Below are 56,009 nucleotides of genomic sequence, written 5' to 3' on the forward strand. Positions count from 1 at the left end.
CGTGGCCTTCGTGATTGCGGTAGGTCGCGTTCTTCACGTGGCCGCCGGTGTAGCCGACGCGGGTGGCGATCACGCCCGGCTGCCTGCGGATGAGATCCTGCATGCCCCAGAAACAGCCTCCGGCCAAAACTGCGCGCTCAGTCGTCATCTGATGCTCCATTCGTTTCGTCGAGATACTCAGCGCTTGTCCGGGGCCGGATGCAAGCGCGGATCATCGTGGTCGTCGTGATATTCGAGGCCCAGCGGACCAATGGCGGAAACCTGCGTGACATATTCACCGGATTTCGCCCAGTGATAATGCCATGTTTCGCCGGGCAGTACGATGACGCTGCCCGGCGGATAGGCCTTCACCTTGTCGCCATCAAAGCGCTCGCCGAGCCCCATGTAGAACACGCCCGACATCACCGTGTAGATGCGGTCTTCCGGATGCTTGTGCGGCATCAGCCTGGTGCCGCCTGGCACCTTCACCCGGACCAAATAGGGTCCGGGCTCGGCGGGATGGCCGACCATGACCGCAAGGCGCGCGCCCGGAGGAAATGCCGGGAACGGCTGCCATGCGATGTCCTCGGGCAAGATTGCTCGAAACCTGTCTTCGTCCGGCTGATGCTCTCGGGGCAGATCTTGACGAGACATGGCCGCCTTCCCTGTGTTGCCTCAAGTCAATTTGGCGTCGAGCGTGATCGCGGCGTTGAGCACCTTCGACACCGGGCAATTCTTCTCGGCTTCGCCCGCGATCTTGGCGAAACCTGCTTCGTCCAGGTTCGGCACTTTCGCGCGCAAGGTCAGCGCCGATTTGCTGATCTTGAAACCCTTGCCTTCCGGCTCGAGCGTGACGGCAGCTTCCGTCGAGAGCTCGTCCGGCGTGAAACCGGCGAGCTGAAGGCCGAAGGCGAGCGCCATGGTGAAACAGCCGGCATGGGCCGCGGCGATCAATTCCTCGGGATTGGTGCCCTTCTCGTTCTCAAAACGCGTCTTGAACGAATAAGCCGTCCCGGCCAGCACGCCGGATTCGCTCGACAGCTGGCCTGTGCCATCGCGACCAGTGCCCTTCCAGACTGCTGTTGCCTTGCGGATCATCTCAGTTCTCCTTGTTTGTGTTTGTGTTCAAGCCCCGGCGCTCCGTACCGGTGGAACGCGACTTCGGCGTGACCGCCTGCCCTCCCAACCGGTCGAGCACCGCAGCGGTTCCGCCTGAGCCCGTTCCGATGGTTTCGGAACGGGCTCAGGATTTCTTAGTTGACGCGTTTTCTTGGCGCGAACCGGTATCCACTTCGCTCGAAAACGCTCTAGTTACCAATCTGCCCGACGTGAAAACCGAGCCGGCTCTCCACGTCGCCGGCGCGGTGGAAGCCGCGCGCCATCAGCGCCTTGATGCGACTCTGGCTTGCGGGGCGGCCGAGCGCGGCCAGGAACGCGTCCCATTCCGGCTTGATCTCGCCATCCGGCGGCAGGCTCGCGACATCGACGAGGCGCTTGGTCTCGGCGATGGCCTCCTTGTCGAACGAGGCGATGCGCATGGCGAGCGCCTCGACGAAACCGTCGAGCTCGGCATCTGGCAGCGAACGATTGACATAACCGTAGCGCTCGGCGAGATCGCCGTGGATGTCATCGGCCCCGAGCAGCACTTCAAGCGCGCGGCCGCGGCCCATCAGACGCGGCAACCGCGCCATCGGCCCGCCGCCGGGCACGAGACCTGCGCCGACCTCCCATTGCGACAGGATCGCCTTCTCGCGGCTGGCAAAACGCATGTCGCTCGCAAGCGCGACCTCGCTGCCGACGCCGGTCGCGCGGCCGCGGATCGAGGCGATCGAGACGACCGGCGCGCGGCTGAGGCGCACCAACATGTCCGGCAGCGCCTGCAGTCCGGTCCGACCGGGCGGGATGTTCAAGGAGTCCTCCAGCGGAGCCAGGAAGTCGTAATGCGTAATGAAGAAGCCTTCGACGGCGCTGTCGAATACGACGACCTTCACCTGCGGGTCGGTCTCGATCGCGGTGATGATGTCATTCAGCAGCGGAAGCTGTTTCGGGCCAAAGATGTTCACCGGCGGCATGTCGAAGGTCACTCGCCAGTATGACGGCAGGCGGCGCTCCAGGCGGATGTCTGCGGTGGTGACGATGGGGTCGGGACGGTTCATGATTTGGCTCCTGCTATGCGTTTCGAAGGGACAGAGACGTGCGGAAGGCGCGAGCCGTGCTCAGCTCAGATCGACTTGCGCAGGGGACGGGACGCGGTGCGCACTTCCGCAGAGAACAGAATGCAGCTGCTTCAGGTTGGCAGCTCCTGACCGGCCTGCTCGCGCACGATGTAGTCGGCGTACCAGTCCGCCCAGTTCTCGTCGTGACCGCCGGTGCGCTTCTCGTGCTCGCCATGCGCCACTGAGGCGCGGCGCAGCGCCGCGGCGAGATCAGTTTGCGACGCAAATGTCGTGTCGTCTGCCTCGATGCGTCCGGGCAATCGTGTCGTGACCTCCTGGAACAGCCAACCATTGCCGTCGGGGTCGCTGAACGAGGCGAATGAGCGGTAGCTGCCACGCTTCGGGTCAGCGCCGCTGACGCGAACGCTACCGAACAGATACGGCTCATCGGGACCTGCATGAACATCGCCGGCACCGTGAAAGGGTTCGCTGACGTCAATGCCGCGGTCGAGCAGATCCTTCCGCGCGGCCTCCAGATCGGAAACGATCAGGTACAGACCTCGCGCCGAGCCAGGCGCGGCTGCGGTGACATTCCTGCCGAAGATCACCGAGCAGGCAGAACCCGGCGGCGTGAACTGGATCACGCGCCAGTCGTCGCCCGGGGCGAAATCGGCGTCCAGTCGCCAGCCGAGCCGCGCATAGAACGCCTTGGTACGGTCGACGTCGGAGACCGGGATGACGACGACTTCGAGCTTCAGATCGACGTGATGCGATTTCGAAGACTTTGCCGCGGCGTCGCTGTCGATTTCGAGTGTGGCCATATCGAACTCCCGTGGTGTGAGTTGAGGCTGTCTTTCAAGCGGCGGCCGGCATCACGATGGTCACCCGCATTGCGATCGAACGGCACTGTCGTTCGGCATCGAGCCGATGGCAGACATGATGGCCTCTCCGTTGCAATAGCACGCAGCTCGGAAGCCATAGTGGATACGCCGCCTGCGATTTGCTCGTTAGACGTTGCAAGATTCTGTTATGATCGGCGGCGTCGCAATCAGGCGGCGGAGACTGTCGTCGCGACGGTCAAGCACACTGACGAATTGTCGCGGGCGCGTGATAAGCCGTTCGCGTTTAAGCAAAATTTGCGAGTGTTATTCTCGGGGCGCTCCGGCGGTCGCCACGCCGTTTCGCCACTTTCGACCAGTTTACTCGCAATATCGTTCTGCTAGACCAAAGTTGCAGACAGCATCCCCTTCATTGGAACCATTGGCTCGTGCCGGACACTAACGACCAGGATTCGGCAATCTCCTTCGGGCCATTCCGGCTGTTTGCAAAGTCGCGGCTGCTGGAGAAGGACGGTGTTCCGCTTCATCTCGGCGGCCGCGCGCTCGACATCCTGATCGTTCTCGCCGAACGCGCCGGTGAAGTCGTGGACAAGCGGGAGTTGATCAAGCAGGTGTGGTCCGGCGTGAACGTCGACGAAGGCAGCCTGCGCTTCCACGTCACGACGCTGCGCAAGGCCTTGAATGACAAGGCCCTGGGCGATGCCGGCGAAGGCTCGCGCTACGTCGTCAACGTGCCCGGACGCGGCTATTGCTTCGCTGCCCCGCTGCTCCGCGCTGCTGCTTCGGACGGCCGGGCCAGCCCAGTCGCTTCGCCCCACGCGCTGCCATCACCACTTGCGCGGATGATCGGGCGGGACGATGCCATCGCGAAGATTTCCGCCGAGCTCGCCGTGCATCGCTTCGTCTCCATCGTCGGCCCCGGCGGGATCGGCAAGACCTCGGTCGCACTCGCCGTCGCGCATCGCGAGCTGGACGCCTTCCACGGCCAGGTGTGCTTCGTCGATTTCGGCGCGCTCACCGATGCCCGCCTCATTCCCGGAACGATCGCGGCCGCCCTCGGCTTGACGGTCAATTCCGACGATCCGATACCCAGCCTGCTGACTTTCCTGCGCAGCCGGCGCACGCTGCTGCTGTTCGACAGCTGCGAGCACATCCTCGACGACCTCGCGCCGCTGGCCGAGCGCCTCGTCCAGGAGGCAAGCGAGCTGCACGTTCTCGCCACCAGCCGCGAGTCCTTTCGCACCGAAGGCGAGCGCGTGCATCGGCTATTTCCGCTGGATTGCCCACCCGAACGCGACGGGCTCGGCATTGCCGACATTCTTGCCTATCCTGCAAGCCAGCTCTTTGTGGAACGTATTGCCGAGAGCCTGAGCGAGTTCGAGCTCAGCGAGGAGGACGCGCCGCTCGTCGCTGAAATCTGCCGGCGGCTGGACGGCATCGCGCTCGCGATCGAGCTCGCGGCCGGACGCGTCAATGCCTATGGCATCGCCGGGACTGCGTCGCTGCTCGACAGCCGCTTCTCGCTGCTGTGGCGCGGACGGCGGACCGCGATCCCGCGGCACCAGACCCTGAGCGCCGCGCTGGCCTGGAGCTATGATCTGCTGCCAGAAGCCGAAAGCGCGACGTTGCGCGGATTGTCGGTTTTCGTCGGGCCGTTCACGCTGGAAGCCGCGCTGACCGTTGCGTCCTGCCAGGGTATCGGCGAAGCCGAGGCGGTCGAGGCGATCTCGAACCTGCTCTCCAAATCACTGATCGCAACCTCGCCTGCGGAGCGGCGGCTGCGCTACCGTCTGCTCGATACCACCCGCACCTTCGTCGGCGACAAGCTCGTCGAGAACGGGGAAGCGGAGCGCGTAGCGCGTGCACACGCCGAATATTTCCGCGATGTCCTGCGCGACATCGCGCTCAAATCCTCGGGGCTGCAGACGACGGGTGGTTTCCTGCCCTATGCGGACCATTTGCCCAATGTCCGGGCCGCGCTGACCTGGAGCTTTTCGGACAGTGGCGACCGGACAATGGGAGTCGATCTCGCAGCTTCGGCCGCCCAGTTCTTCCTCGAGCTGACATTGCTGACCGAGTGTCTTCGCTGGACGCAGCAGGCGCTGGCTGCTTCCGATACCGGCACAGTGGACGCTCGCCAGGAGATGACGCTGCAGGCCGCGCTCGGCGTCTCCGTGATGTTCACGCAAGGAAATACGGAGGCGGTCTGCGCCGCTTTCACGCGCAGCCTGCAGCTTGCCCGCGAGCTCGAGGATTTGCACTGGCAGCTCTGGCTGCTGCGCGGCCTGCACATCTACCTGACCAGGGTCGGAGATTTTCACGGCGCGCTCGGCACCAGCGTCGATGGCGAGAGTGTTGCGCGCAAGCTGAACGATCCCGCCGCCACGCTGAACGTGGAATGGATGCTCGGCGTCGCACATCATCTGATCGGCAACCAGGACAAGGCCGTGCAGCTCTGCGAGAGCGCGATGGTGCACAATCCGGGCTCGCAGCGGCAAAATATCGGACATCTCGGCTATGACGACCGCATCGTCGCGCTGGTGGCGCTGGCGCGCGGGCTCTGGCTCACCGGCCGGCCCGATCGCGCCATCGAGGCGGCCAGATACACGGTGCGCGAGGCCGAGCTGCTCGAACAGCCGCTGACACTCGGCATTTCCCTGATCTGGACCATCTACGTGTTCCTCTGGGTCGGCGACTGGGCCAATGCCGAAACCTTGATAGAGCGGCTGATCGATCATTCGGCGCGGCACTCCCTTGGTCCGTATCGTGCGGTCGGGATCGGCCAGAAGGGCGAGCTGCTGCTGCGCCGCGGCGATCTTGCCGGCGGCATCGAGCATCTTCGCCGCAGCCAGGCCACCCTCCATGCAACGCGGCACCGGATCATGACGACGGTGTTTGCGACCGCACTCGCGGAGGGCCTCGCGGCGCAGAACCAGACCGGCGAGGCCTTGCGCACAATCAATGAGGCCATCGCCCAGATTCCCGATCACGGCGAATCCTTCGACATGCCGGAGATGCTCAGGGTCAAGGGGGACATCCTGGCCCGATCGGGCAACGCGGCGGAGGCCGAAAGCTGCTTGCGCAAATCGCTCGATCTGTCGCGCCGACAATGCGCTCTCAGCTGGGAGCTTCGCGGAGCGATCAGCCTCGGCCGCATCTGGCACCAGGCCGGAAAAGCCCGCGACGCACGCGACCTGCTCGCCCCGCTCGTGGCGCGCTACCAGGAAGGCCTCGCGACTCGTGATCTGGTCGCCGCAACGGGACTGCTCGGCGCGCTGAATTAACAGCGTCTTCAACGGGATACCACCCAAATCCCGGCTCGCAACTCCTAACAACTTCTAACACGCCAAGCCGCAAGCGCCCCGCCATGGTGGTGGCGCTTCACGGTGAATATGGCGCGACATGGCTCTTCTCGACGACGTAATCGATGCCAGCGGCGGTCTGGCCCGCTGGAACAGTTTAAACCGGTTCACGCTCCATTTGTCCGTCGGCGGAACGCTGTTCGCAAGCGCCGGACATGCCAGGGAGTTCAAGGATGTGACCGCGGAAGGCTCGACCCGGACACAGTCCATCCGCTTCACCGGCATCACCGGCGGGGAATACTCGGGCTCCTTTCAGCCGGATGCGATCACGATCGAAAGCCTCGATGGCGAAGTGCTGCGGACCTGGCGCAATCCAAGCCTGGCGTTTCCCGAGGCCGGCTCTGCTGCGCTTGCGGACGAGCTGCACCTCGTCTTCTTCTGCGGCGTCGCGATCTGGAATTACCTGACCAATCCATTCCTGCTCGCCCATCCCGGTGTCGTGCTGGAGGAACTGCCGCCGTGGCGCGAGAACACCGAAACCTGGCGACGGCTGCGCGCGCAATTCCCCCCGAGCCTGATCACGCTCGCGTCCGATCAGATCTTCTATTTCGATGAGAACGCGCTGCAACGGCGAACGGATCACGATCTCTTCGGGACGAAGGTCGCTCACTACTCCTGGGCCCATGACAGTTTCGGCGGCATCGTGGTGCCGACGCTTCGGCGAGCGCAGACGCTGCAGCCCGACGGAACCGTGATCGCCAAGCCCGTGCTGATGGATGTCGAGATCTTCGACGCCACGTTCGAATAGCAGCGGCGCAAAGGACTACGGCGATCCGATCGGCTTCCGCATGGCCCCGCCCATCGCGAGCGCGTCCGCGCCATCATCAAAGAATTGAAAACTCTGATGAAGTCACTCCACCTGCGACGAGCTGTCACACCATATGCGCCGCACAAAATCTAACACATCCTAATCACCACTAACGGGCTTCTTGTCGGACCCACGCCTATCCTCCGAGCATGGAAAGCCTTCTCGAAAGCCTGGTGAAGACTTTGGGCTTGAGAGTTTGCCGGTCGCCGCCAGCGACCGCGATGCGGAGAGAATGAGCGATGTTTACCGACTTGCAGGCGGCACATGCCTGGAATGACCTTCAGGCCAGCCCGCGGGATCACCAGGCGCGTCAGGCAGCACAGCCGTTTCCCAGAGAAAGCGGATGGCGCCAGCTCGAGCGCGGCGCGAATGCGGCGGTCGAGGACATCTCGATCTCGCGGTGGGAGGATTTGAGAGACAGCTCGTCGCATGTCGCGACGACGCCGGAGGATCGCTATTTCGTCGGCATCGCCCTGAAGGCCACGCGCGCGAAATTGACGCGAGACCGCCTGATCATTTTCGACGGCACCATGCCCGCAGGGACGTTGTATGCGAGCGCGCCGTCGAAGCACCTCAGCGCGCAATTCCAGGCGCCCTGCGCCTTCCTGCACTTCCACATCCCGGCTGACCAATTCCCGGCGCAATCGCCGGCGACCGACGGGCTTGGCGATCTCGTCCTGCTGCGTGATCCGCTTGCCGCCGAGCTCGCCAGGGCGTTGATCGAGCATGGCGATGCCGCGGACCGTCAATTCGCGCGCTGTATCGGCCAGACCCTTGCGATGCATCTCACGCGGTTGGAGCCACCACGCGCGCGGGTCAATGCGTTACCGAAATGGCGGCTGCGACGCGTCGAGCAGCATATCGCCGATCATTTCGACCGCAGCATCAGCCTGTCCGAACTCGCCAGCGTCGCCGGGCTTTCCAGGATGCACTTTGCGGCGCAATTCCGGACCGCGACCGGCTATCGCCCGCGCGAATATCTGCTCAATCACCGGATCGAACATGCGAAGACGCTGCTGGCGACGACCGGGCGGCCGCTGGCCGAGATCGCGCTCGCCGTCGGCTTCTCGACCCAGGCGCATTTTTCGACCGTGTTCAAGCGCATCAGCGGCCAGTCTCCGGCGCGCTGGCGCCTCGCCAGCAGGAGCGAGCGCTGTGAGATCGAAACGCCGCCGCGGCATCGGCCCGCTCCGGACTGGATCGCCAGCGCGGCTGCGTAGCGCGTCATTCCCTGCCTTTGGCGCAAGCGTCCTGCCCCTTGCGCCGGCTCGCACCCTCTTCCTCCCGGGACTGTGAGCCAGTTGGGGCCGTCCCTGCTCCCACACAGGACGGCCCCTTTTTCTTGGCGCCGGGAATCACCCGGGCGCGCCGGTGCGGCCCGACTCGTACAGGAACCAGACCCGTCGCTCGGCCTCGTCGATCCAGTTCTCGATCAGGCTTGCGGTTGCGACATCGCCATATTCGTCGCAGAGCTCGTGCACGCGCCGCATCTCGCGCGTGAGCTGCTGGTTGTCGCTGCGCAACTCCGCCAGCATGTCCAGGGGATCGACATAGTCCGCGTCGTTGTCGAGGATGCGCTGCTCGCGCGCGATCTGGCCGATCGAGCGCAGCGTCGTGCCGCCGATCTTGCGGGCGCGTTCCGCGATGTCGTCGGTCATCGCAAAGATCTGGTCGGCCTGCTCGTCCAGCAGCAGGTGATAGTCGCGAAAATGGCTGCCCGACATGTGCCAGTGAAAGTTCTTGGTCTTCAGATAGAGCGCGAAGACGTCAGCAAGCAAAGCGCGCAGCGCGGCGGGAATGTCGCGGTTCGCGTTGGCGCCGAGATCGGTCGGGCTTTGAAGGTCTGCTTTGGTCATGTTCGTTGATCCTTCGGTGAGGAGACGAACCCTTAGCAGCGCCGCGCGGGCGGTTCTTTCCTCATGCGCGCGACGATTTCGAATTCACACGGGGGATCTCGTGTCCCGGACGCGCTGCGGCACGCAGTGACGCTGCGCAGAACCGGGACCAAGGAGGCGACATGGTACAATGCGGAGAGATGGGCCCCGGCTCTGCAGCGCACCGCTGAAGGAGCGCTGCGCAGCGTCCGGGGCACGAGAATAGCGTGTGTCGCGACCCTCTCTACACCGTCATTGCGAGCGCAGCGAAGCAATCCCTACACCGGATCGAACGCCCGGATCGGCGGCAAATTGCCGGTGAACTTCTCGACCTCGACCGTCGTCAGCTGCCCGGTGCAGCCCTGCGCGAAGGAGGAGGTACCGATGTCGCGGGTGAGCACGTTGGGATTGCCGTGGACGCAGAGCGGGGCTTCGTCCTCGGGGTCCATCGGATCATACCAGGCGCCGGTCGGAAGCTGGACGACGCCGGCCGCGATGCCGTCGGTGACGTGGACGGCGGCAAGGCACGCGCCGCGGTCGTTGAACAGGCGGATGATGTCGCCGTCCTTGATGCCGCGCGCGGCGGCATCGCGCGGGTTCATGCGTGCGACCTCGCGGCCGCGATGCTTTGCTCCAAGCGAATGGCCGCCGAAATCGAGCTGGCTGTGCAGGCGCGTCACCGGCTGGTTGGCGACGAGGAAGCACGGTGCGCCGGGCTTGGGCATGTCGGTCTTCTCCAGCCAGACCGGATGGCCGGGACAATCGGCATCGCCGTGGGCGGCGATCTTGGCTGAGAAGATTTCGATGCGGCCGCTCGGCGTCGGCAGCGCATGATTGACAGGATCCTCGCGGAAGCGGCGCAGCCGGCCGCCGTCGTCGGGCTGCTGCGGCACGACCAGGCTGCCGCGTTGCCAGAACTCGTTGAAGCTTGGCGCTTCGAGGCCGCGCTTGGCGAGCGAGGCGCGGGTCGGCTCGTAGAGATATTCCAGCCACTGACGAGACGTGCGCCCCTCGGTGAAGGGTTCACGCGCACCGAGACGCTCGGCGAGATCGGCGAAGATCTCATAGTCGTCGCGCGCAAGGCCGAACGGCTCGGCGATCTGATGCATCGCGACCATGAGGGGATCGTTGGTGGAATAGCCGATGTCCTCGCGCTCGAGCGTCATTGTCGAGGGCAGCACGATGTCGGCATGCCGCGCCGTCGCGGTCCAGGCGAGCTCGTGCACGACGAAGGTGTCTGCTTTCGCAAACGCCTTGCGCAGACGGTTGATGTCCTGGTGGTGGTGGAAGGGATTGCCGCCGGCCCAATAGACGAGGCGGATATCCGGATAGGTGCGCGTCTCGCCATTGTAGCGATAGGTGGTGCCGGGATTGAGCAGCATGTCGGCGATGCGCGCCACCGGAATGAAATCGGCGACACCGTTGCGGCCCTGCCCCAGCGTCGGCCCCGGCACGTCGTTGACGCGGCGGCCGTAATAACCGATCGCCCCGAGCGAATAAGCGTAGCCGCCGCCGGGAAGACCGATCTGGCCGAGCGCTGCCGCCAGCACCATGCCCATCCACACCGGCTGCTCGCCATGCTCGGCGCGCTGGAGCGAGTGCGAGACGGTGATCAGTGCGCGCTTTCCGGCAAGGCGGCGCGCCAGCTTGCGGACCGTGCTCGCATCGACGCCCGAGATCGCGGCGGCCCATTCGGCGTGCTTCGCCTGCCCGTCGCTCTCGCCGGTGAGATAGCGCAGAAAGACCGGCCAGCCCTCGGTGTAGCGATCGAGGAAGGCCTGGTCGTGGAGCTTCTCGCTCACCAACGTATGGACGATGCCGAGCATCAAGGCGGTGTCGGTACCGGGCACGCAACTCATCCATTCGGCGCCGGCCTCGACCGGCAGATCGTCACGCAGCGGGCTGACCAGGATGAACTCGCAGCCGCGCTGGCGCGCCGCCGCCATGGCGCCGCGCTCGACATGCTTGCTGATCGAACCGCCGGCCACCATGGAGTTCTTCAGCGCCATGCCGCCGAAGGCCAGCACGACATCGGTCTCGGTCGCAATCTGCTCCCAGGTGACGTTGCGCTTGGTGATGTCCTCGTAGCCCGCCAGGATCTGCGGCAGCAGCACCGAGGACGCGCCGGAGGAATAAGTGTTCACCGAGCGCACATAGCCGCCCATCGCGATGTTGAGAAAGCGATGCACCTGGCTCTGGGCGTGATGGAAGCGGCCCGCGCTCGACCAGCCATAGGAGCCGCCGAACACGGCGCCGGGCCCGCGTGTGTCGCGGATGCGGCCGAGCTCGTCGCCGAGGAGGTCGAGCGCCTTTTCCCAGCTCACCGACACGAATTCGTCGCGGCCGCGGCGATCGTCGGGGCCGGGCCCGCGCTCGAGCCAGCCGCGGCGGATCGCCGGCTGCGCAATGCGCGCCTGGTGGCGGAGCGCGCCGGGGAAATTGTCGATGATGCCGTTCGGATCGGGATCGCGCGCATAGGCCCTGACCTCGAGCCCGGCCGCGCCGTTGCGCGCCGAGAACACGCCCCAATGGGAGGTGTGCGGCTTGAAGCCGTCCGAGAGGTCGAGGCCGGGGTCGGGGAAGCCAATCGTATCGTCCATCGTCTGATCCTTGTTCCCCGGCATGGCACGGTTCAACCGCCCCGAGTCAATTCCGGTGGCAGTATACCGATCCACCCCGCGATGTCGTCGGGCTCAGGGTCGGCGGAAATGCTGGGCTCTCGTGCGCAACTGCATCTTGGTGAACATTCGACGGGCGATCGACGGCGATTCTACTGTCGATTTACTCTTTTATTTTCAAAGCCTTATCGGATTGCCTTCGGAGCACCCCGGTCGAACCATTTGCAAGCACGCGAAATCTCGCGCAGCGACACCGACATGGAAATGTGCGATATGCCGCCCATCCCGCTCAAGCAACATCGGCCTCATCATGATCCAGCGCGTCTTGCCCTATGAAGGACTCCTCCACGAGGTGGTCGAGCACAACGGTGTGCTCTACATCGGCGGAATCGTCCCCGAGGACACAAGCCTCGATATGTCGGGCCAGGCCAGCGACGTCCTCGGGCAGTTGGCGCGCCTGTTGAAGACGCTCGGATCCGACCTCGCCAATGTCCTTCAGGTGACCATCTACATGACCGACCTGAAGGAGAAGGCGCAGTTCAATGCGGCCTGGAAGGCGCATTTCGCGGAAGCGCATCTGCCGGCGCGCGCCGCAATCGGCGTGGCCGATCTCGGTCCGGGCGTGAAGCTCGAGATGACCGCGATCGCTGCCCGGCAATAGCCGCGCACGCGGCGCATCAGATGACCTTCGCCTGCGCGAGGCGATCGATCTCGTCCTCCGACAGACCGAGCCAGCGCTGGTAGATCTCGCGATTGTCCTCGCCAATGTCGCCGGCCGAATTGCGGAGCTGCGCACGGTCGGCCGTGAAGCGCGGCACGACATTGGACATCGCCACCGAGCCGAAATGGCGGTCAGGAACGCGGGTGATCATCTCGCGCGCCAGGGATTGCGGATCGGTCGCGATCTGGTCGATCGCATAGATGGGGGCCAATGTGCCCTCCTCGGCGGCAAACGCGGCAAGCACTTCTTCCAGCGTATGGTCGCCGCACCATTGCGCGAAGATCGCGTTCAACTCCGCTGAATGGTCGACACGCCGCGCATTGTTGGAAAAACGCGGGTCGTCGATCAGGTCCGGCCGGCCAATCGCCCGGCAATTCGCCGCAAACAGCGCATTGGTCGACCCCGCAAGCGTGACCCAGCGATCATCGCGGGTCCGGTAGACCGCCGCCGGCGCGGAATAGGCGTTGCCGTTTCCGATGCGGCCGCGCACGTCCCCTAACTGGTCGAACTCGATGGCGAGAACGTCGAGCAGCCGGAACACCGCCTCGGTCAGCGCAAGATCGATCTCTTCACCAGGCGCGTCCGGATTTTTCGCCCGCTTCCACAAGGCTGCGAGCGCGCCGACCGCGCCGAACAGGCCACCGATCGCATCGCCGAGGGGATAGCCGGGATGCATCGGCTGACCGTCGGCTTCACCGGTGATGTAGGTGAGCCCGCCCATGGCCTCGAATATGCACGCGAACCCTGGCCTGTCGCGATACGGCCCGTCCTGGCCGAAGGCGGTGGCGCGCAAGATCACGAGGCGCGGCTGGATCTGCCACAGCACCTCCTTCGACAATCCCCAGCGGTCGAGCGTTCCGGGCCGGAAATTCTCGATCAGCACGTCGAAATGCGGCAACATCCGCTTGAACAGTTCGACGCCTTCCGGCTTGCGCAGGTCGAGCGTCGCGAACTTCTTGTTGCGGTTCACCGTCTTCCACCACAACGGCTTGCCGTCCTTGAACGGCGGAAAGGCGCGCACGCCGTCGCCCTGCCCCGGCATCTCGATCTTGAGCACGTCGGCACCGTAATCGGCCAGCAACGTTGCGGCGAACGGCGCCGCGACGATGGTCGCGATATCAAGGACCTTCAACCCTTCGAGCGGCCCGCTCATTTCACTTCCCCGAACCCATTGAATTTGGCTTGCCGGCTCACGCCACATCCCGCAGCAGCAGGCGCGCGATGTTGAGCTGATGGATCTGGCTGGTGCCCTCGTAAAGCCGGAACAGACGGACGTCCCTGTACCAGCGCTCGATCGACGAATGATCGGCGATGTAGCCGGCGCCGCCGAACATCTGCACGCAGCGATCCGCCACGCGGCCGCACATCTCGGTCGCAAAATATTTGCACATCGAGGCTTCGAGCGCGACGTCCTCGCCGCGGTCGCGCTTGCGCGCAGTCTCGAGGATCATCGACTGCGCCGCGAATATCTCCGTCCGGCAGTCGGCGATCATGGCCTGCACCAGCTGGTAGTTCGCGACCGGCTCGCCGAACTGAACGCGGCTGCTGGTATGGCGGATCGCCATGTCGAGCATCCGGATCGCCGGCCCGGTCGAAAGCGCAGCCAGGTGAATGCGCTGCTTGTTCAGCACCTTCATGATGGTCTTGAAGCCGACGCCTTCGCGGCCGCCGATCAGATTGGCTGCGGGTACACGGCACTGGTTGAAATAAACCGCGCTCACGGGCGAGCCGGCCTGCCCCATCTTGCGATAGGGCGCGCCGGTCGCAAGGCCGGCACTGCCGCGCTCGACGATGAAGGCCGAGACACCGGTCGCGCCCTTCGAATTCGGATCGGTTCGCGCAGTGACCGTGAAAACATCAGCGACCGGCGCGTTGGTGATGAAGCACTTCTCGCCGTCGAGAACATAATGATCGCCTTCGCGGCGAGCGGTGGTCCGCACGTTCGAGGCTTCGGAGCCGGCGTCGGGCTCGGTCATGGCGAGACAGCCGGTCCATTCTCCGCTGGCAAGGCGCGGGAGATAGGCTTGTTTCTGCTGCTCGGTCCCGTCGGCGACGATGCCCTCCGAACCGATGCCGGTGTTGGTACCGACGCGGGCGCGAAAGGCGACCGAGCATTGCGACAGCTCGAACGCCGCCAGCACGAGTTCTTCCGTGGTAAGCCCGGCCCCGCCATAAGCCTCGGGGATGCTCCAACCGAAAAAACCTTCTTTGCGCATGGTAGCGACGATGTCGGCCGGGACCTCATCGCCGTCTTCGACGCGCGCCTCGGCCGGAACGGCGATGTCGCGGACAAAGCGCCGGACACGTTCCAGCAGGGCCTCGAAGGCAGCACGTTCACGGATCATGGCACGAGCCTTCCGATGTCACTCATTCCTGGAGTGCTTCCTCGCGCCGCGCGCGGATCGTCGGCAGCATGATCAGGATGATCGCGATCGCGGCGGCGGCCAGGAGGCTCGCCGACATCGGTGACGTCAGCAGCACGGTGGCGTCACCGCGCGACAGCACCATGGCGCGGCGGAAGTTCTCCTCGATGGCCGGGCCAAGGACCAGTCCCAGCAGCAGCGGCGCCGCCGGCAATTGCAGCTTGATCAGGATGTAGCCGAACACGCAGAACAGTGCGGCCTCGTAGACCTCGAACGTTCCGCTGTTGATGGAATAGACACCGATCGAGCAGAACACCATGATCGCGGGGAAGAGATAACGATAGGGGATGGTGAGCAGCTTCACCCACAGCCCGACCAGCGGAAGGTTGAGGATCAGCAGCATGAGGTTGCCGACCCACATCGAGGCGATCAGACCCCAGAACAGGGTCGGGTTCTTCGTCATCACCTCCGGGCCCGGATGGATGTTGTGGATGTTCATGGCGCCGACCATCAGCGCCATCACGACGTTGGAGGGAACGCCGAGGGTCAGCAACGGGATGAACGAGGTCTGGGCGCCGGCATTGTTCGCGGACTCCGGACCCGCAACGCCTTCGATCGCGCCCTTGCCGAACTGCTCGGGATGCCGGGACAGCTTCTTCTCCAGCGTGTAGGACGCAAAGGACGACAGCACCGCACCGCCGCCGGGCAGGACTCCCAGCAGCGTGCCGAGCGTCGTGCCGCGCAGCATTGCCGGCACCATGCGACGGAAGTCCTCGCGGGTCGGAAACAAATTGGTGATCTTCTGGGTGACCAGCGACAGCTTGTCATCCTGCTCGAGATTCTTGACGATCTCGGCGAAGCCGAAGATGCCCATCGCCAGCGGCACGAAATCGAGGCCGTCGAACAGCTGGGGGATGCCGAAGGCAAAACGCTGGCTGCCGCTGTTCAAATCGGTGCCGACGAGGCTCAGGAGCATGCCGAGCACGACCATGCCGATGCCCTCGATGAACGGACCACTGGACAGCACCGAAGCGAGGATCAGGCCCAGGATCATCAGCGCGAAGAATTCCTTCGGACCAAACAGCAGCGCGGTCGCGGTCAGCGGGCCTGCGAGAGCTGCAAGGGCGAGCGTCGCCACGCATCCGGCGAAGAACGAGCCGATCGCAGCGGTCGAGAGCGCCACGCCGGCGCGGCCCTGCTTGGCCATCTGGTAGCCGTCGATCGTGGTCACGACGGACGAGGACTCGCCGGGCAGATTGACGACGATGGCCGTGGTCGATCCGCCATACTGTGCGCCGTAATAGATGCCGGCGAGCATGATCAGCGCGGCATCCGGCTGCAGCGCATAGGTGATCGGCAGCAGCATCGCGATGGTTGCGAGCGGACCGAGCCCGGGAAGCACGCCGATCAGGGTGCCGAGCAGGCAACCGAAGAAGGCATAGAGCAGATTGGCGGGCTGGGCGGCCGTGGCAAAGCCGATCGCCAGATTGTGGAAGAGATCCATCGCCCGGCTCGCTCAGTTGAGAAGGGACGGCCAGACGGGCAATGGCAGCCCGAGACCGTAGACGAAGACGGCAAGGCACAGCACGATGAGCACCGCCGCGTTGGTCAGCGCGCCCTTCCAGGTGAATTCGTGACTGGCCCTGCTCGACACCATGATCAGAACGAACAGCGCGCCGACCAGGCCGAGCGGAAACAGCAAGGCACCGAACAGGATCACGGAGCCAGCGATCCATGCGAGACCTTTGAAGTCCCATGTGCGCAGCGCCTCACGGCCCGCGCTCGGCTTCATCGCGCCGAACATGACGACGAGACCGATGGCGGCGAGCACGATCGCGAGCAGGCGCGGGCAATAGCCCGGCCCCATCTTCGCGGCCGTGCCTGCGGGGTACTGCAGCGCCGTCACGAAGAAGAAGGTTGCAAAGGCGAGGAACAAGGCGCCGGACGCAAAGGCCCTGTGATTGCGGATCGCCAATCCCTTCATTCCGGTCCTCCATTCTCATCCTTCGAGGAACGCTCCTCGAGGGCCTCCATCAGGACCGGCACGCCGATGGCGCAGGCGTGTACGCCGAGATGCGCAGTCATCTGGAGAACCTGGCGAATCTCCCGCTGGCCGATGCCGAGCCGCAGCGCCCGCTTGATCTGCACACGCAGCCCTTGCGGATTGAGCGCCGTGAAGCAGGCGTTCAACGCAAGCGAAATCAGACATTGCGAACGCTGGTCGAGACCGTCGCCTGCAGACCGGTCTGCGAGGAGATCCAGCAGGACGGCGAAATAGCCGGGATCGGACCGCAGCCATTGCTCGCAGAAATCCGGCCAGTCCCCGAATTGCGCGATATAGGCATCGCGCAACGCCAGCTGCTCTGTCGTGAGCTCGAAATGATCGGCCTGAATTCCGGCGCCCGCCAATTCCTCGGCGAGGATGCCGATGCCGACGTGGCAGCCGTCCAGCCCCTGCATCGTCGCGAGACGAAACACGTCGATGATCTCCCGCGCCGTGGCGCCCTCCTGAAGCGCAAGGCGAAGGTGCAGCGCGAGGCCGGAGCGGAACAGATGCGTCGACGAGCCGTCGAGGGCGACGTAGATCAGCTCGCACATCTTGCGAGACAGCGGTCCCTTCTCTGAGGCATAGCCCGCATACTTGCCGTAGGCCTGAAGAAACTCGGGATCAAAACGCAACAGGCCTTCCGTCCAGGGCCGCCAATAGCCGCGCGCCCTGACATAGGCTTCCTTCAGCGCCTGCTGTTCCGGCGTCAGGTCGGACATCGGTGCCCCCGTCAGGCAATGTTGGTCAAGGTGATGCCGCCATCGACGGTGAGCACCTGCGCCGAGATGAAGCCGGCCTCGTCGCCGGCGAGGAAGCAGATCGCCTTGGCGATGTCGTCGACCGTGCCGAGCCGCCCCAGCGGCGTTCGCGCGACCCGGCGTGCGTCGAGCTCGGCGTTGCGGTTGCGCATGGTTCCTTCGGTCGGAATCGCCGAGGGGGCCACGGCATTGACGCGAATGTTGCGCGCGCCGAGCTCGGCGGCGGCCGCCCGCGTGATTCCCATGACGCCGGCCTTGATACCGCTATAGACGATGCTGTTCTTGGCCGAGATGAGGCCGGCGACCGAGGCGACGTTGACGATGGCGCCGCCGCGCTCGGCACTCATGACCTCCGCGGCAGCCTGAATTCCCCAGATGATCGCCTTGAAGCCAATGTTGAGCATGCGATCGACGGTTTCCGGAGCGATGTCCGGGACCGACTGATATCGCACCCACGCCGCGTTGTTGACGAGAATGTCGAAACGCTTCTGACTCTCCGCCAATGCAAGAACCGCCTGCCGCATGCCGTCGCGGCTGGAAACGTCCTGCGTGACGGCAACCGCGTTACCGCCGGCTGCCTTGATCGCACTCACCGTGCCTTCCACGAACTCCGGCTTTATATCGTTGACGCCGACGACCGCGCCGCGCGCGGCGAGCTTGAGCGCGGTTGCGCGGCCGATGCCGTTTCCGGCTCCGGTGACGAGTGCGACGCGGCCTGCGAGCGTCTGATCCCTGGTTTCGGTCATGGCTGTCTCCCTCACGCTCCTGCCTCGGCAAACGGAGCAACTTCCGATACGTAACGGCGGCCGAACCTGCTGATCAGGCCGCTGGCATCACCCTGGGCCTGGAGCGTGCGGATGCGGCGCAGATGGCGATGCACCGGCACGTCCCACGTGAAACCCATGCCGCCATGGATCTGCAGCGCGCCTTCGCTGATCGAACTGCCATAGGTCACTGCTGCCAGGAACGCGGCATCGCGCTGCACCGGACCGCCATCCCTAGACAGGCTGCGCGTGATCGCGTGACGAATGCTCTCGAGGCCGAGCTTCTGGCGCGCCAGCGCATGGCGGATGGCCTGGTTGTAGGACAAGGCATGGCCGAACTGGCGGCGCGTCGAGGCATGCTCCTGCGCGAGCGCCAGGCACGCTTCGGCCGATCCCAGGATGGCCGCGGCACGGAGCACATTGGCATCCGAGCTGAGCAGATCCCAGGTGCCGGCCGGCAGGATGGAGCCGATGGGAACCTCGACCTTCTCCAGCCGCACCACGTGCTCCGGCACCGTCAGATCGAGGCCGGCCGCGTCCTCCACCACAACGCCCTTGGCATCGACCGGGATCAGCGCCGCGCCACCGCCGCTCATCCGCACCAGGATGTAGTCGACCGACGCCGCGCCAGGCACGCGCGCGAGCGAACCATTCAGCAGCAACAATCCGCCATCCCGTTCGGGAACAGCCTCGCCCTGCCAGGCGATCGTTGCCAACTTGTCGCCGGACACGATCGCAGCGGCAAGACGCGTCAGCGAGGACTGGAGCAGCCGGCCGACGAGAATGGTCTCCAGCAGCGGAAAGCCGAGCAGACCGGAGTGAGCGGCGGCGATCACCGGCACCGCGAAACCGAGCGGCAGGGCCAGTCCCCCCACCTCTTCATCCGCGATGATTCCGAGCAGACCATCGCCGGCGAGATTTTGCGCCTGCGCGCGCACATCCAGACCCGCGCATGCGGCCACTGCGCGTGCCGCGGTTGCCGCGAACTCGTCGGGCTGAAGTCCTTCGGCCATGCTCATCATTGTCCTCTCTAGAAACCTTGCGACTATTATCGTTCACTAGGCGAGATAACCGCCGTCGACCGGCAGGATGACGCCATTGACATAGGACGCCATCGCCGATGCCAGAAAGATCACCGGTCCGGCGATCTCGTCGGGCTGTCCAATACGTTTCATCGGCGTGCGCACCATCAGCCCCGACAGCCTCGCCGGATTGTCGCGCGTGCTCTCGCTCATCTCGGTCGCGATGATGCCGGGGGCGACGGCATTGACGCGGATGCCATCAGACGCGAGATCGCGGGCGAGCGCCTGCGTGAACAGCCTCACCGCGCCCTTGGACGGCGAATAGCCGAGCGCACCATTCATGCCGCCAAAGGCTGCGACCGAGGCGACGTTGATAATGGACCCGCGCGTCTTGCGTAGCGCGGGGATGAAGGCATGAACCACGTTGAAGGTGCCGTTGACATTGACGTCAAAGACCTGGCGCCAGTTCTCGTGGGCGCGCGGGCTGTCGATCGGTTCCCGAATGATGATGCCGGCATTGTTGACGACGACGTCGGTGGGGCCGACCTCCTCGTCGACGCGCCTCGCCACGTCACTGCACGCGGCGGCATCGGTTACATCGAGCACATAGGCGATTGCCTCCTTGCTCCCATCCCGTATCTCGCGAGCGGCAGACTCTGCCCGATCCTGCCGCAGATCGGTCAGGACCACCCTCGCCCCGGCAGCGGCGACGCCGACCGCTATGGCGCGACCGATTCCCTGGCCGGCCCCCGTCACCACGACCAGGCGATCGTGCAGCAGGCCCGCGGTCTTACCCTGCGCGGCCATCATTTGCCTCGCGACAGCTGGAGAATGCGGTCTGCGATGATGCCGAGCTGAATCTCGGTCGTGCCGGCATAGATCGTCTCGGCGCGGGCCGCGAGATAGATCGCCTCGAACCGCCGCCGCGCCACCTTGATCGCGGGGTTCTGCGGCAGCGAAGCCTGCGACAGCAATTCGATCGCGAGCGCGGCAAAGCGCTGGTGCGATTCGCTCCAGTAGAGCTTCGCAAGACTGCCGCGCGCTCCGATCTTGTCGCCGCTCGCGAGCGCCTCGACGGCGGTCTCGACATGCGCCTTCAGCACCTCGATCTCGACGGCGACCTCGCCGAGCCTGACCGCATAGTGCCGGTCCGCAACCATCGCCGACAGCGCCGTGTCAGCCTTGCAGGCCGAAATCAGATGGCGCAGCTCGTTCTCGAAGCGCCAGGCGCGATACATGCGGTTGGTCGCCCGCTCGATCTCCAGCACACGGATGGCCGCGGCCCAGCCCTCGTCGGGCGCGCCGATCGCGTCAGCCTGGGCAACCTCGACCTCGTCGAAGAAGACCTCGCAAAAGCTTTCGCGGCCGTCGATCGACTTGATGGTGCGCACGCGCACGCCCTTGGCATCGAGCGGCACCGCAAACATGGCAAGCCCGCGATGACGATCCTCCAGCGGTCCGGTGCGCGCCAGCACAAGGCAGCGCTGCGCGCGATATGCGCCGCTGGTCCAGATCTTCTGGCCGTTGATGCGCCAGCCGTCACCGTGCGTCGCGCGCGTGCGCAGGCCCGCAAGGTCGGAGCCGGCCTCGGGCTCGGAAAAGCCCTGGCACCAGATGTTGCGCATCTCGAGGATTGCCGGCAGGAAGCGCCGCTTCTGCTCCTCGGTGCCGACGGCGAGGATGATCGGGCCGGCAAGCTCCTTGCCGATCGAGTTGACGCTCTCAGGCATCGCGAGCCGACCGATCTCCTGATTGGCGATGAGATGTTCGCGCAAGGAGCGACCGTGCCCGCCATAGACCTGCGGCCAGGTGATACCGGTGAGGCCCGCGCGGTACATCGCGGCTTCCCAGGCCACCGACTGCTGCAGCGTTGGCGGCGCGAATGCGGCGCTGTCGCTGCGGAAGCTGGCAGGCAGATTGGCATGCAGCCAGCGATGCATCGCATCGCGATAGGCTTCGCCCGTCAGGTTCTCACCCGCGACGGATTGCGTCGATACCGCTTCAAGTACACTCATCGCCTGCTTCCCGCTTTCGCCTTACCTGCCGTCATGTCCTGGCGGCTATTCGTTCTTCACTGCGACTTTGAGAAGATCGCAGGCGCTCTCCGACGCCGGCCGCCACGCATCCTCGGGCGCGATCGTGCCGGTGATCTCGTAGTAGTCGTAGGTGTACTTGGATTCCGCCGGCGTTTTGATCCGCGCGACATAGAGCGGACGCATCACCTGGCCGTCGGCCCGGATGCTGACGTTCTTCATCTCGAAATCGTTGACCGGCGTGTTCTTCATCTGCCGCATCACGGCATCGCCATCATCGGAACCGGTGGCGGCGACCGCCTTCAGGTAATGCGTGATGGCGCTGTAGGTGGCCGACTTGCCCTCGTTGAGCAGCTGACCGCCCGTCGCCTCGGCATAGCGTTTGGCAAAGGCCCGGCTCTCCGGCGTCATGTCCCAGTAGAAGGGCGTCGTCAGCCGGACGTTCTGGAGGTCCTTCAGACCAATCCCGTGCGTCTGGCTGATCATGAGGCCGAGCGGGACGAGCAGCTGCGACTTCGTCAGCCCGAACTCCTGCGCCTGCTTGATCGTGTTGGCGAAATCGGAGCCGGAGTTGGCGAGCGCGATCGCCTTGGCGCCGCTGGCCTGCGCCGTCAGCAGGAACGAGGACAGATCCGACGCATTCAGCGGATGCAGCACCGAGCCGACCACCTTGCCGCCGCCGGCCTTGATGAAGTTGGTCGCGTCGGCCTGCCAGGCCTTGCCGAAGGCATAGTCGACGGTCAGGAAGAACCAGCTGTCGACGCCCTGTGCGAGCAGCGCTTTCACCGTGGCCTTTGGCTGCGCGTAGGTGTCGACCACCCATTGCGTGGTCATCGGCGAGCATTTGTCGTTGGTGAAGAACGAGCCCGCCGTGCCGGCCAGCATGTAGGGCTTCTTGCGGTTCTTCATGATCTCCTGCACCGCAAGCGCAATCGAGGAGGCCGAGCAGCCGACGATGGCATCGACACCTTCATTGTCGACCCAGCGCATGGCAATGGCGACGCCGACGTCGGGCTTGTTCTGGTCGTCCGCAATGACGAGCTCGATCTTCTTGCCGCCAACCGTTCCGCCGAAATCACTGATCGCCAGCTTGGCGGCCGCGACCGAACCAAGACCGCAATTGTCGGCATAGGGACCATTCTGGTCGTTCATGATGCCGATCTTGACGACATCTCCGGAGATACCCTGCGCTTGCGAGGGCGCATTCGTCAGCAACAAAGCCATCATGCCGAGCGCCGCTATCGTCAATCTCATCACGTTATCCTCCTTGCTCGCGTTTCCTCTGGGTCCGCTTGTGCGGCCTCTTGTGATTGAGTTCAGTGACCCTGGACCGGCCGCTCTCCGTGCGGGATCAACAGGGCGTCGAGCGCCACGGCGCCCTCGCCCCTGGCGCGGAGCAGCAGCGGGTTGACATCGATTTCCGCGACCGTGTCCGCATGCGCGGCGGCAAAGCGGGACAACGCGGCGACGGCCCGGGCCGCGGCGTCGAGGTCGGCCCGCGGCCGCCCCCGCGCGCCATCAAGTACCGCGAATGCCTTGAGCGATTTCAGCATCGCCATGGCCTGCGTCTCGCTTACCGGCGCCATCTGCACGGCAGTGTCCTGAAGGATCTCCGCGAAGATGCCGCCGAGGCCGACCATCACCACCGGCCCGAACACCGGATCGATGCGGCTGCCGAGGATCAGCTCAGCAATACCCTTGGCCATCGGCGCCACGATCACGCCATCGATCACTGCATGGGGTGCTTTGGTGGCGACCCGGTCGCGCATCTGGGCATAGGCGCGCCGGACGTCGGCTTCCGAGCCGAGCCCCACGACCACACCACCCGCCTCCGTCTTGTGCGGCAGATCGGGCGAGGCGATTTTCAGCACCACGGGATAACCGATCTCGGTGGCGGCTCGCGCCGCCGCATCCGCATCCTGAACGAGACGCTCGGCCAGCACCGGCACCCCGGCGTCGGCAAGCGCCCGCTTGGCGCCAAGCTCATGGCGGAAGGCATCGGCAGCAAGCGGCGTTGCCTGCGCGACCGCAGCGGGCTTGTCCTGCGAACGCTGCGCCGCGGCCTGCAACCGGACCAGTGCGGCGACGGTTGCGCAACAGCCGTCGAAGCTGGCGATTGTCGGAAAGCCCAGCGCGTGCAGCTCGGCCAGCGCATCTTCCGGGCCGTCGACGCACAGGACGATCGGACGGTGAGGAAATTGCGCACGCATGTTGCGTAGCGTGTCCATGTAGATGGAGCGCAAGCGCGGCAGGTGCAGCGAGAACGGCAGCGGCAGGATCACCGTATCGGTGCGCTCGTCCGCGACGACGGCAGTCATGATCTTCTCCAGAAGATCAGGACGGCTCGACATCTGCGCGGTGGCGTCCACCGGATTGCGGGCTGACGCAAAAGGCACCAGCTCCAGAATTTGGCGCTGCGTCTCCTCGCCGAGCTCCGGCAATGTCAGCCCGACCGACTGCGCGGCGTCCGCGAGCAGCACGCCAAAGCCGCCCGACGCCGTTAGGATTGCGATGCCCGGCCCCTTCGGCAACCGGTCCGGCAGCAGAATCGACGCCGCGTGACCGAGATCGATGAGCTCGTCGACGCTGCGCACGCGCACCGCGCCGCAACGGGCAAACAGCGCATCGAACACGGCATCCGCCCCGGCCATGGCTCCGGTGTGCGAGGCCGCGGCGGCTTGGCCTGCCGCCGATGTTCCGATCTTCATGGCAATGACGGGCTTGCCGGCGTCGCGCGCCTCCTCCAACGCGGAAATCAGGCGGCCGGCGTCGCGGCACGCTTCGAGGCAGCACAGGATCACCTTGGTGGCGGGATCGCGGGCCATCCAGGCGATGCCGTCGGCGATGTCGATGTCGCACTCGTTGCCGGTGGTGATGAAACGGCTGACGCCAACGCCGCGCTCGCTGGCAAGGCGCATGGTGTAGCTGCCGAGATTGCCGCTCTGCGACACGATGCCGAGCGAACCGGCGGCCGGCATGCCGTGCTCGAGGACGATCGAGAAGGTCGCGATGCTCTTCTCGGCGATGCTGACCGCGCCGAGGCAGTTCGGCCCGAGCAGGCGCATGCCGCCGCTGCGCGCGGCAATGCGCAGCCGCTCCTGCATGGCCCGGCCCTGCTCGCCGAGCTCGGCGAAGCCCGAGGAGAACACGACGACACTGCGGACGCCGCGGGCAGCGCACTGCTCGACCGCTTCGCCCGCGCGCTCCGCATCGACCGCGATGATCGCGAGATCCGGCGCCTCCGGCAGGTCGGCCACGGAGGCGTAGGCCTTCAGCTCCTGCACCGTCGCGGCCTTGGGATTGACCGGATAGATGCGGCCCGCATAGCCGTGGCGGCGCAACAGATCGACGGGCCGGCCGCCGATCTTGGTCGCTTCCTGCGAGGCGCCGATGACCGCGATCGAACGCGGCGACATCAGCGCATCGAGACCCTCTCCCGGCCGCATCTCAGCGCCCCTTGAACACCGGTGCGCGCTTTTCCAGGAACGCCATGCGCGCTTCCTTGGCGTCCTCCGTCTTGGACAGGGCCATCGTGATGTTCTGCTCGAAGCGGTAGGCATCGCGCGGCGGCATCAGTTCGACCATGTTCGCCGCGTTCTTTGCGTACTCCATCGCGATCGGGCTCTTCGAGGCGATCTCGCGCGCGAGCTTCATCGCTTCGGGAAGCAGATTCTCCTTGGTCGTGCAGGCCTCGATGATGCCGAGACGATAGAGCTCCGCGGCGGGCACGCGATAGCCGGTGAAGAACATCCGGCGCATCAGGGAGCGGCCGAACAACGTGTTCAACATCGCAGCACCGCCGGCGAGCCCAACATTGATCTCGGGCATGCCGAAGACGGCTTCTTCGCAGGCGTAGAAGATGTCGCAGGAGGCCATCAGGCCAACACCGGCGCCGAGCGCAACGCCGTTGATCGCCGCGATGACCGGCTTGGCGCATTCGCGGATGCAGTTGCCGGTCTCGCGCGTGATGCGGTTGTGGCTGTGAAACGCGCCGACCTTGGTCGGGTCCGGCCGATCCTTCAGATCTGCGCCGCTGCAGAACACCTTTCCGGCGCCGGTCAGGATCGCAACCCTGACGTCCTGGCGCTCAGAGATCTCGTCGAACACGGCCACGATGCGGTCGCGCATGGCGCGGTCGAGCGCATTCACCGGAGGCCGGTTCAGCGTCACCAGCGCAATGTTATCGGACACTTCGAGGGTGACGATATCTCCTGACATGGGCTTCCTCCTTTGGCTTCTGTTTGTATTGCTTGCGGTCGTCTGCCTGCCCTGACCGATCGGTCAGCTTTTTGCGCTGATAACACCAACCGCTGTGACTTGCAATATCCTGCCGCTCACCTATTGACCGACCGATCGGTCAGTCGATAGATTTCGCGGCAAGCAAGAACGACCTTCAGGAGGATTTCCATGCCCAGGATCAGCCGACGCCAGGCGACAGCTCTGATCGCCGGCGCTCTCGCCGCGCCGCTTGGCGCGCCTGCAATCGTCCGGGCGCGCGCGTCGCAGATCTTCATCATCGTGCCTTATGCGCCGGGCGGCTCCATCGACAGCCTGATGCGCTCGATCGCGAAGGCCATGGCGGAAAGCCTCGATCAGCCGGTCCTGGTCGACAACAAGCCCGGCGCCAACGGCATCGTGGGATCGCAATATGTGGCGCGCGCACCGAAGGACGGGTCGGTCCTCCTCGCGGGCGGCACCGGGCCGATTTCGCTGAACGTCCTGCTGCGCAAGAACCTGCCGTACAAGCTCGAGGACTTCGCCTCCGTCGCCATGCTCTGCAACGGGCCGCTGTCGCTCACCGTGAACGCGCGCACGCCCGCCACCGACGTCAAGAGCTTCGTGAGCTATGCCAAAGGCCGCGACAAACCGCTGTTCTACGCCACGCTCGGGCCCGGGAGCGTCACGCATCTGTTCGGGATCATGATGGGCAAGTCGATGGGATTTGCCGTCACCGAGGTTGCCTATCGCAACAATCCGGCCTCCATCATGGAGACGCTGTCGGGAGAATGCGATCTCAATTTCGCAACGCCCGCCGCCGTGATCGAGCATGCGCGCGGCGGTCAGCTCCGCATCCTCGCGCTCTCCTCGGACAAACGCATGGCGAGTTTCCCGGAGATTCCGACGCTGGCCGAATCCGGCTATCCCGACCTCACGGCCTCGTTCTGGACCGCCCTGCACGCGCCGGCGGGCACCCCACGTGATGTCATCGCACGGCTGAACGCGGCGGCCAACGCCGCGATGCAGAAGCCGGAGATCGCAAAGCAGCTCGAGACCGACGGCCTGATGGTGGATACCGGCGCACCGGAACGCCTCGACGCCCAATTGACCAAGGACGCCGCGCTCTGGGGGCCGGTGATCAAGGTGCAGAACATCGTTCTGGAATGAGGCGCGGCCGCCGCCCGCCGGTCAGCGCGACTTGCGCCGGCCGACCTTGGACGGCTCCGCCCCGGGGAACTCGACCAGCTCGCCGCTTCGCAGGCCGTTGAAGATCATGTCGAAGAAGACGTCGGCGATCTGCTCGGGGGTCGCGGATTTGTTGGGATTGTACCAGCGATGCATCCAGTTGAGCGAGGACAGGATCAGGCGGCCGGTCATGGGAACATCGACCTTGCGGATTTCGCCGGCGTCGATGGCCTCCTGGATCAGGCCACGCAGAAAATTCTCGAAGCGGTCGCGGCGCGTCAGCCGTTCCTTGTGCCTGCTTCGATCAGGATCGTTCCAGAACGCGGTGGTGGAGGCGATCCAGGCCCAGCGGTAGCGGCGGAAATATTCTGCGGTGGCGACCATGAATGCGCGGATCTTCTGCGACGGCGGCCCGTCGGGAATGCGGTCGCGCACGAACAGATAGAGCTCGAGCGTCGAGCCGACCGCGACGCGCGCGTAGATCTCGTCCTTGTTGGAGAAGTGATGATAGAGCAGCGACTTGGAGATGCCGCAGGCGAGCGCGATGTCGCGCATCGATGTGCCCTCGAAGCCCTTGCTGGCGAACAGCCTGCCGGCCTCGGCAAGGATCTGCAGCACGCGGTCCGAGGCCTCGGCCTGGTTCGCAACGCCGTCCTTCATCGTTGACAGTTCAGTCATGAACTCCGCAATCCATTCGTCAGCCAGAAGAGTCTTTAGAATGAAACTAGGTTTTCACCGACCGATCGGTCAAGCCCGGCGATTCCCGCGGAAGGAACCATGAGCGCAGCCCGCATCAGGCGCATCGGCGCCACCAGGGACCGGCTCGGCGAGAGCCCGGTGTGGGACGAGCGCGGGCAACGCCTCTATTGGATCGATTCCCTGGCCGGATTGATCCATAGGCTCGATCCCGTCACAGGCGTGGCCGAGCAATTCGATGTGCCCGCGCCGATCGGGTCGCTGGCGTTGCGAGGCGACGGCGGCGCGGTCCTGGCCCTCCGCAACGGATTCGCGGCTTACGATTTCGCCAGGCGCGCGCTGACGGAAGGTCCGTCGATCGGGCTCGACCACCCGAAGGTGCGGCTCAACGACGGCAAGGCCGATGCCCATGGCAACTTCCTCGCGGGCACGATGCATGGTGACCGCGCCCCGGATGAAGCGCCGCTCGGCGGCCTCTATCGGCTGGGCGCATCAGGCGCGCTGGAGCTGCTGGAGACGGATCTCGCCGTGAGCAACGGACCGTGCTTCAGCCCGGACGGCCGGACCTTCTACATCGCCGACAGCGCTAGGCGGATCATCTGGGCCTATGACTACCGGGCGGACGGCCCCCTCGCGAACAAGCGGGTCTTCGTCGACACGGAAGCGCAGGGATCTGGCTGCGACGGCGCAACGGTCGATGCGGATGGTCATCTCTGGTCCGTGCTCGTGCGCATCGGCAAGATCGCGCGGTTTGCGCCGAACGGAAGGATCGTGCGAACGATCGACATGCCGGTCCGTCATCCGACCAGCGTGACGTTCGGCGGCCCCGATCTCGACATTCTCTACGTGACGTCGATTTCACGCAGCCACGCTCTCAGGGACGACCACCCCGATGCCGGCGGCCTGTTCGCCATCGAGGGCCTCGGCGTTCGCGGACTGCCGGCGCACAGATTTGGCCCGGACTGACGGGGCTCTCCACTACCGCGCCGATCTCTTGACCTGTTTCGGCACGTTTTCCGCCATGTAGTCCACGAACACCCTGATCTTCTCCGGCAAGTAGCTGCTCTGGAGAAACGTCGCATACATGCCCTCGTCGAAGGTGGAATTCGTCACCCGGAAGCCCGGCAGCAGACGTATCAAGCGTCCACGCTTCAGCTCCTCTGCCACAGTGTAATCATCCAGCAGGGCGATGCCGTGCCCACCGGCGGCGAGATCGCAAAGCACCACCCCGTTGTTGCTGCTGAAGGACGACGGCACGACGATCTCACGCAGCCTGTTCCTGTGCATGAACTTCCAGACCACGTCGTCCGGACCCATCCAGTAGGTCAGGCAATTGTGGCGGGTGATGTCCTCCGGCTCGCGCAATTTCGGCATCCGGGCGACATAGTCCGGTGCAGCCACGAGAATCCGCTCGCTTCTCAGCAGCCTTCGCTGCATGAGGGCCGGATCTTTCGCCGCCTGGATCTGGAAGTCGACGTCGAATTCATCTTCGCGAAGCTGGGGACGCCGCTCGGACAGGCGCAGCTCCACCTTCAATTCCGGATAGAGCTTCTGAAAGCCCGGGATCAGCGGCGACAGCACCTTGATGCCGAATAGTGTCCGCGAGTGCACCCGTAGCGTTCCGCGCGGCGCGGTCTGCAGCGCGAGCGCTGCGGCCTCGGCATCCTCGATCCCGTGCAGCACCTGCTCGGTGCGCTGGAAGAAGATCTTGCCGGCATCGGTCAATCCGAGATGGCGCGTGCTGCGGTTCAGAAGCTGCACGCCGAGCTGCGCCTCGAGCTCGCCGATATAGCGCGACACCGACGCCGGCGAGAGCCCGACGCGGCGCCCCGCCGCCGAAAAGCTGCCCTCGCGGACGGCGCTGACGAACAATTCCATGGCCTGGAGGCGGTTCATCGATCTTTTCATATTCTGCAAAGGACATGCTCAGATTACGTCAATTGTTCGAAAAAGCTCAAGGCCCTAACGTCATGAGAACGCGTCGCAAGAGCGACCGGCGGATCGCAAATGCGACCGCGTGGATCGCGAGCGCGACCACGATCAGCGGAGGAAGCAATCGATGGAATTCGGCGTATTCATTCTGGCGCAGCAGCGCGGCTATCATCAGAGCTCGCAGCAGGTGATCAACAACGCCGTCGAGCAGACGGTCGCCGCCGAGCACGCCGGCTTCGATACGGCGTGGTACGCCGAGCACCATTTCAACAATTACAGCCTCTGCCCTTCGCCGCTGATGATGGTCGCCCATTGCGCGGGCCTCACCAAGCGCATCCGCCTCGGCTCCGCCGTCTGCGTGCTGCCGCTGTATCACCCGGCGCGGCTGCTCGGCGAAATCGGCTTTGCCGATACGGTCTCGAACGGGCGCCTCGATCTCGGCATCGGCTCGGGCTACCAGAAGTTCGAGTTCGACCGCTTCGGCGTGGACCTCGACCATTCGCATGCGCTATTTGCCGAATTCTACGACGTGCTTCAGGCCGGCATGCAGCAGCGGATCTTCTCCTATTCCGGTGAGCATCTGAAGATGCCGCCGACCGCCATCGCCGTGCGCACGGTGCAGAAACCGATGCCACCGATCTGGGTCACGTCCGGCCATGGCGAGACGCTCGGCCGCGCCATTCGCGACAATCACAACCTGTTCGTCACCGCGCTCCTGAACGGCCTCGACGCAATCAAGGCCTTGCGCGAACGTCTCGAGGGGATCGCAGCGAAGGAAGGCCGCTCCATCGACGATACGCATTTCGGCTTCCTGCGCTGTGCCTATGCCAGCGACAATGACAGCGAAATCCAGTCGTATCTCGACAATGCGCGCTTCCAGCGCCGGCTCTCCGAAAGCCTGAAGTTCCGGCGCGCCCAGAGCGACGACGGCTATCTGATCAAGGAGGAAGCCGGACCGAACGACATGAGCCTGGAGACGATGCGGAGCAACCTGCCTGTCGGCAGCGTCAACCAAGTGATCGATCGCATGCTGGAAGAGATCAGCATCCTCAAGCCGACCCACATCGCGCTTCAGACCCAGCTCGGTGATTTCGATCAGCGCACGATGCTGCGCCAGATCGAACTGTGGGGCAGCAGGATCATCCCCGCGATCCGGAAAGAACTGAAATCCGGCCGCGGCAAGGTCGCAAGCGAAGCGGTCTCGGCATAGGCGCACCGGGGCGAAGAGCGAGGTTCGGAGGCACGTCATGGGATGCCAGATGTCTCAAATGACCGATGTCCGCTCGGTCGAAGCCGCCGAATTCCGGCTGGCCATGCGCAACCTCGCGAGCGGCGTCGCAATCGTGGCGACGGGAACGGAAACCACACGGCGCGGGCTGACGGTCAGCTCCGTCACCTCGCTGTGCATGGACCCGCCCTGCCTTCTCGTCGGCGTCAATTCAAGCTCCGAGACGCATGCCGCCATCCTCGCCAACGGCCGCTTCGGGATCAGTCTCCTCGGCAGCGGGCAGGAGGATCTGGCACTGCGTTTCGCCGGCGGCGCCAAGGGCATCGATCGCTTCGCCACGGCGCCGTGGGAGCAAGGCATTCTCGACGTGCCGCTGCTCGAACCGGCGATCGGCGCCCTGGAATGCGTGCTGCATCATCACCAGGTGGTCGGCACGCACGGCCTCTTCATCGGCAGGATCGTGGCCACCCGCGGCGGCAACGGCGATCCCCTCGTCAATTTCCAGGGCGCACTGCGCGCGCTGCCGCAAGCCTAGCCGCACCCCTGGTGGCGATCCTGCTATCATCAGCCATCAGGCCGTAAGCGCGAGAGGGAGCCGCGTCGTGATCATCGAATGCCTGGACGGCGGTGCCGTTCGTCTGAACGAGCCATTCGACTTCCGAAAATTCAAGCTGGTGCTGCGCGCCAATGTCCGCACGGACACGCAGAGCTGGAACGGCATCACGCTTCTCGACGATCGCGATGCGCTCGTCTCGATCGATCTGGTCCCGACCCTGCCGGGCCGCCCCGACGATGCAAGCTGGGACCAGGGCTACGCCGTGATGGTGGCCAAGGCCCGCGAGCATGGCTGGATCGATGCCGAGCGACAGGCGATCCGCGCGCATATCGAACGAATCCCCTAGCCGCAGTCGTCCCAAAATCAGTCCAGCTTGATCCACACACCTTTCGTTTGCAGGTATTCGTCGAGGTGCTCGGTGCCGCCCTCGCGGCCATACCCGCTCATCTTGTAGCCGCCGAACGGCATTGCGGGATCGATTGCGTGATAGGTATTCACCCACACCGATCCTGCGCGCAAGCTGCGCGAGATCACGTGCGCCTTACTCACGTCGCGCGTGAAGACACCTGCCGCGAGCCCGTACGGCGTCGCATTGGCTCTATCCACGGCCTCGTCGAGGGTGTCGAACGGCAAAGCGGAAATGACCGGGCCGAAGATCTCGTCGCGGGCGATCTGCATGTCGTCGGAGACGCCGGCGAACACGGTCGGCTCGACGAAGTTGCCCTTGGCAAGACTGCCCTCCTTCGCGCGCCGGCCGCCGGCCACCACCTTCGCGCCTTCGTCGCGCCCGCTTTGCAGGAAGCCCTCGACCTTGTCGAGCTGTCGCTCGGAAACGAGAGGCCCGATCTCCGTCGCCGGATCCGCGCCATCGCCGATCTTCAGGGCGGAAGCGAACTTCCCGAGCCGCTCGACCAATTCATCATGGATCTTTCGCTCCACGAACAGGCGCGAGCCGGCGATGCAGATCTGGCCCGAATTGGCGAAAGCGGCCATCGCGGCGATCGGCACGGCCTTGTCGAGGTCGGCATCGGCACAGACGATGACCGGTGACTTTCCGCCAAGCTCGAGGGACACCCGCTTGAGGTTGCCGGCCGACGCGCGAATAATCGCCTGGCCGGTCGCGGTGGACCCGGTGAAGACGATCTTGTCGACGCCGGGATGTTCGGCCAGCGGCGCGCCGGCCTCCGGCCCCGTTCCGGTCACCACGTTGACGACGCCGGGCGGCACGCCAGCCTCGTTCATCAGATCCGCGATCAGCAGCGGCGTCAGCGGCGCCTCTTCCGACGGCTTGAGCACGATCGTGCAGCCGGTCGCGAGCGCGGGTCCAATCTTCCAGACCGATGCGGCCGTCGGCGCATTCCACGGAATGATGGCGCCAACCACGCCGATGGGCTCCTTCCGTGTGAACGAGACGATGTCGCCCGGAAGCGAATTGTCCACCGTCTGCCCGTGCAGAGCGGTCGCCATGCCGGCGTAGTATCGCAGCATGCCGATCACGCGGAGCTTGTTCGCCCGCGTCCGGACGATCGGCATTCCCATGTCCGCCGTATCGGACTGGCTGATCTCCTCCCAGTGCTTCTCGAACAGGTCGGCGATACGCAGCAGCAGCGCCTGCCGCTCGAACGGCTTGAAACGGCTCCACGGTCCGACGAAAGCGCGGCGGGCCGCGGCGACCGCATCGTTGATGTCGGCCGCCTCGCCCTGCGGGACACGACCGATGACTTCGCCGGTCGCGGGATTGCGCGTCTCGAAGACCTTGCCCGAGCGGGCTTCCACCCAGGCGCCGTCGACGAACATCTTTCGGATTCGGCCGTCGACCGGAAATCGGATCTCAGCTTTCGTCATCGGAATACTCCTGTCTCGACGGAGGTGATGGACGGATATCCCGGCCATTGTTTGATTTCGCGCTTTCATAGCGGTGATTCTTCGCCTCGGGCAGGCGTCAAACCGAATGTCAGGGCTGACCGGCCTTGGCAGGATCGATCGAGATCTGGCGCTTCAGGGTGCGCAGGCCGAACGTCGTTCGGGACTGCCGGATGCCCGGGATCCTGTACAAGGCCTGTCGCAGGAAGCGCTCGTAGTGATCGGTGTCCCGCACCACGACCTTGATGAGATAATCGTATTCGCCGGTCACCAGATAGGCTTCCATCACCTCCGGAATGCGCGACAGGGCAGCGCCGAAGCGCTCGAGCACCTTCTCGTCATGCTTGTCCAGCGTGATCTCGACGAAGGCGATGTTGTTGTAGCCGAGATGGGCATGATTGAGCACCGCGACATATTTCTCGATCGCGCCGTTTTCCTCCAGACGCTTCACCCTGGTCCAGCACGGCGAGCTCGAGAGCCCGACCTGCTCCGCCAGCGCACTCGTCGTAAGCCGGCCGTCCTCGCAAAGCGCCGAGAGAATCCGGCGATCCAGTTGATCAAGCTCCTCGACAGAGCTGCGCTTGGGGGGCATCGGTAAATCTTTCTGTCATTTCGTGCTTTAGCGGGAAAACATTCCGCAATTTTGGCACGTCTGTCTGAATTTTGGGAAATTTTCTTGAAACAGGAGATTATCATGTGTCGCGAGAGAACTGACATGCAACCTCAGCAGCCCCGGCGCGTCAGCGTGATGGCTACCTCGCCCGACCCCTTTGACGGGATCGTCCGGCTTGTGCTCGACGCGGCGCGTTTCGGCTTTGGCCTCGACCAGGTCGCGATGACGACGCGATCCGATGGGAACCGAACGATACGGATGGTTCTTGAAGTCCAGCCGTCGGCCGATTGCACAGACCTCACGGAACGGTTGTCGCGCCATCCCGCGATCACGGACCTTCAAGTCGTGGAGCTCGCGTACGAGGACCCCGATCGGCCTGTCTCTCCAGGACCTGCAAACGAGCGGATGCTGCCATGACCAGCCCCACACCCCTTCATTTTCACGTTCCTGAGCCCGCAAGCCGACCGGGAGGCAAGCCGGATTTCTCCGGCGTCTCGATTCCGAAGGCAGGCTCGGTCCGGCGTCCGCCGGTCGACGTGCTCCCTGAGGAGATTCGTGATCTCGCCTACTCGATCATCCGCGTGCTCAATCACGAGGGCCGGGCAATCGGGCCGTGGGTGCCGGACCTCTCCCAGGACGAGCTGGTCGCCGGCCTGCGCCACATGATGACCCTGCGCACGTTCGACGCCCGCATGCAGATGGCGCAACGTCAGGGCAAGACGTCCTTCTACATGCAGCACACCGGCGAGGAAGCCGTGAGCTGCGCGTTCCGCATCGCGCTTGGTCCTGACGACATGAACTTCCCGACTTACCGCCAGGCCGGGCTGCTGATCGCACACGACTATCCGCTCGTCGACATGATGTGTCAGATTTATTCCAATGAGCATGATCCGCTAAAGGGCCGGCAATTGCCCGTGATGTACTCTTCGAAAAAACACGGATTCTTTTCGATTTCGGGCAACCTCGCCACGCAGTTCGTGCAGGCGGTCGGCTGGGCCATGGCGTCGGCGATCAAGCGCGACAACCGCATTGCCGCCGCCTGGATCGGCGACGGCTCGACGGCGGAGTCGGATTTCCATGCGGCGCTTGTCTTCGCCTCGACCTACAAGGCGCCGGTCGTCCTCAACGTGGTCAACAACCAGTGGGCCATCTCGACCTTCCAGGGCATCGCGCGTGGCGGCTCAGGCACCTTCGCGGCGCGCGGCCTCGGCTTCGGCATCCCCGCGCTCAGGGTTGACGGCAACGACTATCTCGCGACCTATGCCGTCGCAAAATGGGCGATCGAGCGGGCGCGGCTCAACCTCGGGCCAACACTGATCGAATACGTCACTTACCGCGCCGGCGCACATTCGACGTCGGATGATCCTTCCGCCTACCGGCCGAAGCACGAATCCGAGGAGTGGCCGCTGGGCGATCCCGTGATCCGGCTCAAGCAGCATCTCATCGCAGCCGGCGCCTGGTCGGAAGAGCGCCACAAGCAGACCGAGGCCGAGATTCTTGCCACCGTCATCGCCGCGCAGAAGGAAGCCGAGGCCTTCGGCACCCTGCATTCCGGCGGCAAGCCCTCGGCGCGCGATATCTTCGAGGATGTCTATGCCGAGCTACCGCCGCATCTGCGTCGGCAGCGCCAGCAGATCGGAGTTTGATGCGATGCCGCGCATGACGATGATCGAGGCAATCCGTTCGGCGCTCGACGTCTCGATGGCTCGCAACGACGACGTCGTGGTCTATGGCGAGGACGTCGGCTTCTTCGGCGGCGTGTTCCGCTGCACGCAGGGCCTGCAGCAGAAGTACGGCGTCTCGCGCTGTTTCGATGCGCCGATCAGCGAATGCGGCATCGTCGGCACCGCGATCGGCATGGCCGCTTATGGCTTGCGCCCCTGCGTCGAGCTTCAGTTCGCCGACTACATGTATCCGGCTTACGACCAGATCGTCTCGGAAGCAGCGCGCCTGCGTTATCGATCGGCCGGCGACTTCACCTGTCCGCTGGTCATCCGCATGCCGACCGGCGGTGGCATTTTCGGCGGGCAGACCCACAGCCAGAGCCCGGAGGCGCTGTTCACGCATGTCGCTGGACTGAAGACGGTCGTGCCGTCCAATCCCTATGATGCGAAGGGTCTCCTGATCGCGGCCATCGAGGATCCGGATCCCGTCATCTTCCTGGAGCCGAAGCGGCTCTACAACGGCCCGTTCGATGGTCATCACGATCGCCCGGTCACCGCATGGGCCAAGCATGAGCTCTCCGAAGTGCCGGAAGGACACTACACCACACCGCTCGGCAAGGCGGTGACGCGACGCGCCGGCGAGGCTGTCACCATCCTCGCCTACGGCACCATGGTTCACGTTGCCCTGGCGGCAGTCGAGGAGACGGGCGTCGATGCCGAGGTGATCGACCTGCGCACCCTGCTTCCGCTCGATCTCGAGACGATCGTGGCTTCCGTCGCCAAGACCGGACGCTGCATCGTGCTGCACGAAGCCACCCTGACCTCCGGCTTCGGCGCGGAACTGACGGCGCTGGTGCAGGAGCACTGCTTCTATCATCTCGAAGCGCCGGTGATGCGCGTCACCGGCTGGGACACGCCCTACCCGCATGCGCAGGAATGGGACTATTTCCCCGGCCCCGCCCGGCTTGGGCAGGCGCTGCGCGATATCGTGGAGGCACGCTGATGGGCGAGCGCAGCGTCAAGCTTCCGGATATCGGCGAAGGCATCGCCGAAGCCGAACTGGTCGAATGGCACGTCAAGGTGGGCGATCTCGTTCGCGAGGACGATTTGCTTGCCACCGTGATGACCGACAAGGCTTCGGTCGAAATTCCCACGCCGCTCGCGGGCGAGGTCAGCTGGATCGGCGCACAGATCGGTGAAGCAGTCGCGATCGGCTCGACGCTGGTGAAGCTCAAGGTGGCCGGCGATGACGCCTCGGAGCCGGCAAACAAAGCGCCGACGAAAGACGTCGCGGCGCCACCGGCCTTGGTGAAAGCCGAAGCCCCGGATGCTCGACCGGCGCCCCCTGCCCGCGTTCACCCAGCGGCGATCGAGGTTCCGCCCGCGACCACATCTGCGGTCCGCCGCGCGCCGGGCGAGAAGCCGCTGGCCTCGCCCGCCATACGCCTCAAGGCGCGCGAAGCCGGCATCGACCTGCGCCAGGTCCACGGCACCGGCCCCGCCGGGCGCATCACCCATGAGGACATCGACGCCTTCCTCTCCCGCGGACCGGCACCGCTCCATGGTCGCGGCATGAGCCCAAAGACTGCCGTCACCGACGTCAAGGTGGTGGGCTTGCGCCGCCGCATTGCCGAGAAGATGGCGCTGTCGAAGTCGCGCATTCCACACATCACCATCATCGAAGAGGTGAACGTCTCCCCGCTGGAGGAGCTGCGCGCGACGCTGAACAAAAAGCCGGTGCCGGAACAGCCCAAGCTGACGCTGCTGCCGTTCCTGATGCGCGCCATGGCCAAGGCGCTTGCCGAGCAGCCCGCGCTCAACGCGCTCTATGACGACGAGGCCGGCATCGTGCATCAGCATGCCGGCATCCATATCGGCATCGCGACCCAGACCCCGTCGGGCCTCGTCGTGCCCGTGGTGAAGCATGTGGAGGCGCGTGACCTTCGGGACTGCAGCATCGAGCTGAACCGTCTCGCGCAGCGCGCCCGCGAAGGCACCGCGACGCGCGAGGAACTGACCGGATCGACGATCACCATTACCTCGCTCGGCGCGCTTGGCGGTCTTGCGACCACGCCGGTGATCAACCACCCCGAGGTCGCCATCGTCGGCGTCAACAAGATCGCGGTGCGTCCGGTTTGGGACGGCACGCAGTTCGTGCCCTGCAAGATGATGAACCTCTCCTCCAGCTTCGATCACCGCGTCATCGACGGCTGGGACGCCGCCGTCTTCGTGCAAAGGCTCAAGGAGCTGCTGGAGAACCCGGCGACGATCTTCGTCGACCCCTGAGACGGAAGAAGCAATGACCGAGATCACCTGTCAGCTTGTCGTTATCGGGGGCGGCCCCGGCGGTTATGTGTGCGCGGTCCGCGCCGGCCAGCTCGGCCTCGACACCGTTCTCGTCGAACGCGGCAAGCTGGGCGGAAGCTGCCTGAACGTCGGCTGCATTCCCTCAAAAGCGATGATCCACGTTGCCGAGGAATTCGAAAAGCTGACCGAGGCGGCACACGGCAAGACGCCGTTCGGCCTGACGGCGGCAGAGCCCGCGCTGGACTTCAAGCAGGCGATCGCCTGGAAGGACGGTATCGTCCAGCGGCTGAACAACGGCGTCGCCGCGCTGCTCCGCAAGGCCAAGGTCAAGATCGTGCAGGGCCATGCACGCTTCCGCGACGGCAAGATGATCGTTGTCGAGACCGAGACCGGCCCCAAGACGATCAAGGCCGAGACGGTCGTGATCGCGACCGGCTCGGCGCCCGTGGAGTTGCCGTCCCTGCCGTTCGGCGGCAGGGTCATCTCCTCGACCGGCGCTCTCTCGCTCTCAGAAGTGCCAAAATCCCTTGTCGTCGTCGGCGGCGGCTATATCGGGCTCGAACTCGGGACCACTTTCGCCAAGCTTGGGAGCAAGGTCTCGGTGGTCGAGGCGCAGGACAACATCCTGCCGCTCTACGATGCCGAATTGACCGCGCCGATCACGAGACGCCTCGCCGCGCTCGGCGTCAAGGTGCTGACCGGCGCGCGGGCGCTCGGCCCGACCGCCCAAGGCGACGGATTGCGCGTCGAGACGGCCGACGGCCGGGAGCGCAGCCTGCAGGCTGACAAGATACTCGTCACGGTCGGGCGCGCGCCTGTCACCGCCACGTTGGGGCTGGAGCAACTCGTGCTCGACATGGACGGTCGCTTCATCCGCATCGGTCAGCATTGCGAGACCTCGATGCGCGGCATCTATGCGATCGGCGATGTCACGGGCGAGCCGATGCTGGCCCATCGCGCCATGGCGCAGGGCGAGATGGTGGCGGAAATCGCCGCCGGCATGCCGCGCGCATGGGACAAGCAGTGCATCCCGGCGATTTGCTTCACCGACCCCGAGATCGTCTCCGCGGGCTTGTCACCGGAAGAGGCTCGCCAGGCCGGCATCGACATCAAGCTTGGGCAATTTCCCTTTGCAGCCAATGGCCGCGCGATGACGCGCCATGGCGAGCCCGGCTTCGTGCGCGTCGTCGCAAGGGCCGACAGTCAGCGCGTCCTCGGTATCCAGGCCGTTGGACAGGGCGTCTCGGAGCTGTCCGCCGCGTTTGGCCTCGCGATCGAGATGGGCGCGGTCTTGCAGGACATCGCCGGCACGATCCACGCACATCCCACGCTCGGCGAAGCCATCCAGGAAGCCGCATTCAAGGCCCTCGGCCACGCCATCCACGTCTAGCTTCGTCACTGCTCCGATCAGGAGAAGCGCCGGTCGATGCCGTCGCGCAGGTGATACCAGGCGCTGACGATCGGCAGGAACCACGGGCGGCCGCCATAGTAGAACTCGGTCGGAAACTCAGGCGCGTCGAACGCAACACGCCTGTTGGCCTTGCCGAGAATCTTGAGCGCGGTCTGATGGCCGAGATAGGTCATGAGCGCGACGCCGTTGCCGTTGCAGCCCATCGCGAAATGAACGCCTTCGTCGGTCCCCATATGCGCGACCTTGTCGAAGGTCATCGCGACCTTGCCGCGCCAGGAATGCGTGATCCGGAACTTGGAGAGCTGCGGCCAGACTTCCTCGAGCCGGGCGGCGAGTGTGGCCGCCGCCGTGCGCTCGTCGACATCGACGAAGCTCGGACGGCTGCCGAACAGGATACGCGTGCCGTCAGGCGAAGGCCGCGTGTAGTAGAGCTCGCGCTGGCTATCGGAGATCATGCGCCGGCCGGGATTGATCGCGTTCATGAGCTCCGGCAGCAGCGGCTCGGTCGCGATCTGATAGCTGTAGACCGGAATGACCCGCTTGCGCAGCCGCGGCGTCGCCTGGCCGGTATAGCCGTTGGTCGCCACTACCACCTCGCGCGCGCGCACTTCGCCCCGCCCGGTGACGACGCGGAAACCGCCCTCCTCGCGCTCGATCGCCTTGACCGGCGCGTGCGAGAACAGGCGGGCGCCGCAGCGGCGAGCGAGGTCGCGCAACGAGCGCGCATAGAGTCCGGGATGCAGCCCGCCATAGTCGTCGACCACGATGCCGCCGTGATAGAACTCGGTCGCGGTGATGCGCTGCTGCTCGCTACGGGGGATGGTGTGCACGGTCACGCCGGTCATCTCGTGCAGCAGCTCGCCCTGCCGGCGCAGGCGATCGAAATGCTTCGGCACGTAGGCGGCGAAGTAGCGGCCGCTCTTGTGATAGCCCGCGTCGAGCTTTTCCTGCGCAATCAGGTTCTCGATGTGCTCGAAGGAGGCGACGGAATCGGCCAGCAGATCGGACACGCGCTCACGCGCCTTGCCGCGCACGGCCCCCGTCATCACCATCTTCTGGCCGCTGGACACCATGCCCCCGCTGCGCGTGCTTGCGCCGGCGCCGAGCGCTTCGGCGTCGAGCACCACCGTATCGGCGCCGTTTCTCGCAAGCTCGGCCGCGGCCGACAGCCCGCTATAGCCGCTACCGACGACAACCACGTCAGCTTTGGCCGGAAGCGGATCCCGGGCATCCTCGGGAGGCGCGGCGTCCCACCAATAGGGATCCGTGATGAGCTGCGAAACGTCCATGTTCGTCTCCTGAATTAAGCGGCCCGCTGCGGCGCGCAGAGCGCATCGAAGCATCGCGCGGCCTCAGCAACCGCGTCGGCGCCGAGCAGAGTGTCGAAGGTCGGGATGGTTGCGGCCCCGAGCACGCCGCCTGCGTTGGCGACGAATTTTTCGCGAAGCCGCTCCCGGCTGAGCCGATGCCGGCGACTGCCGCTCGGCTGCTCGGTATACCGTTCGACGACTGAACTATCTTCGAAGGTGATCCGCAAACGGCTCGCCAGCGAGATGCCGCCGCCGGCTTTCGGCAGGCTGGGGTCGGGCTTCATCGCGATACGCGCCATCAGCGCGCGCACGCGATCGTCGGCGGCGAGCGCGTCGTCGAATTCAGCAAGGCCGAGCCGGCCGCGCAGCAGCCCGACGGCGAGGCAATAGGGCATGCTGAACTTGCCCTCCAGCGCGGTCCTCGCGCCGTCATGGATCAGGATGCTTGGCGCCGCCTCGTCGACATCGACTTCGATGGAGCGGATCGTGGCCGGATCAAGCTTCCGCTCCGACATCAGGGCGAAGAGCGAATCGAGCGCGGTGTGAGCACAGGTGCAGCAGGGATAGGCCTTGATCGTCACGCCGGGAGCATCAAGCAGCCAGGGACGGCCGAAATCTGCGGCTCCCATCTGCAGGCCCTGGCTGCCGAACACGTTCACAAAACCCATCGGGCCGAACAGACTCCCGGGCGTCGACGAGAAACCGCCGCGGGCCAGTTCTGCCGCCATGACACCGCTCCGCGCGGCATTGCCAGCCTGGAGCGATTTCGTGTCGCTGCCGAAATTGCTGCGCAAGCCGCCGGCGAGCGAGGCAGCAATTCCGAGCGCGTGCCGCATGCGGTCGGTATCGAGGCCGAAGACGAGGCCGGCGGCCGCGGCGGCGCCGAGCGCACCCAGCGTCGCGGTCGCATGAAAGCCGCGCGTGTAGTGCGAAGGGTTGAGCAATGGTCCGAGTCGCATGATCAACTCGACGCCCGCGACATAGGCCTCGACGAGCCGGGCACCGGAAACGGGAGTGAGCTCGGCCGCGGCCGCCGCCGCAGTCAGCACCGTGACGGTCGGATGCGACAGCGACAGCTCGGCCTCGTCATCGTCGAAATCATCGATATGGCCTGCGACCGCGTTGAGCAGCGCAGCATCCCGCGCCAGCAGAAAGCCCGCTCCGCCCCAGATTCTGGCGTGCCCGGGCGCAGCCGACGGCCGCGGCGCAAGCACATGCGAAAGGCGCAGAAAGGTCTCGGAGCGCAGGCCGGCCGCAGCCACGCCGACGAAATCGGCCATATGCTCGCAGGCGAGGTTTCGGATCGCGGGCGGCAACTCCGGCGCTCGCGCGACGATCGCGGCGGCGAGACTGGCTTCGAGAGTTGCGGCGTCAACGGTCATGGCACATTCGCTGGATACGAGTGGAAGGAGATGCTCAGCCGCGCGGGACCTGCGAGAGGCGGGCGAGAGACGGCTTGTCGGCCTGCGCGCGCTCATGCCGGCCGAGCCCGATCTCGAGACGTCCGCTCGCAAACGATAGAGCCGAGCAAATCAGGAAATAGATGACGAGAACGACGCCATACAATGTGAAGGGTGAGAGACCGCCATCCATGATGGTGGTACGCTCGATGACGATCTGGGCTGTCTTCAGCAGTTCGCGCACGCCGATCAACGCGCCAATCGAGGTCCCCTGCACGAGCTGCGTGACGAGGCCGAGATAGGGCGGCAGGATCGGCCGCAAGGCCTGCGGCAGGATGACGAACCGCATCGCCTTGAGCGGATGCAGCCCCAAGGCCGCGCTGGCATCAAACTGCCCTCTCGGAATCGCATTGATGCCGGCACGGATGATGATCGCGCCGTTGGCGCCGCCCCATGCGCCGAGACCCACCACCGTTGCGCCGAACGGATTGAGTCCGATGCCGACGGCGGGCGCCACGAAATAGACCATCATGATGGTGACGAAGAGCGGAATGTCGCGCATCACTTCGACGAGAATCCGGGACGGCCATTGCAGCCAGACCGACCTCGACAGCATCCCCGCGGCGAGCAGGACGGCAACCGCCGTCGCGGCAACGATGACGGCGAGCGTCAGCGCCAGCGTCATCAAAAACCCCTGCGCCAAGATCTCCTGGTTGATGAGGATGGTCTGCATCGCTATCGCGCCAGGAAAGGTCGTTGCAGGTAGGATTCGAGCTTGGTCGCGCCGGCCGACATCGCCAGCACGAGAACGAGATAGAAGATGCAGATCGCGGCGAAGAGCTCGATGGTGCGGAATTCGAGCGAGTTGCGGTCAATCGCCACGAACGTCAGCTCGGCAAGCCCTATGGCCTGCAAGTAAGACGAGTTCTTCAGCATCGCGATGCTGGTATTGGCCATCGACGGAACAGCGGTGCGCAAGGCGATGGGAAGCGCGACCAGCAGCGCGTATTGCCAGGCCTTGAGCCCGAGCGCACGCGCGGCATCGCGGGTGCCCTGGGATACCCCGACATAGCCGGCGCGAAAACTCTCGAGGTGATAGCAGCCACCCCAGATGGAGAGGCAGACGACGCCCGACCAGAACGCCGACAGCCTGACACCGATCACAGGCAGCCCGTAGAAGATGAAGAAGAGCTGAACCAGCAGCGGCGTGTTCCGGATGAACGCCACATAGCCGCGGGCCGGCCAAACGAGGAAGGGGCGACCCGAGAGGCGCATGACGGCCCCGATCGCGCCGATCGCGAGCGAAAGCAGGATCGCGATCACGCTGACGATCAATGTCGTGCGCAACCCGCGCAGCAGCGCAGGGAGCGTATCGTAGAGGTAGGCCCAGTCGAAGCCGTCGATCATGCTGCGTCACCTCGAGGACGGCCGCGCGAGGCGGCCGCCACCCAGCAAGGCTGGCTTACTTCTTCGGTGCGTCGCTCTCGTAGAACTTGATCGTCTCGTCGCGAACCATGACATCAGAGACGACCGTCGGCACGACCTTGGAATAGAATTTTTCGTCGCGCAGCTTGCCGAGCTGCGCATCCAGCCAGGCCTTCCATTCCGGCTCGTTCTTGCGCAGGCCGGCGCCGATGAAAGCGACGTCAAAGACTTCCTGTTCCGGCAGGATCGCCAGATCCTTGTTCGCCGAGAGGATCGGGAACAGCACCGAGGTGTCGCCCGCGTAACCGTCGGCTCGCCCCTGCCGCATCGCCTGAAGCGCTTCGGCGACCGTGTTCAGCCGCAGCGTCTGCACCTCCGGCATGTTCTTCTCGAGCCAGACGGCCTGCGATGCGCCCTTGAGCACGGAGATGGTCTTGCCCTTGAAGTCCGCGAGCGACTTCGCAGCGCCGCTCTTGAGCTGGATGACGCCGCTTGCGCCCCAGCAATAGGGAGTGGTGAAGTCGATCACCTTCTGCCGCTCGGGGTAGATGCCGAGCGTGGCGATGATCAGATCGACCTTCTTGGCGTTGAGCGTCGGAATGCGCGCTTCGGAGGTGACGCACTGCAATTCGGCCTTGTCGGGCGAACCGAACGCGATCTCGGCGATACGCCTCGCCATCTCGACCTCGATGCCGGCGAACTTGCCCTTCTCGTCCAGGAAGCCGGAGGGCGGGTAGTCGCATTTGACGCCGACCTTCAGGACACCCTGGCTCTTGATGAAATCCGGAAGCGACGGTTCAGCCGCGTGCGCGGCACCGAGGCCGGCCACGAGAACCCATACGCAGGTAGCGATCAGGCGGCCCGCGCCGCCGATAGTGGAAAGACGCATGACGATCCTTTCGATCGGTGTAGGCGCCGCCCCGGCATCGCAGCGTTACCGGAAAGATTGATCATCTCCCGAAACTGGTCAACGAAAATTCGTATAGTGATTGAAATTCTACAATAACTTCCATAATATGGATTTATTGGAGGCTAAATGAAGAAGCAAAGCGGAGCACAGGCGCTGGAGCGAGGACTCGCCGTGCTCGAAGCCGTTGCCGCTGCGCCTCCGGAAGGAATGCGGCTCACGGAAATCGCCGAGATGTGCGGACTGGAGCAGCCGACGGCGCATCGCCTCGTCGCGGCCCTCGAGCGCGGCGGCTATCTCACCCGGGTCGGCGATACCAAGCGCCTCCGCCTCGGTCTCAAGCTGTTTCAACTCGGCGCGACAGGAGCCGATGCCGGAGGTCTTGCCGCCGCGGCGCGCCCCGCACTGGTTCGGCTCGCGGCAGCCTCGGGCGACTGCATGTTTCTCATGGCGCGTTCCGGCTTCGACGCCGTCTGCCTCGACCGCCAGGATGCCAACTACACGATACGCAGCCTCACCGGTCATGTCGGCGGGGCGACCCCGCTGGGATTAGGTCCGGGCAGCACGACGATCCTTGCGCATCTGCCGGAGGCCGAGCGAGCGGAGGTGCTCGCCGCAAACCGCGAACGCATCCTCGCATTGGGACACGATGTGCCGTCCAAGGCGGATCTGGCGGCAATCCGCAAGTGCGGCTTCTGCCACGAGGTCAATCGCTCGGTGGCCGGCATCGTGGGCGCAGCCGTGCCGATCATGACACCCAAGGGCCACCCGATTGCGGCGATCGCGATCGGCGCGACGGAAGCCCGGCTGCCGGAGACGCGATTGCTCGACGTCATCGCCACGATGAAGGATGAAGCGCGCAAGATCGAAGCGATCATCGCTTCATCGCGAGACGGGCTTCTCTCGTGAAGGAATGGCTGCCGGACGATCAGGCACCGATAACCTTGGCCATCGGTGCCAGCGTGACGCCCGCTGCGGCAAGGCGCGCCTTCAGGCGCTGCGCCATCGCGACCGCGCCCGGCGTATCGCCGTGGACACAGACGCTGTCGATGCGGGTCGGCAACTGCGCGCCCGACAGGCACGTGATCGCGCGGTCCTCGATCATCCGAATGACCCTTTCAGAGGCGACCTCAGCATCATGAATGACGGATCCAGCGAGGCGGCGCGACACCAGATTGCCGTTGTCGGCATAGGCGCGATCGGCATAGATCTCGCGCACCAGCGGCAGGCCGAATTTCTCGCCGGCCCGCTCCGTCTCCTGGCCGGGCATCACCACGAAGATCAGGTTGCGGTCGATGGTGCGGATCGCACGCGCCACGGCTTCGGCGAGATCGCGATCCTCCGCAGCGATGTTGCCGAGCGCACCGTGGGTCTTGACGTGGCGGACGGTGTGACCGGCGTCGGAGGCCAGCGCCATCAGCGCGCCCACCTGGTAGAGCACGATCTTCTCGATGTCGGCGGGACGCTCGCCTTGGATGGGCCTGCGGCCAAAACCCCAGAGATCGAGAAAGCCGGGATGCGCACCGGCCTGCACGCCGTTGGCCTTCGCCTCGGTCAGGGTGCGATGCATGACGAGCGGATCGCCGGCATGAAAGCCGCAGGCGATGTTGGCGGAGGTGACGGTCCGCAGCATCTCGGCGTCATCGCCGAGCGTGTAGACGCCGAAACCTTCGCCCATGTCGCAGTTCATATCGATCAGAGTCATCGTCGTCCTCATTTGCCGTGCAGGTTCGATATACCCATGATAGGCCATGTGCGTCACGAAAAATTCGGCGCGCCGCTTGCATGGGGCGTTGCCGCTTTTCGAGGAGCATTCCCACGTCCAACGATCTCGCCAGGGCCTCAATAAGCATGGCCAATGATGCGCTCTACGCGGTGCCGCGCTTCCGCCGATCGGGTGATACCGCGCTGACGGTCGAAGTCGGAGACGGCATCGACGCCGATGTCAACGCGCGCGTCGTCGATCTCGACCGTGCGCTGACCGAGCGCGCCCTGCCCGGCATCGTCGAGATCGTCCCGACCTACCGCACGCTGCTGGTCTGCTTCGACCCGGTCATGCTGTCACGGCGCGACATCGAGGCCGAGATCATGGCGCTGTGGCCGCCGGTCGCCCCGAAAGGACAGGTCCGCCGCCGGTGGACCGTTCCCGTCGCCTATGGCGGCGACAACGGCATGGACCTCGACTGGCTCGCACAGCGACTCGACACGACCACGGACGAGATCGTGGCGCGGCACAGCGCAGCCGAATACCGCGTCTACATGATCGGCTTCATGCCGGGATTTGCCTATCTCGGCGGGCTCGATGCCGCGCTTCATGTCGACCGGCGCCCGGAACCCAGGCTCGTGACGCCGCCATGCAGCGTCTCCATCGGAGGTCAGCAGGCCGCGGTTGCGCCGCCGCTCGCCTCGCCGAGCGGCTGGCATATGCTCGGGCGCACGCCGGTACGCTCCTATGATCCGCGACGCACGCACGAGCCTTTCCTGTTCCGCGCCGGCGATCTGCTGCGGTTTCGGCCCATCTCTGTTGCCGAATTTGCCGCGCTGGAACGCGCGGCTGAAACAGGCGCGATCATCGCCGAGAGAGAAGAGTTTAAGGTCTGAGCGGCGCAATGTCTGTTGATCTCGAAATCGTCGAGCCCGGTCTTGCGACGACCCTCCAGGATCTTGGCCGCCGCGGCTTCCAGCGCTTTGGCATCTCGGCGTCGGGCGTGATGGATCCGATTGCGCTCGCGACCGCCAATGCACTGGTCGGCAACAAGCTTGAGACGGCCGCCCTCGAAATCACCCTCGCAGGGCCTACGCTCACCTGTGCCGGCGCCGATATCCGCTTCGCGCTTGCAGGCGCGGACTTCGCTGTCGCCATCGACGGCCGGCCGGTTTCATCGCACGAAACACACGATCTGAAGGCAGGCCAGCGCCTCTCGATCGGAACCGCGCGGGATGGCGCACGCGCCGTCCTCGCCGTCTCCGGCGGTTTTCAGGTCGCCCCGATGCTCGGCAGCGTCTCGACGCATTCGCGCAGCCAGCTCGGCGGGCTCGACGGTGGCGCGCTGCGCGCGGGCGATCGATTGCCGCTGGCAGTTCCCGGACTGCCGGCACGTCCACATCTCATGGTGTCCCCGGCGCACCGCCGCCGCGCGCAAGGCGCCGTTCGCGTCCTCCTCGGCCCGCAGGACGATGCCTTCAGCGCAGAGGGCATCGCAACGTTCTTCGCCTCCGACTACACCGTCACCGCCCTGTCCGATCGCATGGGATGCCGGCTCGAAGGGCCGCGCGTTCAACACGCCGGCGCGGTGGGTATCGTCTCAGACGGCACGGTGTTCGGCAGCATCCAGATTCCGGGCAATGGCCAGCCGATCATCCTGCTCGCCGATCGCCAGACCACCGGAGGATATCCAAAGATCGCAACCGTGATCTCGGCGGACCTGCCGCGGCTTGCTCAGCTCCGCCCCGGTGAACGCGTCCGCTTTCAGGCCATCGAGGAAGACGCAGCCATCCAGCTCGCCCGCGACATGCGCGAACGGATCAGGCGCATCGACGCATCCCTGGTCGAGATCCAGCGTACCGCCGTGCCCACGAGTGACCATTTGCTGGCATGCAATCTTATTGACGGCGTGATCTCCGCGTTCGATTGAACAAAGGTGAGCACCGAACAGCTTCGCGCCCCGATTTAGCCAAGCGCCTGGCTGGCAAGCGCGTAGGTCACAGGTGCGTGTCGGGAGCGATCGTTAGGATCGAGAAACTCTCCCCCCAATGACATTGTCGTGACGGTGTCGAAAAAGACAAGGCCACACCGGGCCAGGAAGGAGCAAAACTCGCCGTCGGCCAGGTGCGTGTCGATCCTCAGAAACTGTCCATCATGAGCCGCGACATGCGGCGCAACCACCTGGATCGCATCCTCGTCGCTTGACGCAACGACGGGCCCGACGACGTGCCCTCGCCCGAACGGGCGGCACAAGGCGAAGGCTTCGAGACGACCATGCCGGTAGAGTCCGAACCCGGCGGATTGTCTAAGGAGCGCCGCAAGCAAATCGTAGCGCGAGGCGCCAAATGCCTGCGCATCCAGTTGGGCGATGGCCGGCAGGTCTTTCCGACCCAGCTCCCGCAGTTCGCCCCCCTCGGAAGGACCCGGCACCTCGCCGGATCGCTGCACCTCGGCTTGCCGCTGGAACACCGTTCGTTCGCGATGAAAGCCGAGCGAAAGATAGAGCTTGCGCGCCGCATGCGTGGCATTGAGGCGGAGATTGCGTCCCTTGGAAGCGGACAGAATGCGCTTCATGAGCCACTGGGCCGTGCCAAGCGCCTGAAGACGGGGCGAGGTGATGACCATGCCGACAGTGGCAAAATCCGCCCCATGGGGAAACCACATGGCCGATCCCAGCACCCGTCCGATTTCATCATGAACGGCGATGCCGTGGCCGGTGTCACGCAGAAACTGCCAGTCCTCCGGGCGGTGCGGCCAGCCGACACCGATCGAGAGGGTGTAGAGTTGATCGAGCTCGACCGTGTCGATGTCGACCGCACGCGTATCGAATGCGTCGATCGTCAGCGAACGGGTCGTGCGGGACTTCATGTCTCCCCCTGATCGGCCTGACATTGGTCGCAGTAGTGTCCCTGAGTTCGCTCCCGAGCCGCGGTGGCGCTCAGCATAAACCGGGCCCCGCCGCAGATAACGTTTCAGAACAGCCATCTGGCGAAACAATCCACCAAATCGCAATTGCATTCGGCACCGGATGGAATGCCGCTCCGATAGCATAATGCAATCGGGTGAACTCGCCATCCCCTGCGCGTCCAAAGCCCCGACCGACAGCGCCGCTGACGCGGTCGCCGACAACATCACGCGATCAAGCGGACCTCGACCTTCGGGCTCCTGGATCGGACTTGTGGTTACTGAAAGGAGCCCAACTTGCTGCTGAAGCGGATTGATCCCAACCCGACGTTCACCCCGGAGGAATCCGGCCCAATCCCGGAGCGGCTCATTGCCGGCGCGCCGCACTTCAAGACCTGGGCGCAGGACGAGGCCAAGGGTGAGCTGGTGCATACCGGCGTGTGGGAAGCGACCCCGGGCGAGACGCGCTCCATCAAGGGCGAGACCTTCGAATTCTGTCACATCCTCGCCGGCAGGATCGAGATCACACCGGATGGCGGTGAGCCAATCACGTTCAAGGCCGGCGACAGCTTCGTCATGAAGCCCGGCTTTACCGGCGTTTGGAAGACCATCGAGACCGTCCGCAAGATCTACGTCACGGTGTCATGAGCCTGAGCTTCGATCCCGACCGGATTCAGCTGCCGATGGGCCACTTCATCGGCGATCGGTTGCTGGAGTCTGCCGGTGTGCTTCCGCTGCACCGGCCTTCGGACGGCGCGCTCTACGCCGAGTGTCCTGTCGCCTCGGCGGAGACCGTGGACGAGGCGGTCCAAACCGCCAGGAAGGCCCTGAAGACCAGCAATTGGGGCGGCGTACGCCCGCGCGAACGAGCCAACGTCCTCAAGCGCTGGGCCGATCTCATCGAGAGCGAAGCCCAGATGCTCGCCAAGGTCGAGGCGATTTCGTCCACCCGCCCGGTCGGTCAACTGGTTGCTGGCGATATCGGGATCACCGCGGAGCAAATCCGCTTCTTCGCCGAATTCGCCGACAAGGAGGGCAGCGACTTGGTGCCCACCGACGACGAACACCTCGGCATGATCATGACCGAGCCTTACGGGGTTGTTGGTGCGATCACGCCCTGGAATTTTCCGGTGAACATGGCGGGATGGAAACTCGGGCCGGCCCTCGCCGCCGGCAACGCAGTCGTGCTGAAGCCGTCCGAGATGACGCCGTTCTCGTCCATCCTGCTCGCCCAACTCGCGGTGAAGGCGGGCATGCCCGCGGGGCTCATCAACATCGTGCTCGGCGACGGGCCGACGACGGGCGCCGCCATCACCGGACATCCCGACATCGGCAAGGTGAGCTTCACCGGATCGACCCGCGCGGGCGCTGCCATTATGGCCAATATCGCGCAGACGGGCATCAAGCCCATGACGCTCGAGCTCGGCGGCAAGAGCCCGCAGCTCGTCTTCGCCGATGCCGATCTGGATCAGGCCGCCGCCGCGATTGCCGGCAGCATCCTCGCAAACGCCGGCCAGGCCTGCGTCGCCGGATCTAGGCTCATCGCCCACAGCTTCGTGGCCGAACCGCTTGTCGAAGCCATCATCGCCCGCATGCAGGCCGTCCGGGCCGGCCCCACCTGGGAGGCCGCAACGACCTACTCCCCGATCATCTCCGAGAAGCAGCGATCGCGGATCGACGCGATCGTGCAGGCAGCGCGCGCAAAGGGCGCCGAATGCCGCACGGGCGGCGGACCGATGGAGGGCAAGGGGTACTTCTATACGCCGACGCTGCTTGCGAAGGTGGGCCAGTCCTCTCCCGCCGTTGCCGAAGAGATCTTCGGGCCGGTGCTGACGCTTCAGACATTTGTCACCGAGGAAGAAGCCCTCGCACTCGCCGACCATCCGACCTACGGTCTTGCCGCCGGGCTGTTCACCCGCGACGTCTCGCGCGTCATGCGGATCACGCGCGCGCTTCCCGCAGGCACCGTCTGGGTCAACCGCTACGGCCGCTCACGCGATCACATCCTGCCGACGGGCGGCTACAAGCACTCCGGCATCGGCAAGGATCTCGGCCGCGAAGCCTATCACGCCAACCGTCGCTCCAAGAGCGTGCTCATCCACGTCGAGAGGCATTCATGAAGACATATACGATCGCACTCATCCCCGGCGACGGCATCGGCCGCGACGTCACGGACGCCGCGTGGACGGTGCTCGAAGCCGCCGCCAGGCATTCGGGCTTCGCACTCAGCGGAACCACGTTTCCGTGGTCCTGTGCGTTCTACAAGGACACCGGCACGATGATGCCTGCCGACGGCATCAAGACGCTGGCGGCGTTCGACGCGATTCTGCTCGGCGCGGTCGGCTGGCCGGCGGAGGTGCCCGATGCGGTGTCGCTGCACGGCCTGCTGCTGCCGATCCGCAAGGGGTTCACGCAATATGCCAACGTCCGGCCACACCGCCTGCTTCCGGGCGTCAACGGCCCGCTGAAGACGACCGCGTTCGACATTCTCTGCATCCGCGAGAACACCGAAGGCGAATATTCGGGCGCCGGCGGGCGTGTGCATCAGGGCACCTCCGCGGAGATCGCGGTCGAGACCTCGGTGTTCACGCGCGCCGGCGTCGAACGGATCCTGCGGTTCGGCTTCGACCAGGCGCGCAAGCGGCGCAAGAAGCTCGCCTCGGTCACCAAGTCGAATGCGCAAAAATACTCGATGGTGTTCTGGGACGAGGTGACGCGGCTGGTTGCCGCCGACTATCCGGACGTCGCGTGCACGAGCTACCATGTGGACGCGCTCGCCGCGCGCATGGTCATGGCGCCGGAGAGCCTCGATGTCGTCGTTGCTTCCAACCTGTTCGGCGACATCCTGACCGATCTCGGCGCAGCCATCCAGGGCGGTCTCGGCTTCGCCGCCTCCGCCAACATCAATCCGGAGCGTAGCGCTCCCTCGATGTTCGAACCCGTTCACGGCTCGGCGCCCGACATCGCCCATCTCGGCACGGCCAATCCGATCGCGGCCATCTGGTCCGGGGCGATGATGCTCGGGCATCTTGGCGAGGCCAAAGCCGCAGCACGCGTCATGGCAGCGCTGGCGGCCACCACGTCCATCGGCATCGGTACGGTCCCAGGCAAGGAGCGCACCGAGGCGATCACCGCAGCCGTACTCTCCCGTCTCTCCTGAAACGACAAGGCGCAAAAGATGCAGAACCTGAGTGACAAGCAGCTCTTCCGCCAGCAGGGCCTGATCGGCGGCCAATGGCAAGCGGCGCTTTCGGGCGCGACGATCGACGTGATCGACCCGGCGACGCAAACCGTTCTGGGGACCGTGCCGGACATGGGACGGGACGACACACGCGCCGCCATTACTGCTGCCGCGAAGGCCTACACCGCCTGGCGCGCGAAAACCAATGCCGAGCGCGCCGCGCTTCTGGAAGCCTGGCATGGCCTCATGATCGCGCATCTCGACGATCTGGCGCGGATTCTTACGCTTGAGCAGGGCAAGCCTTTGGAGGAGTCGAAAGGCGAGATCCGTTATGGCGCCTCCTTCGTCAAATGGTTCGCGGAGGAAGCACGGCGGATCGGTGGCACCACAATCCCCTCGCCCACACCGGACCGGCGCATCGTCGTGCTCAAGGAGCCGGTCGGCGTGTGCGCTATCATCACGCCCTGGAATTTCCCGAATGCGATGATCACCCGCAAGGTGGCTCCGGCGCTCGCGGCGGGATGCACTGTCGTGATCAAGCCATCGGACTTCACGCCCTATTCGGCGCTGGCTCTCGGCGTGCTGGCCGAGCGCGCCGGCATTCCCGCGGGCGTCATCAACATCGTCACCGGCCTGCCGACCGAGATCGGCGCCGAGATCATGGCCAACGAGACGATGCGCAAGATTTCGTTCACCGGCTCGACCCGCGTCGGCTCGCTGCTCATGCGCGGTGCCGCGGATAGCGTCAAGCGCGTGAGCCTCGAGCTCGGCGGCAATGCGCCCTTCATCGTCTTCGACGACGCCGATCTCGACCTCGCGGTCGAGGGTGCAATCATGTCGAAGTTCCGCAATGGCGGCCAGACCTGCGTCTGCGCCAACAGGATCCTCGTGCAGTCGGGCGTCTATGACACCTTCGCGGCCAAACTCATCGCCCGCGTCAAGTCCATGAAGGTGGGATCGGGCCTCGAACCGGGCGTAGCGATCGGGCCGATGATCAACGAAGCGGCGATCAGCAAGATCAACCGCCATATCGCCGACGCACTGTCAAAGGGCGCCCGTATCGCCGCGCAACCGGCGAGCCTGCCCAAGGGTCCGCAATTCACCGCGCCGATCGTCCTGACCGGGGCGACCACCGACATGGTGCTGGCGCATGAGGAGACATTTGGTCCCGTGGCGCCCCTCTTCCGCTTCGAGACCGACGAGGAGGCGATCGCGATCGCCAATGCGACGCCCTTCGGCCTCGCCGCCTATTTCTATACCCGGGACCTGAAGCGGTCCTGGCGCGTTGCGGAGGCGCTCGAAGCCGGTATGGTCGGCCTCAATACGGGCATGGTGTCGACCGAGGTGGCGCCATTCGGGGGTGTCAAGCAATCCGGCCTGGGGCGCGAAGGAGCGCAGATCGGAATCGAGGAATACCTGGAGATGAAGGCCTTCCATATCGGCGGATTGGGCTAAGGCGGCCGCAATGGAGAGGGCGCAGGTCCGCGCCCTCTCGCGCATTAGGGTGCGGCTCCCGACGCTACTGAACGCGATCGAGCATCTTGTAGTACATTCCCACCAGCGGCAGGAACCACGGCTTGCCGAAGTGACCGGGCACCGCAGGCCAGTCGAGGCCCTTCATGGGATTTCGATCTTCGCGTCCGAGCATCGCATCGGCAATGATCATGCCGAGATGGGTCGACAGTTGCGCGCCGTGTCCGGCATAACCCATCGCATACCACAGCCCGTCCTGATAGCCGGCACGCGGGAAGCGGTCGCTGGTCATGTCGACGAGTCCACCCCAGCAATAGTCGATCTCGATGCCGGCGAGCTGCGGGAAGATTCGCGTGAGACCGTCGACGAGAATGGCGCCGCTCTTTGCGTCGGAACGCTGGTCCGATGTCGCCGAGAAACGCGCCCGTCCGCCGAAGATCAGACGATTGTCGGGTGCCAGGCGGAAATAGTTGCCGACATTCATCGACGTGACGCAAGTGCGATTGCCGGGCATGGTGGCCGCGATTTCAGCCGCGTCCAGCGGACGGGTCGCTATGATGAAGCTGCCGACGGCGACGAGGCGTCGCCGGAAGTAACCAAAATTGGACGTGGTATAGGCGCCCGTCGCCAGCAGCACCTGATCGGCGGTGACGCTGCCGCGAGGTGTGGTCAGGCGATAGCGCGAGCCTTCGCGCGCCTGCGCCGTGACCGGCGCCTGCTCGAAGACGATCGCGCCGCGGCGCTTGGCGGCCTCCGCCAGCCCGACGCCATAGCGTCCCATATGCATCATGGCGCTCTTCTTCGAGAGCATGGCGCCAAAGAAGGGCGAGCCGATCTCTGCGCCGAGATCCCGGGCGGACAGCAATGCGGTGTCCGGATCAACCTCGCGATGGACCGCTTCGAAATTGCGCGCGATGGCGTCGAGATGCTTCGGCTTGGAGGCGAGCTTCAGCTTGCCGGCGCGGCGAAAATCGCAAGCGATGCCCTCCTCCGCGATCAGCGCCTCGAGCGTGTCGATCGAGAAATCGAGCGCGCGGTAGAGCGCGACGGCTCGCTCCTTGCCCAATTCCGCCTTGGCAGCGAGATAGCTGTGGGCGAGGCCATTGTTGAGATGCCCGCCGTTCCGCCCCGATGCGCCGCCGATCACCCGGTCGGCCTCGAGCACGACAACCTTCGTTCCCGCCTTGGCAAGCTGACGCGCAGCTCCGAGGCCGGTGAAGCCGCCGCCGATCACCGCAACGTCATAATGTCCTTCGACGGGACCTTCGGCGCCGCCGGAAAAGCGCGGTGCGGTATCGTGCCAATAGGAGACGTATTTCACCGCAGATCCCACCAGCTCAGAGTCCGAACACGCCCGGCAGGCCACCGATGTCCTTGATCTCGACATAGCCATAGTAGGGGTTCGCAGGTTCGTGCCCCCGATTGACCCAGACCTTGTTCTTGATGCCGAGGTCGTGCGCGGTCATCAGATCGTAGCGGAAGGACGAGGAGCAGTGCACGACGTCCTCAGGCCCGCAACCCAGCGTGTCGAACATGAATTCGAAGCCCTTCATGCGAGGCTTGTAGGATCGCGCCTGTTCGGCCGTGAGCGCGGCGTGAAAAGGCGCCCCGAGCTTGGCGACGTTGGACGGCAACTGCGCATTCATGGCGTTGGAGAGAATGACGAGCGGAATCTCCTTGGCGACCTTGGCGAGCCCGGCTGGCACGTCGGGATGCGGTCCCCAGCTCGGCACGCGGTCATAGACCATCTGCCCATGCTCGGACTTGAAGGCGACGCCGTTGCGCTTGCATGCACGCTCCAGCGCATTGTGGATCACGTCGGCATAGGGCTTCCAGTCGCCGAGAATCTCGTCGAGCCGATACGCCGCAAAGTCGCGCACGACCGCGGCCATTTGCGGTTCAGGAAGATGCGCGCGATAGATATCCTGCGCCGCCTCGGCCATCTGGAAATTCGTCAGCGTGCCGTAGCAGTCGAAGGTCACGTATTTCGGGCGAAACTGGCTCATCATCCTATCCTGGTGCGCTCGCGCAATGTCAGGGCTGCCACAATAGAAGGTCAACGCGGCATAAGATGCGGCTTTTTCGTCGGCTGCGGTGGAAGATATCGTTCCCGCCGGGCCCTTCAGACGATCTGCACGTCGCCAAGATAAGAAACTGGTGCCGGACAGGAACACGAGTCGATGACCCAGAGCACCATATCGCTCACGGCCTTTCGCCCCGATCATCTCGAGGGCGCGTTACGTCTTTCGCGCCAGGCCGGATGGCCGCACCGCCTCGAGGACTGGCAATTGGCGCTCGATCTTAGCGCGGGGTTCGTTGCCCTGGATGCTTCAACCGTTGTCGGAACGATCCTGATGACGCCCTACAAGCGGGACGTCGCGACCGTCAACATGGTCATCGTCGATGAAGCCGTCCGCGGCCGCGGATTGGGACGCAAGCTCATGGATGCAATCATCGAGCAGGCGGGATTGCGTGCGCTGAAGCTGGTTGCGACCGGCGAGGGCCTGCCACTCTATCAAAAGCTCGGCTTTTGCCGGACCGGAACGATCATCCAGCACCAGGGAATGGTCGCGCCGGTCGAGGCGCCCGCCAATGTCCGGTCGGCCGAGTCACACGACATCTTCGGGATCCTCGAGCTCGACAAAAGCGCATTCGGTGCTGACCGCAGATGCCTGCTGCGCACGCTT

The 56,009-nt window shown here is 65.0% G+C and carries 54 protein-coding genes (2 of these 54 cut by a window edge); 22 read left to right on the forward strand and 32 right to left on the reverse strand.

Translation table 11 applies throughout. From position 1 onward, the window contains the following. The 5 genes from msrA to JQ635_RS11730 form a co-directional block, all read right to left on the reverse strand. A protein-coding gene (gene msrA / locus JQ635_RS11710) for a peptide-methionine (S)-S-oxide reductase MsrA (RefSeq protein ID WP_211410013.1) crosses the window boundary here: on the reverse strand, nt 1–148 show its start. 368 nt of this gene lie to the left of the window's left edge; only the first 148 of its 516 coding nucleotides appear in the window; it begins with the start codon at nt 146–148; its stop codon lies off the left edge, out of view. 29 nt (nt 149–177) lie between these two features. After that, entirely contained in the window at nt 178–573 is a 396-nt protein-coding gene (locus tag JQ635_RS11715) for a cupin domain-containing protein (protein ID WP_246583459.1), read from the reverse strand. A gap of 81 nt (nt 574–654) precedes the next feature. Then, the gene (locus tag JQ635_RS11720) at nt 655–1,077 is read right to left on the reverse strand and encodes an OsmC family protein (RefSeq protein ID WP_211410015.1); all 423 of its coding nucleotides are present in this window, start codon (nt 1,075–1,077) and stop codon (nt 655–657) included. A 209-nt stretch (nt 1,078–1,286) separates the two neighbouring features. After that, on the reverse strand, nt 1,287–2,135 hold the full coding sequence (locus tag JQ635_RS11725) for an enoyl-CoA hydratase/isomerase family protein (protein WP_211410016.1): 849 nt from the start codon (nt 2,133–2,135) through the stop codon (nt 1,287–1,289). Between the two features lie 131 nt (nt 2,136–2,266). After that, complete coding sequence (locus JQ635_RS11730) at nt 2,267–2,956, reverse strand: VOC family protein (RefSeq protein WP_211410017.1); 690 nt, start codon at nt 2,954–2,956, stop codon at nt 2,267–2,269. Nucleotides 2,957–3,402: 446 nt separating this feature from the next. Here JQ635_RS11730 and JQ635_RS11735 point away from each other — a divergent pair, with 446 nt between their 5' ends. From JQ635_RS11735 to JQ635_RS11745, 3 genes are all read left to right on the forward strand, one after another. Beyond that, on the forward strand, nt 3,403–6,258 hold the full coding sequence (locus JQ635_RS11735; protein ID WP_211410018.1) for an ATP-binding protein: 2,856 nt from the start codon (nt 3,403–3,405) through the stop codon (nt 6,256–6,258). Between the two features lie 118 nt (nt 6,259–6,376). Beyond that, nucleotides 6,377–7,084, forward strand: coding sequence for a hypothetical protein (locus JQ635_RS11740; RefSeq protein WP_211410019.1), 708 nt, complete (start codon nt 6,377–6,379; stop codon nt 7,082–7,084). 299 nt (nt 7,085–7,383) lie between these two features. Next, nucleotides 7,384–8,364, forward strand: coding sequence for a helix-turn-helix domain-containing protein (locus tag JQ635_RS11745; protein WP_211410020.1), 981 nt, complete (start codon nt 7,384–7,386; stop codon nt 8,362–8,364). Between the two features lie 135 nt (nt 8,365–8,499). Here JQ635_RS11745 and JQ635_RS11750 read toward each other — a convergent pair whose 3' ends face one another. Further along, nucleotides 8,500–9,000, reverse strand: coding sequence for a Dps family protein (locus tag JQ635_RS11750; protein ID WP_211410021.1), 501 nt, complete (start codon nt 8,998–9,000; stop codon nt 8,500–8,502). 296 nt (nt 9,001–9,296) lie between these two features. Then, on the reverse strand, nt 9,297–11,618 hold the full coding sequence (locus tag JQ635_RS11755; protein ID WP_211410022.1) for a molybdopterin guanine dinucleotide-containing S/N-oxide reductase: 2,322 nt from the start codon (nt 11,616–11,618) through the stop codon (nt 9,297–9,299). A 328-nt stretch (nt 11,619–11,946) separates the two neighbouring features. Here JQ635_RS11755 and JQ635_RS11760 point away from each other — a divergent pair, with 328 nt between their 5' ends. Continuing rightward, nucleotides 11,947–12,297, forward strand: coding sequence for a RidA family protein (locus tag JQ635_RS11760; RefSeq protein ID WP_211405967.1), 351 nt, complete (start codon nt 11,947–11,949; stop codon nt 12,295–12,297). Nucleotides 12,298–12,313: 16 nt separating this feature from the next. Here the strand turns inward: JQ635_RS11760 and JQ635_RS11765 are convergent, their stop codons facing one another. From JQ635_RS11765 to JQ635_RS11820, 12 genes are all read right to left on the reverse strand, one after another. Beyond that, a complete protein-coding gene (locus JQ635_RS11765) occupies nt 12,314–13,510 on the reverse strand; it encodes a CaiB/BaiF CoA transferase family protein (protein WP_211410023.1) in 1,197 nt (398 codons plus the stop codon). A 37-nt stretch (nt 13,511–13,547) separates the two neighbouring features. Beyond that, nucleotides 13,548–14,702 carry an acyl-CoA dehydrogenase family protein gene (locus tag JQ635_RS11770; RefSeq protein WP_211410024.1) on the reverse strand — a complete coding sequence of 385 codons (1,155 nt, stop codon included), beginning with the start codon at nt 14,700–14,702 and terminating at the stop codon, nt 13,548–13,550. Between the two features lie 22 nt (nt 14,703–14,724). Continuing rightward, a complete protein-coding gene (locus tag JQ635_RS11775; protein ID WP_211410025.1) occupies nt 14,725–16,224 on the reverse strand; it encodes a tripartite tricarboxylate transporter permease in 1,500 nt (499 codons plus the stop codon). Between the two features lie 12 nt (nt 16,225–16,236). Continuing rightward, nucleotides 16,237–16,704, reverse strand: a complete 468-nt coding sequence (locus JQ635_RS11780; protein WP_211410026.1) for a tripartite tricarboxylate transporter TctB family protein — start codon at nt 16,702–16,704, stop codon at nt 16,237–16,239. After that, the gene (locus JQ635_RS11785; RefSeq protein WP_211410027.1) at nt 16,701–17,486 is read right to left on the reverse strand and encodes a carboxymuconolactone decarboxylase family protein; all 786 of its coding nucleotides are present in this window, start codon (nt 17,484–17,486) and stop codon (nt 16,701–16,703) included. The genes JQ635_RS11780 and JQ635_RS11785 overlap by 4 nt, the downstream gene beginning before the upstream one ends. A gap of 11 nt (nt 17,487–17,497) precedes the next feature. Beyond that, nucleotides 17,498–18,271: an SDR family NAD(P)-dependent oxidoreductase gene (locus JQ635_RS11790; RefSeq protein ID WP_211410028.1), complete on the reverse strand. Its 774-nt coding sequence runs from the start codon at nt 18,269–18,271 to the stop codon at nt 17,498–17,500. An 11-nt stretch (nt 18,272–18,282) separates the two neighbouring features. After that, a complete protein-coding gene (locus JQ635_RS11795; RefSeq protein WP_246583460.1) occupies nt 18,283–19,302 on the reverse strand; it encodes an acyl-CoA dehydrogenase family protein in 1,020 nt (339 codons plus the stop codon). A gap of 45 nt (nt 19,303–19,347) precedes the next feature. After that, nucleotides 19,348–20,118, reverse strand: a complete 771-nt coding sequence (locus JQ635_RS11800; protein ID WP_246583461.1) for an SDR family NAD(P)-dependent oxidoreductase — start codon at nt 20,116–20,118, stop codon at nt 19,348–19,350. Continuing rightward, nucleotides 20,118–21,326, reverse strand: a complete 1,209-nt coding sequence (locus JQ635_RS11805) for an acyl-CoA dehydrogenase (RefSeq protein ID WP_211410031.1) — start codon at nt 21,324–21,326, stop codon at nt 20,118–20,120. Before JQ635_RS11805 ends, JQ635_RS11800 begins: the two co-directional genes overlap by 1 nt. Nucleotides 21,327–21,371: 45 nt before the next feature. Beyond that, nucleotides 21,372–22,598 (reverse strand): ABC transporter substrate-binding protein, encoded by a 1,227-nt coding sequence (locus tag JQ635_RS11810; RefSeq protein WP_246583462.1) that lies wholly within the window; start codon nt 22,596–22,598, stop codon nt 21,372–21,374. A gap of 62 nt (nt 22,599–22,660) precedes the next feature. Beyond that, the gene (locus JQ635_RS11815; protein ID WP_211410032.1) at nt 22,661–24,790 is read right to left on the reverse strand and encodes an acetate--CoA ligase family protein; all 2,130 of its coding nucleotides are present in this window, start codon (nt 24,788–24,790) and stop codon (nt 22,661–22,663) included. Nucleotide 24,791: 1 nt separating this feature from the next. Beyond that, entirely contained in the window at nt 24,792–25,562 is a 771-nt protein-coding gene (locus JQ635_RS11820; protein ID WP_211410033.1) for an enoyl-CoA hydratase/isomerase family protein, read from the reverse strand. A gap of 189 nt (nt 25,563–25,751) precedes the next feature. Between JQ635_RS11820 and JQ635_RS11825 the strand changes: the two genes are divergently transcribed. Continuing rightward, nucleotides 25,752–26,729, forward strand: a complete 978-nt coding sequence (locus JQ635_RS11825) for a tripartite tricarboxylate transporter substrate binding protein (protein ID WP_211410034.1) — start codon at nt 25,752–25,754, stop codon at nt 26,727–26,729. A 21-nt stretch (nt 26,730–26,750) separates the two neighbouring features. Here JQ635_RS11825 and JQ635_RS11830 read toward each other — a convergent pair whose 3' ends face one another. Further along, nucleotides 26,751–27,425: a TetR/AcrR family transcriptional regulator gene (locus JQ635_RS11830; RefSeq protein ID WP_246583463.1), complete on the reverse strand. Its 675-nt coding sequence runs from the start codon at nt 27,423–27,425 to the stop codon at nt 26,751–26,753. Nucleotides 27,426–27,524: 99 nt separating this feature from the next. Between JQ635_RS11830 and JQ635_RS11835 the strand changes: the two genes are divergently transcribed. Continuing rightward, entirely contained in the window at nt 27,525–28,409 is an 885-nt protein-coding gene (locus JQ635_RS11835; RefSeq protein WP_211410035.1) for an SMP-30/gluconolactonase/LRE family protein, read from the forward strand. A 12-nt stretch (nt 28,410–28,421) separates the two neighbouring features. Here JQ635_RS11835 and JQ635_RS11840 read toward each other — a convergent pair whose 3' ends face one another. Then, nucleotides 28,422–29,339 (reverse strand): LysR family transcriptional regulator, encoded by a 918-nt coding sequence (locus JQ635_RS11840; protein WP_211410036.1) that lies wholly within the window; start codon nt 29,337–29,339, stop codon nt 28,422–28,424. Nucleotides 29,340–29,502: 163 nt separating this feature from the next. Here JQ635_RS11840 and JQ635_RS11845 point away from each other — a divergent pair, with 163 nt between their 5' ends. From JQ635_RS11845 to JQ635_RS11855, 3 genes are all read left to right on the forward strand, one after another. After that, on the forward strand, nt 29,503–30,585 hold the full coding sequence (locus tag JQ635_RS11845; RefSeq protein ID WP_211410037.1) for an LLM class flavin-dependent oxidoreductase: 1,083 nt from the start codon (nt 29,503–29,505) through the stop codon (nt 30,583–30,585). 49 nt (nt 30,586–30,634) lie between these two features. Beyond that, nucleotides 30,635–31,138: a flavin reductase family protein gene (locus tag JQ635_RS11850; protein ID WP_246583464.1), complete on the forward strand. Its 504-nt coding sequence runs from the start codon at nt 30,635–30,637 to the stop codon at nt 31,136–31,138. Nucleotides 31,139–31,205: 67 nt separating this feature from the next. Further along, complete coding sequence (locus JQ635_RS11855; RefSeq protein WP_211410038.1) at nt 31,206–31,505, forward strand: hypothetical protein; 300 nt, start codon at nt 31,206–31,208, stop codon at nt 31,503–31,505. 17 nt (nt 31,506–31,522) lie between these two features. On the opposite strand, the gene JQ635_RS11860 is transcribed toward JQ635_RS11855, so the two are convergent. Together JQ635_RS11860 and JQ635_RS11865 are read right to left on the reverse strand one after the other, a co-directional pair. After that, entirely contained in the window at nt 31,523–33,004 is a 1,482-nt protein-coding gene (locus JQ635_RS11860; RefSeq protein WP_211410039.1) for an aldehyde dehydrogenase family protein, read from the reverse strand. Nucleotides 33,005–33,113: 109 nt separating this feature from the next. Further along, the gene (locus tag JQ635_RS11865) at nt 33,114–33,614 is read right to left on the reverse strand and encodes an Lrp/AsnC family transcriptional regulator (RefSeq protein ID WP_211410040.1); all 501 of its coding nucleotides are present in this window, start codon (nt 33,612–33,614) and stop codon (nt 33,114–33,116) included. 123 nt (nt 33,615–33,737) lie between these two features. On the opposite strand from JQ635_RS11865, the gene JQ635_RS11870 reads away from it, so the two are divergent. Genes JQ635_RS11870 through lpdA form a run of 5 tightly spaced genes read left to right on the forward strand, consistent with a single transcriptional unit; the run spans nt 33,738 to nt 38,996 of the window. Then, complete coding sequence (locus JQ635_RS11870; RefSeq protein WP_211410041.1) at nt 33,738–34,052, forward strand: hypothetical protein; 315 nt, start codon at nt 33,738–33,740, stop codon at nt 34,050–34,052. Continuing rightward, nucleotides 34,049–35,281 (forward strand): 3-methyl-2-oxobutanoate dehydrogenase (2-methylpropanoyl-transferring) subunit alpha, encoded by a 1,233-nt coding sequence (locus JQ635_RS11875; protein ID WP_018642593.1) that lies wholly within the window; start codon nt 34,049–34,051, stop codon nt 35,279–35,281. The genes JQ635_RS11870 and JQ635_RS11875 overlap by 4 nt, the downstream gene beginning before the upstream one ends. Before the next feature lie 4 nt (nt 35,282–35,285). Then, complete coding sequence (locus JQ635_RS11880; protein WP_211410042.1) at nt 35,286–36,302, forward strand: alpha-ketoacid dehydrogenase subunit beta; 1,017 nt, start codon at nt 35,286–35,288, stop codon at nt 36,300–36,302. Further along, a complete protein-coding gene (locus JQ635_RS11885) occupies nt 36,302–37,585 on the forward strand; it encodes a dihydrolipoamide acetyltransferase family protein (protein ID WP_211410043.1) in 1,284 nt (427 codons plus the stop codon). The genes JQ635_RS11880 and JQ635_RS11885 overlap by 1 nt, the downstream gene beginning before the upstream one ends. A gap of 13 nt (nt 37,586–37,598) precedes the next feature. Next, nucleotides 37,599–38,996 (forward strand): dihydrolipoyl dehydrogenase, encoded by a 1,398-nt coding sequence (gene lpdA / locus JQ635_RS11890; RefSeq protein WP_211410044.1) that lies wholly within the window; start codon nt 37,599–37,601, stop codon nt 38,994–38,996. A gap of 17 nt (nt 38,997–39,013) precedes the next feature. On the opposite strand, the gene JQ635_RS11895 is transcribed toward lpdA, so the two are convergent. The 5 genes from JQ635_RS11895 to JQ635_RS11915 are packed head-to-tail and all read right to left on the reverse strand — an operon-like array spanning nt 39,014 to nt 44,041. Further along, nucleotides 39,014–40,306, reverse strand: a complete 1,293-nt coding sequence (locus tag JQ635_RS11895; protein ID WP_211410045.1) for an NAD(P)/FAD-dependent oxidoreductase — start codon at nt 40,304–40,306, stop codon at nt 39,014–39,016. A gap of 14 nt (nt 40,307–40,320) precedes the next feature. Further along, nucleotides 40,321–41,709, reverse strand: coding sequence for an MmgE/PrpD family protein (locus JQ635_RS11900; RefSeq protein ID WP_211410046.1), 1,389 nt, complete (start codon nt 41,707–41,709; stop codon nt 40,321–40,323). Between the two features lie 34 nt (nt 41,710–41,743). Beyond that, nucleotides 41,744–42,460 (reverse strand): amino acid ABC transporter permease, encoded by a 717-nt coding sequence (locus tag JQ635_RS11905; protein ID WP_211410047.1) that lies wholly within the window; start codon nt 42,458–42,460, stop codon nt 41,744–41,746. A 2-nt stretch (nt 42,461–42,462) separates the two neighbouring features. Continuing rightward, nucleotides 42,463–43,134: an amino acid ABC transporter permease gene (locus JQ635_RS11910; protein ID WP_246583465.1), complete on the reverse strand. Its 672-nt coding sequence runs from the start codon at nt 43,132–43,134 to the stop codon at nt 42,463–42,465. Nucleotides 43,135–43,189: 55 nt separating this feature from the next. Then, complete coding sequence (locus tag JQ635_RS11915; protein ID WP_211410048.1) at nt 43,190–44,041, reverse strand: transporter substrate-binding domain-containing protein; 852 nt, start codon at nt 44,039–44,041, stop codon at nt 43,190–43,192. Nucleotides 44,042–44,188: 147 nt separating this feature from the next. On the opposite strand from JQ635_RS11915, the gene JQ635_RS11920 reads away from it, so the two are divergent. Then, nucleotides 44,189–44,968, forward strand: a complete 780-nt coding sequence (locus tag JQ635_RS11920; protein WP_211410049.1) for an IclR family transcriptional regulator — start codon at nt 44,189–44,191, stop codon at nt 44,966–44,968. A 19-nt stretch (nt 44,969–44,987) separates the two neighbouring features. Here JQ635_RS11920 and JQ635_RS11925 read toward each other — a convergent pair whose 3' ends face one another. Beyond that, entirely contained in the window at nt 44,988–45,764 is a 777-nt protein-coding gene (locus tag JQ635_RS11925; protein WP_211410050.1) for a LamB/YcsF family protein, read from the reverse strand. 146 nt (nt 45,765–45,910) lie between these two features. On the opposite strand from JQ635_RS11925, the gene pxpB reads away from it, so the two are divergent. Continuing rightward, the gene (gene pxpB / locus JQ635_RS11930) at nt 45,911–46,660 is read left to right on the forward strand and encodes a 5-oxoprolinase subunit PxpB (protein WP_211410051.1); all 750 of its coding nucleotides are present in this window, start codon (nt 45,911–45,913) and stop codon (nt 46,658–46,660) included. An 8-nt stretch (nt 46,661–46,668) separates the two neighbouring features. Then, nucleotides 46,669–47,694: a biotin-dependent carboxyltransferase family protein gene (locus JQ635_RS11935; protein ID WP_211410052.1), complete on the forward strand. Its 1,026-nt coding sequence runs from the start codon at nt 46,669–46,671 to the stop codon at nt 47,692–47,694. Nucleotides 47,695–47,729: 35 nt separating this feature from the next. Here JQ635_RS11935 and JQ635_RS11940 read toward each other — a convergent pair whose 3' ends face one another. Then, complete coding sequence (locus JQ635_RS11940; RefSeq protein WP_211410053.1) at nt 47,730–48,632, reverse strand: GNAT family N-acetyltransferase; 903 nt, start codon at nt 48,630–48,632, stop codon at nt 47,730–47,732. Nucleotides 48,633–48,965: 333 nt separating this feature from the next. Between JQ635_RS11940 and JQ635_RS11945 the strand changes: the two genes are divergently transcribed. The 4 genes from JQ635_RS11945 to JQ635_RS11960 are packed head-to-tail and all read left to right on the forward strand — an operon-like array spanning nt 48,966 to nt 53,304. Continuing rightward, entirely contained in the window at nt 48,966–49,316 is a 351-nt protein-coding gene (locus tag JQ635_RS11945; RefSeq protein ID WP_211410054.1) for a cupin domain-containing protein, read from the forward strand. Beyond that, nucleotides 49,313–50,788: an aldehyde dehydrogenase family protein gene (locus tag JQ635_RS11950; RefSeq protein ID WP_211410055.1), complete on the forward strand. Its 1,476-nt coding sequence runs from the start codon at nt 49,313–49,315 to the stop codon at nt 50,786–50,788. Before JQ635_RS11945 ends, JQ635_RS11950 begins: the two co-directional genes overlap by 4 nt. After that, nucleotides 50,785–51,828 (forward strand): tartrate dehydrogenase, encoded by a 1,044-nt coding sequence (locus tag JQ635_RS11955; RefSeq protein ID WP_211410056.1) that lies wholly within the window; start codon nt 50,785–50,787, stop codon nt 51,826–51,828. Before JQ635_RS11950 ends, JQ635_RS11955 begins: the two co-directional genes overlap by 4 nt. 18 nt (nt 51,829–51,846) lie before the next feature. Further along, entirely contained in the window at nt 51,847–53,304 is a 1,458-nt protein-coding gene (locus JQ635_RS11960; RefSeq protein WP_211410057.1) for an NAD-dependent succinate-semialdehyde dehydrogenase, read from the forward strand. Between the two features lie 64 nt (nt 53,305–53,368). Here the strand turns inward: JQ635_RS11960 and JQ635_RS11965 are convergent, their stop codons facing one another. Continuing rightward, the gene (locus tag JQ635_RS11965) at nt 53,369–54,643 is read right to left on the reverse strand and encodes an NAD(P)/FAD-dependent oxidoreductase (protein ID WP_211410058.1); all 1,275 of its coding nucleotides are present in this window, start codon (nt 54,641–54,643) and stop codon (nt 53,369–53,371) included. A gap of 16 nt (nt 54,644–54,659) precedes the next feature. After that, nucleotides 54,660–55,328 carry a haloacid dehalogenase type II gene (locus tag JQ635_RS11970; protein WP_211410059.1) on the reverse strand — a complete coding sequence of 223 codons (669 nt, stop codon included), beginning with the start codon at nt 55,326–55,328 and terminating at the stop codon, nt 54,660–54,662. Between the two features lie 174 nt (nt 55,329–55,502). Between JQ635_RS11970 and JQ635_RS11975 the strand changes: the two genes are divergently transcribed. Beyond that, nucleotides 55,503–56,009: the 5' portion of a GNAT family N-acetyltransferase gene (locus JQ635_RS11975; RefSeq protein ID WP_211410060.1), read on the forward strand. 330 nt of this gene lie beyond the right edge of the window; the window shows 507 of its 837 coding nt (coding positions 1–507); its start codon is at nt 55,503–55,505; its stop codon lies beyond the right edge, outside the window.

The organism is Bradyrhizobium iriomotense (genome assembly GCF_018130765.1).
GTDB classification, from domain to species: Bacteria; Pseudomonadota; Alphaproteobacteria; order Rhizobiales; family Xanthobacteraceae; genus Bradyrhizobium; species Bradyrhizobium iriomotense_A.

Excerpts from the sequence above, each read along its gene's own strand:
- JQ635_RS11770 (WP_211410024.1), bottom strand. The coding sequence starts at position 14,702 with ATGATCCGTGAACGTGCTGCCTTCGAGGCCCTGCTGGAACGTGTCCGG.
- JQ635_RS11820 (WP_211410033.1), bottom strand. The coding sequence starts at position 25,562 with ATGTCAGGAGATATCGTCACCCTCGAAGTGTCCGATAACATTGCGCTG.
- JQ635_RS11730 (WP_211410017.1), bottom strand. The coding sequence starts at position 2,956 with ATGGCCACACTCGAAATCGACAGCGACGCCGCGGCAAAGTCTTCGAAA.
- JQ635_RS11875 (WP_018642593.1), top strand. The coding sequence starts at position 34,049 with ATGACCAGCCCCACACCCCTTCATTTTCACGTTCCTGAGCCCGCAAGC.
- JQ635_RS11750 (WP_211410021.1), bottom strand. The coding sequence starts at position 9,000 with ATGACCAAAGCAGACCTTCAAAGCCCGACCGATCTCGGCGCCAACGCG.
- JQ635_RS11895 (WP_211410045.1), bottom strand. The coding sequence starts at position 40,306 with ATGGACGTTTCGCAGCTCATCACGGATCCCTATTGGTGGGACGCCGCG.
- JQ635_RS11910 (WP_246583465.1), bottom strand. The coding sequence starts at position 43,134 with ATGATCGACGGCTTCGACTGGGCCTACCTCTACGATACGCTCCCTGCG.
- JQ635_RS11950 (WP_211410055.1), top strand. The coding sequence starts at position 49,313 with ATGAGCCTGAGCTTCGATCCCGACCGGATTCAGCTGCCGATGGGCCAC.
- JQ635_RS11760 (WP_211405967.1), top strand. The coding sequence starts at position 11,947 with ATGATCCAGCGCGTCTTGCCCTATGAAGGACTCCTCCACGAGGTGGTC.
- JQ635_RS11725 (WP_211410016.1), bottom strand. The coding sequence starts at position 2,135 with ATGAACCGTCCCGACCCCATCGTCACCACCGCAGACATCCGCCTGGAG.
- JQ635_RS11920 (WP_211410049.1), top strand. The coding sequence starts at position 44,189 with ATGAAGAAGCAAAGCGGAGCACAGGCGCTGGAGCGAGGACTCGCCGTG.
- JQ635_RS11830 (WP_246583463.1), bottom strand. The coding sequence starts at position 27,425 with ATGACTGAACTGTCAACGATGAAGGACGGCGTTGCGAACCAGGCCGAG.
- JQ635_RS11885 (WP_211410043.1), top strand. The coding sequence starts at position 36,302 with ATGGGCGAGCGCAGCGTCAAGCTTCCGGATATCGGCGAAGGCATCGCC.
- JQ635_RS11785 (WP_211410027.1), bottom strand. The coding sequence starts at position 17,486 with ATGTCCGACCTGACGCCGGAACAGCAGGCGCTGAAGGAAGCCTATGTC.
- JQ635_RS11925 (WP_211410050.1), bottom strand. The coding sequence starts at position 45,764 with ATGACTCTGATCGATATGAACTGCGACATGGGCGAAGGTTTCGGCGTC.
- JQ635_RS11900 (WP_211410046.1), bottom strand. The coding sequence starts at position 41,709 with ATGACCGTTGACGCCGCAACTCTCGAAGCCAGTCTCGCCGCCGCGATC.
- JQ635_RS11970 (WP_211410059.1), bottom strand. The coding sequence starts at position 55,328 with ATGAGCCAGTTTCGCCCGAAATACGTGACCTTCGACTGCTACGGCACG.
- JQ635_RS11795 (WP_246583460.1), bottom strand. The coding sequence starts at position 19,302 with ATGGCCGAAGGACTTCAGCCCGACGAGTTCGCGGCAACCGCGGCACGC.
- JQ635_RS11955 (WP_211410056.1), top strand. The coding sequence starts at position 50,785 with ATGAAGACATATACGATCGCACTCATCCCCGGCGACGGCATCGGCCGC.
- JQ635_RS11825 (WP_211410034.1), top strand. The coding sequence starts at position 25,752 with ATGCCCAGGATCAGCCGACGCCAGGCGACAGCTCTGATCGCCGGCGCT.
- JQ635_RS11880 (WP_211410042.1), top strand. The coding sequence starts at position 35,286 with ATGCCGCGCATGACGATGATCGAGGCAATCCGTTCGGCGCTCGACGTC.
- JQ635_RS11800 (WP_246583461.1), bottom strand. The coding sequence starts at position 20,118 with ATGGCCGCGCAGGGTAAGACCGCGGGCCTGCTGCACGATCGCCTGGTC.
- JQ635_RS11915 (WP_211410048.1), bottom strand. The coding sequence starts at position 44,041 with ATGCGTCTTTCCACTATCGGCGGCGCGGGCCGCCTGATCGCTACCTGC.
- JQ635_RS11765 (WP_211410023.1), bottom strand. The coding sequence starts at position 13,510 with ATGAGCGGGCCGCTCGAAGGGTTGAAGGTCCTTGATATCGCGACCATC.
- JQ635_RS11815 (WP_211410032.1), bottom strand. The coding sequence starts at position 24,790 with ATGCGGCCGGGAGAGGGTCTCGATGCGCTGATGTCGCCGCGTTCGATC.
- JQ635_RS11775 (WP_211410025.1), bottom strand. The coding sequence starts at position 16,224 with ATGGATCTCTTCCACAATCTGGCGATCGGCTTTGCCACGGCCGCCCAG.
- lpdA (WP_211410044.1), top strand. The coding sequence starts at position 37,599 with ATGACCGAGATCACCTGTCAGCTTGTCGTTATCGGGGGCGGCCCCGGC.
- JQ635_RS11720 (WP_211410015.1), bottom strand. The coding sequence starts at position 1,077 with ATGATCCGCAAGGCAACAGCAGTCTGGAAGGGCACTGGTCGCGATGGC.
- JQ635_RS11835 (WP_211410035.1), top strand. The coding sequence starts at position 27,525 with ATGAGCGCAGCCCGCATCAGGCGCATCGGCGCCACCAGGGACCGGCTC.
- JQ635_RS11845 (WP_211410037.1), top strand. The coding sequence starts at position 29,503 with ATGGAATTCGGCGTATTCATTCTGGCGCAGCAGCGCGGCTATCATCAG.
- JQ635_RS11755 (WP_211410022.1), bottom strand. The coding sequence starts at position 11,618 with ATGGACGATACGATTGGCTTCCCCGACCCCGGCCTCGACCTCTCGGAC.
- JQ635_RS11960 (WP_211410057.1), top strand. The coding sequence starts at position 51,847 with ATGCAGAACCTGAGTGACAAGCAGCTCTTCCGCCAGCAGGGCCTGATC.
- JQ635_RS11745 (WP_211410020.1), top strand. The coding sequence starts at position 7,384 with ATGTTTACCGACTTGCAGGCGGCACATGCCTGGAATGACCTTCAGGCC.
- JQ635_RS11805 (WP_211410031.1), bottom strand. The coding sequence starts at position 21,326 with ATGAGTGTACTTGAAGCGGTATCGACGCAATCCGTCGCGGGTGAGAAC.
- JQ635_RS11790 (WP_211410028.1), bottom strand. The coding sequence starts at position 18,271 with ATGACCGAAACCAGGGATCAGACGCTCGCAGGCCGCGTCGCACTCGTC.
- JQ635_RS11940 (WP_211410053.1), bottom strand. The coding sequence starts at position 48,632 with ATGAAGTCCCGCACGACCCGTTCGCTGACGATCGACGCATTCGATACG.
- JQ635_RS11935 (WP_211410052.1), top strand. The coding sequence starts at position 46,669 with ATGTCTGTTGATCTCGAAATCGTCGAGCCCGGTCTTGCGACGACCCTC.
- JQ635_RS11870 (WP_211410041.1), top strand. The coding sequence starts at position 33,738 with ATGCAACCTCAGCAGCCCCGGCGCGTCAGCGTGATGGCTACCTCGCCC.
- JQ635_RS11860 (WP_211410039.1), bottom strand. The coding sequence starts at position 33,004 with ATGACGAAAGCTGAGATCCGATTTCCGGTCGACGGCCGAATCCGAAAG.
- JQ635_RS11865 (WP_211410040.1), bottom strand. The coding sequence starts at position 33,614 with ATGCCCCCCAAGCGCAGCTCTGTCGAGGAGCTTGATCAACTGGATCGC.
- JQ635_RS11840 (WP_211410036.1), bottom strand. The coding sequence starts at position 29,339 with ATGAACCGCCTCCAGGCCATGGAATTGTTCGTCAGCGCCGTCCGCGAG.
- JQ635_RS11740 (WP_211410019.1), top strand. The coding sequence starts at position 6,377 with ATGGCTCTTCTCGACGACGTAATCGATGCCAGCGGCGGTCTGGCCCGC.
- JQ635_RS11850 (WP_246583464.1), top strand. The coding sequence starts at position 30,635 with ATGTCTCAAATGACCGATGTCCGCTCGGTCGAAGCCGCCGAATTCCGG.
- JQ635_RS11780 (WP_211410026.1), bottom strand. The coding sequence starts at position 16,704 with ATGAAGGGATTGGCGATCCGCAATCACAGGGCCTTTGCGTCCGGCGCC.
- JQ635_RS11810 (WP_246583462.1), bottom strand. The coding sequence starts at position 22,598 with ATGAGATTGACGATAGCGGCGCTCGGCATGATGGCTTTGTTGCTGACG.
- JQ635_RS11905 (WP_211410047.1), bottom strand. The coding sequence starts at position 42,460 with ATGCAGACCATCCTCATCAACCAGGAGATCTTGGCGCAGGGGTTTTTG.
- pxpB (WP_211410051.1), top strand. The coding sequence starts at position 45,911 with ATGGCCAATGATGCGCTCTACGCGGTGCCGCGCTTCCGCCGATCGGGT.